Origin of the sequence: Streptomyces sp. UW30, from assembly GCF_008042075.1 — a bacterium.
Classification (GTDB): Bacteria; Actinomycetota; Actinomycetes; order Streptomycetales; family Streptomycetaceae; genus Streptomyces.
The window spans coordinates 925,056-970,712 of record NZ_RDBN01000053.1 but is presented as its reverse complement, the minus strand read 5'-3'; the positions used below and the strand labels follow the sequence as shown (position 1 = coordinate 970,712).

38 protein-coding genes, 1 tRNA gene and 3 pseudogenes are annotated in these 45,657 nt (G+C 70.6%); 19 read left to right on the top strand and 23 right to left on the bottom strand.

All coding sequences use genetic code 11. The annotated features are described in order from the left end of the window. A pseudogene (locus EAO75_RS46250) lies at window positions 1-194 on the bottom strand (hypothetical protein); the annotation flags it as partial. A gap of 53 nt (window positions 195-247) precedes the next feature. Between EAO75_RS46250 and EAO75_RS38660 the strand changes: the two are divergent. Next, a complete protein-coding gene (locus EAO75_RS38660) occupies window positions 248-958 on the top strand; it encodes a helix-turn-helix transcriptional regulator (RefSeq protein WP_147999749.1) in 711 nt (236 codons plus the stop codon). Between the two features lie 63 nt (window positions 959-1,021). Here EAO75_RS38660 and EAO75_RS38655 read toward each other — a convergent pair whose 3' ends face one another. Next, window positions 1,022-1,354 (bottom strand): hypothetical protein, encoded by a 333-nt coding sequence (locus EAO75_RS38655; protein WP_147999748.1) that lies wholly within the window; start codon window positions 1,352-1,354, stop codon window positions 1,022-1,024. 20 nt (window positions 1,355-1,374) lie between these two features. Further along, entirely contained in the window at window positions 1,375-3,066 is a 1,692-nt protein-coding gene (locus EAO75_RS38650) for a sodium:solute symporter family protein (protein WP_147999747.1), read from the bottom strand. Between the two features lie 177 nt (window positions 3,067-3,243). Between EAO75_RS38650 and galT the strand changes: the two genes are divergently transcribed. The 3 genes from galT to galK all read left to right on the top strand — a co-directional run bounded on the left by galT (window position 3,244) and on the right by galK (window position 6,501). After that, window positions 3,244-4,305, top strand: a complete 1,062-nt coding sequence (galT, locus tag EAO75_RS38645) for a galactose-1-phosphate uridylyltransferase (protein ID WP_147999746.1) — start codon at window positions 3,244-3,246, stop codon at window positions 4,303-4,305. After that, entirely contained in the window at window positions 4,302-5,264 is a 963-nt protein-coding gene (galE, locus tag EAO75_RS38640; RefSeq protein ID WP_147999745.1) for a UDP-glucose 4-epimerase GalE, read from the top strand. Before galT ends, galE begins: the two co-directional genes overlap by 4 nt. A gap of 73 nt (window positions 5,265-5,337) precedes the next feature. Further along, window positions 5,338-6,501, top strand: a complete 1,164-nt coding sequence (gene galK, locus EAO75_RS38635; protein WP_147999744.1) for a galactokinase — start codon at window positions 5,338-5,340, stop codon at window positions 6,499-6,501. 35 nt (window positions 6,502-6,536) lie between these two features. Here the strand turns inward: galK and EAO75_RS38630 are convergent, their stop codons facing one another. Beyond that, window positions 6,537-7,439, bottom strand: coding sequence for a sulfotransferase family protein (locus EAO75_RS38630; protein ID WP_147999743.1), 903 nt, complete (start codon window positions 7,437-7,439; stop codon window positions 6,537-6,539). A 41-nt stretch (window positions 7,440-7,480) separates the two neighbouring features. Then, window positions 7,481-7,942: a GNAT family N-acetyltransferase gene (locus EAO75_RS38625; RefSeq protein ID WP_147999742.1), complete on the bottom strand. Its 462-nt coding sequence runs from the start codon at window positions 7,940-7,942 to the stop codon at window positions 7,481-7,483. Window positions 7,943-8,212: 270 nt separating this feature from the next. Between EAO75_RS38625 and EAO75_RS38620 the strand changes: the two genes are divergently transcribed. Beyond that, window positions 8,213-8,986: a LuxR C-terminal-related transcriptional regulator gene (locus EAO75_RS38620; protein ID WP_147999741.1), complete on the top strand. Its 774-nt coding sequence runs from the start codon at window positions 8,213-8,215 to the stop codon at window positions 8,984-8,986. Window positions 8,987-9,109: 123 nt separating this feature from the next. Here the strand turns inward: EAO75_RS38620 and tamR are convergent, their stop codons facing one another. Next, on the bottom strand, window positions 9,110-9,607 hold the full coding sequence (gene tamR, locus EAO75_RS38615; protein WP_059196100.1) for a MarR family transcriptional regulator TamR: 498 nt from the start codon (window positions 9,605-9,607) through the stop codon (window positions 9,110-9,112). 212 nt (window positions 9,608-9,819) lie between these two features. Here tamR and EAO75_RS48760 point away from each other — a divergent pair. The 4 genes and pseudogenes from EAO75_RS48760 to EAO75_RS38600 form a co-directional block, all read left to right on the top strand. Continuing rightward, window positions 9,820-9,892: pseudogene (locus EAO75_RS48760) on the top strand (MarR family transcriptional regulator); the annotation flags it as partial. Window positions 9,893-9,895: 3 nt separating this feature from the next. Beyond that, window positions 9,896-10,582, top strand: coding sequence for a trans-aconitate 2-methyltransferase (locus EAO75_RS38610; protein ID WP_410092847.1), 687 nt, complete (start codon window positions 9,896-9,898; stop codon window positions 10,580-10,582). Beyond that, entirely contained in the window at window positions 10,582-10,950 is a 369-nt protein-coding gene (locus EAO75_RS38605; RefSeq protein ID WP_147999739.1) for a VOC family protein, read from the top strand. Before EAO75_RS38610 ends, EAO75_RS38605 begins: the two co-directional genes overlap by 1 nt. Before the next feature lie 63 nt (window positions 10,951-11,013). Continuing rightward, window positions 11,014-11,187, top strand: a complete 174-nt coding sequence (locus tag EAO75_RS38600) for a CsbD family protein (RefSeq protein ID WP_147999738.1) — start codon at window positions 11,014-11,016, stop codon at window positions 11,185-11,187. 47 nt (window positions 11,188-11,234) lie between these two features. Here the strand turns inward: EAO75_RS38600 and EAO75_RS38595 are convergent, their stop codons facing one another. Together EAO75_RS38595 and EAO75_RS38590 are read right to left on the bottom strand one after the other, a co-directional pair. Further along, complete coding sequence (locus tag EAO75_RS38595; RefSeq protein WP_147999737.1) at window positions 11,235-11,912, bottom strand: TetR/AcrR family transcriptional regulator; 678 nt, start codon at window positions 11,910-11,912, stop codon at window positions 11,235-11,237. Continuing rightward, a complete protein-coding gene (locus EAO75_RS38590) occupies window positions 11,909-12,919 on the bottom strand; it encodes an acyl-CoA desaturase (RefSeq protein ID WP_147999736.1) in 1,011 nt (336 codons plus the stop codon). Before EAO75_RS38590 ends, EAO75_RS38595 begins: the two co-directional genes overlap by 4 nt. A 307-nt stretch (window positions 12,920-13,226) precedes the next feature. Between EAO75_RS38590 and ppc the strand changes: the two genes are divergently transcribed. Then, window positions 13,227-15,968, top strand: a complete 2,742-nt coding sequence (ppc, locus tag EAO75_RS38585; RefSeq protein ID WP_147999735.1) for a phosphoenolpyruvate carboxylase — start codon at window positions 13,227-13,229, stop codon at window positions 15,966-15,968. A gap of 92 nt (window positions 15,969-16,060) precedes the next feature. On the opposite strand, the gene EAO75_RS38580 is transcribed toward ppc, so the two are convergent. The 7 genes from EAO75_RS38580 to EAO75_RS38550 form a co-directional block, all read right to left on the bottom strand. Further along, window positions 16,061-16,717 carry an LPXTG cell wall anchor domain-containing protein gene (locus tag EAO75_RS38580; protein WP_147999734.1) on the bottom strand — a complete coding sequence of 219 codons (657 nt, stop codon included), beginning with the start codon at window positions 16,715-16,717 and terminating at the stop codon, window positions 16,061-16,063. A 146-nt stretch (window positions 16,718-16,863) separates the two neighbouring features. Next, the gene (locus EAO75_RS38575; RefSeq protein ID WP_147999733.1) at window positions 16,864-17,352 is read right to left on the bottom strand and encodes a hypothetical protein; all 489 of its coding nucleotides are present in this window, start codon (window positions 17,350-17,352) and stop codon (window positions 16,864-16,866) included. A gap of 65 nt (window positions 17,353-17,417) precedes the next feature. Next, entirely contained in the window at window positions 17,418-18,020 is a 603-nt protein-coding gene (gene pth, locus EAO75_RS38570) for an aminoacyl-tRNA hydrolase (RefSeq protein WP_147999732.1), read from the bottom strand. 97 nt (window positions 18,021-18,117) lie between these two features. Beyond that, the gene (locus EAO75_RS38565; protein ID WP_147999731.1) at window positions 18,118-18,714 is read right to left on the bottom strand and encodes a 50S ribosomal protein L25/general stress protein Ctc; all 597 of its coding nucleotides are present in this window, start codon (window positions 18,712-18,714) and stop codon (window positions 18,118-18,120) included. 170 nt (window positions 18,715-18,884) lie between these two features. Continuing rightward, window positions 18,885-19,865: a ribose-phosphate diphosphokinase gene (locus EAO75_RS38560; protein ID WP_147999730.1), complete on the bottom strand. Its 981-nt coding sequence runs from the start codon at window positions 19,863-19,865 to the stop codon at window positions 18,885-18,887. A gap of 75 nt (window positions 19,866-19,940) precedes the next feature. Continuing rightward, a complete protein-coding gene (glmU, locus tag EAO75_RS38555) occupies window positions 19,941-21,389 on the bottom strand; it encodes a bifunctional UDP-N-acetylglucosamine diphosphorylase/glucosamine-1-phosphate N-acetyltransferase GlmU (RefSeq protein WP_147999729.1) in 1,449 nt (482 codons plus the stop codon). A 123-nt stretch (window positions 21,390-21,512) separates the two neighbouring features. After that, window positions 21,513-21,584 (bottom strand) — tRNA-Gln (locus EAO75_RS38550). A 264-nt stretch (window positions 21,585-21,848) separates the two neighbouring features. Here EAO75_RS38550 and EAO75_RS38545 point away from each other — a divergent pair. Then, the gene (locus EAO75_RS38545) at window positions 21,849-23,177 is read left to right on the top strand and encodes a sensor histidine kinase (RefSeq protein ID WP_147999728.1); all 1,329 of its coding nucleotides are present in this window, start codon (window positions 21,849-21,851) and stop codon (window positions 23,175-23,177) included. A gap of 32 nt (window positions 23,178-23,209) precedes the next feature. On the opposite strand, the gene EAO75_RS38540 is transcribed toward EAO75_RS38545, so the two are convergent. Then, window positions 23,210-23,704: an SUKH-3 domain-containing protein gene (locus EAO75_RS38540; RefSeq protein ID WP_147999727.1), complete on the bottom strand. Its 495-nt coding sequence runs from the start codon at window positions 23,702-23,704 to the stop codon at window positions 23,210-23,212. A 125-nt stretch (window positions 23,705-23,829) separates the two neighbouring features. Continuing rightward, window positions 23,830-24,354, bottom strand: a complete 525-nt coding sequence (locus EAO75_RS38535; protein ID WP_147999726.1) for a YwqJ-related putative deaminase — start codon at window positions 24,352-24,354, stop codon at window positions 23,830-23,832. Window positions 24,355-24,662: 308 nt separating this feature from the next. On the opposite strand from EAO75_RS38535, the gene EAO75_RS38530 reads away from it, so the two are divergent. The 3 genes from EAO75_RS38530 to EAO75_RS38520 all read left to right on the top strand — a co-directional run bounded on the left by EAO75_RS38530 (window position 24,663) and on the right by EAO75_RS38520 (window position 30,002). Beyond that, window positions 24,663-25,688 (top strand): HNH endonuclease, encoded by a 1,026-nt coding sequence (locus tag EAO75_RS38530; protein ID WP_147999725.1) that lies wholly within the window; start codon window positions 24,663-24,665, stop codon window positions 25,686-25,688. A gap of 8 nt (window positions 25,689-25,696) precedes the next feature. After that, complete coding sequence (locus tag EAO75_RS38525) at window positions 25,697-28,876, top strand: SUKH-4 family immunity protein (RefSeq protein WP_147999724.1); 3,180 nt, start codon at window positions 25,697-25,699, stop codon at window positions 28,874-28,876. A 238-nt stretch (window positions 28,877-29,114) separates the two neighbouring features. Continuing rightward, window positions 29,115-30,002, top strand: coding sequence for a cellulose-binding protein (locus EAO75_RS38520; protein WP_147999723.1), 888 nt, complete (start codon window positions 29,115-29,117; stop codon window positions 30,000-30,002). A gap of 42 nt (window positions 30,003-30,044) precedes the next feature. Here the strand turns inward: EAO75_RS38520 and EAO75_RS38515 are convergent, their stop codons facing one another. Further along, the gene (locus tag EAO75_RS38515; protein ID WP_147999722.1) at window positions 30,045-31,655 is read right to left on the bottom strand and encodes a cation acetate symporter; all 1,611 of its coding nucleotides are present in this window, start codon (window positions 31,653-31,655) and stop codon (window positions 30,045-30,047) included. Beyond that, a pseudogene (locus EAO75_RS38510) lies at window positions 31,652-31,996 on the bottom strand (DUF485 domain-containing protein); the annotation flags it as partial. The pseudogene EAO75_RS38510 and the gene EAO75_RS38515, both read right to left, overlap by 4 nt. 296 nt (window positions 31,997-32,292) lie before the next feature. Here EAO75_RS38510 and EAO75_RS38505 point away from each other — a divergent pair. Next, window positions 32,293-32,754: a hypothetical protein gene (locus EAO75_RS38505; RefSeq protein ID WP_410092672.1), complete on the top strand. Its 462-nt coding sequence runs from the start codon at window positions 32,293-32,295 to the stop codon at window positions 32,752-32,754. On the opposite strand, the gene EAO75_RS38500 is transcribed toward EAO75_RS38505, so the two are convergent. Next, a complete protein-coding gene (locus EAO75_RS38500; RefSeq protein ID WP_147999720.1) occupies window positions 32,716-34,257 on the bottom strand; it encodes an MFS transporter in 1,542 nt (513 codons plus the stop codon). The genes EAO75_RS38505 and EAO75_RS38500 overlap by 39 nt on opposite strands. 391 nt (window positions 34,258-34,648) lie before the next feature. Between EAO75_RS38500 and EAO75_RS38495 the strand changes: the two genes are divergently transcribed. Both EAO75_RS38495 and EAO75_RS38490 read left to right on the top strand, forming a co-directional pair. Beyond that, on the top strand, window positions 34,649-35,437 hold the full coding sequence (locus tag EAO75_RS38495) for an ABC transporter ATP-binding protein (protein WP_147999719.1): 789 nt from the start codon (window positions 34,649-34,651) through the stop codon (window positions 35,435-35,437). Continuing rightward, the gene (locus tag EAO75_RS38490) at window positions 35,434-38,004 is read left to right on the top strand and encodes an ABC transporter permease (protein ID WP_147999718.1); all 2,571 of its coding nucleotides are present in this window, start codon (window positions 35,434-35,436) and stop codon (window positions 38,002-38,004) included. The genes EAO75_RS38495 and EAO75_RS38490 overlap by 4 nt, the downstream gene beginning before the upstream one ends. A 108-nt stretch (window positions 38,005-38,112) precedes the next feature. Here the strand turns inward: EAO75_RS38490 and EAO75_RS38485 are convergent, their stop codons facing one another. After that, on the bottom strand, window positions 38,113-39,513 hold the full coding sequence (locus EAO75_RS38485) for a DUF2079 domain-containing protein (protein ID WP_147999717.1): 1,401 nt from the start codon (window positions 39,511-39,513) through the stop codon (window positions 38,113-38,115). Between the two features lie 387 nt (window positions 39,514-39,900). Here EAO75_RS38485 and mfd point away from each other — a divergent pair, with 387 nt between their 5' ends. Next, the gene (gene mfd, locus EAO75_RS38480) at window positions 39,901-43,431 is read left to right on the top strand and encodes a transcription-repair coupling factor (protein ID WP_147999716.1); all 3,531 of its coding nucleotides are present in this window, start codon (window positions 39,901-39,903) and stop codon (window positions 43,429-43,431) included. A gap of 47 nt (window positions 43,432-43,478) precedes the next feature. Here mfd and EAO75_RS38475 read toward each other — a convergent pair whose 3' ends face one another. Both EAO75_RS38475 and EAO75_RS38470 read right to left on the bottom strand, forming a co-directional pair. Continuing rightward, the gene (locus EAO75_RS38475) at window positions 43,479-43,892 is read right to left on the bottom strand and encodes an SgcJ/EcaC family oxidoreductase (protein WP_147999715.1); all 414 of its coding nucleotides are present in this window, start codon (window positions 43,890-43,892) and stop codon (window positions 43,479-43,481) included. Window positions 43,893-43,926: 34 nt separating this feature from the next. Beyond that, window positions 43,927-44,577 (bottom strand): TetR/AcrR family transcriptional regulator, encoded by a 651-nt coding sequence (locus EAO75_RS38470; RefSeq protein WP_261989594.1) that lies wholly within the window; start codon window positions 44,575-44,577, stop codon window positions 43,927-43,929. Window positions 44,578-44,766: 189 nt separating this feature from the next. Between EAO75_RS38470 and EAO75_RS38465 the strand changes: the two genes are divergently transcribed. Continuing rightward, window positions 44,767-45,648, top strand: coding sequence for an SCO6745 family protein (locus EAO75_RS38465; RefSeq protein ID WP_147999714.1), 882 nt, complete (start codon window positions 44,767-44,769; stop codon window positions 45,646-45,648). The last annotated feature ends 9 nt before the right edge of the window (window positions 45,649-45,657 follow it).

Below are 45,657 nucleotides of genomic sequence, written 5' to 3'. Positions count from 1 at the left end.
ACCATCTTGGGGCCGCCCGCATACCCGAGGTCGTAGCAGCTGTCGTTGGCCTTCGGGACCCACAGCGGCTTGCCGGACTCTAGGTCGAAGGCGGCGCCGCCGCTGGTGCCGCCGGCCGCGACGGTGCCCCCGCTGACGGTGATGTTGTCGTAGCGGACCAGTGGGCATCCAWAGTGGGGCGTCCGGACCGGCACGACCGGTCCTGGGTATTGATGGGGATCCATTGGGGGGACTGGGGGGTTGCTCGATGGGAGTTCGGCTCATGGTGGTCGACGACCACCGATTGCTCGCCGAGGCGCTGGCCTCGGCACTGAAGCTGAGGGGGCACCGGGTGCTGGCCGCGGCGGCGCCCGCCGCGGGGGCGGCGGAGCTGGTGATCACGCGGGCGCCCGAGGTGTGCCTGCTGGGGACGGCGACGCCCGCGGAGCCGGGGATGTTCGACCCGGTGGTGAAGATCAAGAGGGAGCGCCCGCAGGTGGCGGTACTCGTCCTCGGCCCCGTGCCGAGCCCGCGCGGCATAGCGGCGGCGTTCGCGGCGGGGGCCTCCGGCTATGTCCGGCACGACGAGCGCATAGAGGGCGTGGAGCGGGCGATCATGAAGGCGCGGGCGGGCGAGGCCGCGGTGGCGCCACAACTACTCCAGGGCGCGTTCAGCGAGTTGCTCAACCCCGCGGCCCAACCGGACGACGAGGGCCAGCGCCTGCTCCAGATGCTGACCCCCCGGGAGGTCGAGGTCCTGGTCCGGGTGGCCGACGGCGAGGACACCCGCCTGATCGCCGCCGGCATGGGCATCGCCCCCTCCACGGCCCGCACCCACGTCCAACGAGTCCTGATGAAACTGGGCGTCGGCTCCCGCCTGGAGGCAGCGGCACTGGCGGCACGCACGGGCTTGCTGGACCGCGCGGGACCGGTGCCACAGTCATCGTCGGCGGAGGGTGGGGTGGCGGGGCCCGGGTAGAGGGCCGCGCCGACTCGGCCCGTCCGGTGGGGGCGAGACACCGATCGCCCGCCCCCACCACCGTCACTCCCCGCCCTCGCCCTCCACCCGCGGCGGCGCCGGAGCCGTAGGCCGTAGCTTCAGCCAGACCAGGAAGAAGATGCCGAGCAGCAGCATCCCCAGCCCGGTCCAGAGGTTGATGTTGACGCCCTCGGCCTTGTCGATCGCGGCCTGGTCGTCCGTCAGCCCCGCGATCGTGACGATCACGCCGTAGATCACGAAGAGTCCGCCGATGATGCGCCGGATGTCGAAGAGACGGGCAGCCGTGGCGGACTTCTCCTGCAGCGCACTGACCTCACGCTGGACGTCCTGCTCGGAGTACCCGGAATGCTCGGAGTGTTCGGAGTTGTCGGTCATGGTCTGTCAATCCTCCGAAGTCAGAACGAGAACGGGATGTAGCAGGCGGCAGCCAGCACCACCGCACCCCACCCCAGCAGCGCCGGCTTGCGATACCACGCGTCGTCCCCCTCGGCGGGCGGCTCGGCCATGCCCGGGGACCGGGTGCCGTACACCAGCCCCTGGAGTTCCTCCGCCGGCTTGGGAGCCGTGAAGAGGGAGACGGCGAACATGACGACCGCACCGGCCACGAACCCGGCGATCGCGGAGACGAAGTTGGCGCCCTGGTCGGAGGGGATCGAGATGATGTCCTGCTTGTAGAGGACGAAGTAGTTGATCATCGCCGCCGTCGTGCCGGCCAGCAGCCCCCAGAAGCCCGACTTCCTCGACGCCCGCTTCCAGAACATGCCGACGATGAAGACCACGAACATCGGCACGTTGAAGAAGGAGAACAGGGTCTGGAGGTAGCTCATGATGTTCGAGAACGACGAGGCCAGGAACGCCGTGCCGATCGACGCCAGCACACCGACCGCCGTGATCAGGCGCCCGAAGCGCACGTAGTAGGAGTCCTCGCGGTCCGTCACCACGTACTTCGCCCAGATGTCCGTGGTGAACACCGTGTTGAAGGACGACACGTTCGCCGCCATGCCCGCCATGAAGGCGGCCAGCAGACCGGTTACCGCGATACCCAGCACGCCGTTGGGCAGCAGCCCCTCCATCAGATACGGGATGGCGTCGTTGTACTGGTATCCCGACTCCTCCGTGCCGAAGCCGGGGACCAGGGCGGCGGCCGCGAGCCCCGGGATCATCACCAGGAACACGATGAAGATCTTGGGGAACGCCGCGATCAGCGGGGTGCGCTGGGCCGCCGAGAGGTTCTTCGCGGACAGCGCCCGCTGGACCTCCGCGAAGTTCGTCGTCCAGTAGCCGAAGGACAGCACGAAGCCGAGGCCGAGGACGATCGTCAGCCAGTTCGCGCCCAGCGGGTTCGCCTCGCCGATGCCCGTGCCGCCCCAGGCGGTGACGAAGTCGTCGCCGTGGGTCCGGGTCAGCTTGTCGCTCAGGCCGTCCCAGCCGCCCACCTTCTTCAGCGCCAGCACGGTGATCGGGATCAGCGCGGCCAGGACCACGAAGAACTGCAGGACCTCGTTGTAGATCGCGGAGGACAGGCCGCCGAGGGTGATGTACGCGAGGACGAAGAAGCCGGCGACCACGATGGCCACCCACTGCGGCCAGCCCAGCAGGGCCTCGACCACGATCGCCAGGGCGTACAGGTTCACTCCGGCGATCAGGATCGCGGCGAAGGCGAACAGGATCGAACTGAGCAGATGTGCCCCTCTGTCGAAGCGCAGGAGCAGGAATTCCGGGACCGAGCGGACCTTGCTGCCGTAGTAGAAGGGCATCATCACCAGGCCGAGAAAGACCATGGCCGGGATGGCGCCGATCCAGTACCAGTGGACGGTGTAGGCACCGTACTGGGCACTGTTGGCGGCCATGCCGAGGATCTCGGTGGCGGCGAGGTTGGCGGAGATGAACGCCAGGCCGGTGACCCAGGCGGGCAGGGAGCGGCCGGAGAGGAAGAAGTCGAGGGTGGTCTTCACCGAGCGGCGGGCCGCGAAGCCGATCCCCAGCACGACGACGAAGTAGATACCGAGCAGCGTGTAGTCGAGCCAGTTCGTGGGGAGCCGTAGCTCGGCGGCGAGGTAGGTGGGGGATTCTGTGGGGGTTTGCATGTGTACTCGCTTCGTTGGGCGAACCGATACAGAGCGGAACCTACGCCCACGTGTTCAGCAATTGAACACGTCCGTTGATGCTCTTTGTTTGATTGTGATGTTGACTGGGATGGTGAGTTGTGTTTCTCTGTGTTTAGTTCTGTTTGATGGACTTGAGTGGCTCGAATGGAGTCCGGCGTGAAGAAGACCTCGACCCGACTGGCCGACGGTCGTGAGCTCATCTACTACGACCTGCGTGACGACGCGGTGCGGGACGCGGTCGACCGCCGCCCTCTGGAGCGGACCGTCACGTCGTCCGAGGTCCGTCACGACGTGCTGCTCGGCGACGAGGTCGCCATCGCCTCGCACCGGCAGGGTCGTACGTATCACCCGCCGGCCGACCAGTGCCCGCTGTGCCCCTCGCAGGGCGACCGGCTGAGCGAGATCCCGGACTCGTCCTACGACGTCGTCGTCTTCGAGAACCGCTTCCCCTCGCTCGCCGGCGACTCCGGGCGCTGCGAGGTCGTCTGCTTCACCTCTGACCACAACGCGTCCTTCGCCCGCCTGACCGAGGAGCAGGCCCGGCTGGTCCTGGACGCGTGGACGGACCGCACGTCCGAGCTGTCCTCACTGCCCTGCGTCGAGCAGGTGTTCTGCTTCGAGAACCGCGGCGCCGAGATCGGTGTCACCCTCGGCCACCCGCACGGGCAGATCTACGCCTACCCCTTCACCACCCCGCGCACCGCCCTGATGCTGCGCTCCCTGGCCGCCCACAAGGACGCCACCGGCGGGGAGAACCTCTTCGACACGGTCCTGCGGCGTGAACTCGCCGGCCGACGGGTCGTCCTGGAGAGTGAACACTGGCTGGCCTTCGTGCCGTACGCCGCGCACTGGCCGTACGAGGTCCACCTGTACCCGAAGCGCCGGGTGCCCGATCTGCTCGCCCTCGACGAGGAGGCGCGCTCAGAGTTCCCCAAGGTTTATCTGGAACTCTTGAGGCGCTTCGACCGGATCTTCGGGGAAGGTGAGCCTCCGACGCCGTACATCGCCGCCTGGCATCAGGCGCCGTTCGGGCAGCTGGAGGACTTCGAGGGCGTGGTGCGTGAGGATTTCGCGCTTCACCTCGAGCTTTTCACCATCCGCCGCACTTCCGGCAAGCTGAAGTTCCTCGCGGGTTCCGAGTCCGGCATGAGTGTGTTCATCAACGACGTGCCGCCGGAGCACGCGGCCGAGCGACTGCGAGAGGTAGCGAGTAGATGAGTGGGAAGTTTCTGGTCACCGGTGGCGCGGGTTACGTGGGCAGCGTGGTCGCGCAGCACCTGATCGAGGCGGGTGAGGAGGTCGTCGTACTCGACAACCTCAGCACCGGCTTCCGAGAGGGGGTGCCGTCCGGGGCGTCCTTCATCGAGGGCGACATCCGCGACGCCGCCAAGTGGCTGGACTCCTCCTTCGACGCGGTGCTGCACTTCGCCGCGTTCTCGCAGGTCGGCGAGTCGGTCGTGAAGCCGGAGAAGTACTGGGACAACAACGTCGGCGGCACCATGGCGCTGCTCGGCGCCATGCGCGAGGCCGGCGTGCGCAAGCTCGTCTTCTCCTCCACGGCCGCCACCTACGGTGAGCCGGCCGAGGTCCCGATCGTCGAGTCGGCGCCCACCCGGCCCACGAACCCCTACGGCGCCTCCAAGCTCGCCGTCGACCACATGATCACCGGCGAGGCGGCGGCCCACGGCCTCGGTGCCGTCTCCCTCAGGTACTTCAACGTCGCGGGCGCCTACGGCGACTGCGGCGAGCGCCACGACCCCGAGTCGCACCTGATCCCGCTCGTCCTCCAGGTCGCCCAGGGCCGGCGCGAGGCGATCTCCGTCTTCGGCGACGACTACCCGACGCCGGACGGCACCTGCGTGCGCGACTACATCCACGTCGCCGACCTGGCCGACGCCCACCTGCTGGCGCTGAAGGCGGCCAAGCCGGGCGAGCACCTCATCTGCAACCTCGGCAATGGCAACGGCTTCTCCGTCCGCCAGGTCATCGAGACCGTCCGCCAGGTCACCGGGCACCCGATCCCCGAGGTCACGGCCCCGCGCCGGGGCGGCGACCCGGCGGTCCTGGTCGCCTCCGCCGACACCGCCCGCGAGCGGCTCGGCTGGAACCCGTCCCGCGCGGACCTCGCGGGCATCGTCGCGGACGCGTGGGAGTTCGCGCAGCGGCGGGCAGGCTAAGTTCTACGGCTGTTCGGCCGGTCAACTCACCGGCCGATCCGGCCGGTTCAGCACGGAAGGTCAGGGGCAGGGGATGAGCGTCGACACGGCAGCCACGGTCGCCGAGCGGTTCAGGGAGCTGTACGGGACCGAGCCGGAGGGGGTGTGGGCGGCGCCGGGCCGGGTCAACCTGATCGGCGAGCACACCGACTACAACGACGGCTTCGTCATGCCGTTCGCCCTGCCGCACACCGCGATCGCGGCACTCTCGCGGCGCGACGACGGCGTCCTGCGGCTGCACTCGGCGGACGTCGAGGGCGGCGTCGTGGAACTGCGCGTCGACGCGCTGGAGCCCGAGTCCGACCGTGACTGGACGGCGTACCCGTCGGGTGTGGTCTGGGCGCTGCGCCAGGCCGGCCACGCGGTGACCGGCGCCGACATCCACCTGGCCTCGACGGTCCCGGCGGGCGCCGGCCTGTCGTCGTCGGCGGCCCTGGAGGTCGTCGTGGCGCTCGCCCTGAACGACCTGTACGACCTGGGGCAGAAGGGCTGGCAGCTGGCCCGGCTGTGCCAGCGCGCCGAGAACGTGTACGTCGGCGCCCCCGTCGGGATCATGGACCAGACGGCGTCCGCCTGCTGCGAGGCCGGCCACGCGCTGTTCCTCGACACGCGCGACCTCTCCCAGAAGCAGATCCCCTTCGACCTGGCCGCCGAGGGCATGCGGCTGCTGGTCGTCGACACCCGGGTCAAGCACTCCCACAGCGAGGGCGAGTACGGCAAGCGGCGCGCGGGCTGCGAGAAGGGCGCCGCACTGCTGGGCGTGGACGCGCTGCGGGACATCGCCTACGACGACCTGGACGCGGCCCTCGACCGGCTCGGCGACGACGAGGAGGTGCGCCGCCTGGTGCGGCACGTCGTCACCGAGGACCAGCGCGTCGAGCAGGTCGTCGCCCTGCTGGAGTCGGGCGGGACGCGCGCGATCGGCCCGGTCCTGACGGCGGGGCACGCCTCGCTGCGGGACGACTTCCGCATCTCCTGCCCGGAGCTGGACCTGGTCGTGGACACCGCCCTGGCCAGTGGCGCCCTGGGCGCCCGTATGACGGGCGGCGGCTTCGGCGGCTCGGCGATCGTGCTGGCCGAGGCGGCGGACGTGGAGACCCTCACCAAGGCGGTCGAGGAGGCCTTCGCCGCCGCCGGCTTCGCCGCACCGCGCACGTTCGAGGCGGTGCCGGCGGCCGGGGCGCGACGGGTGAGCTGACCCCGGAAGGCCCGGGGGTACCCCACGCGCACGTGCTAGAGGTACCCCCACGCACGGCACATCGGCAGCAGCGCGTCGGCGATCTCGTCCTGCGCCGGCGCGGGCCGGTCGGGCTGCACCCGGCCGGAGCGGATCTTGTCGTTCCAGTCGCCGAAGCCGCCGCCCAGCACTGCGCCCTCCAGGCTGCTGCCGTAGTCGAGCATGCCGGGCTCGTACTCCAGCTCCAGGAAGCCGCAGATGCCGCGGAGTGCGGCGGCGGGGTCGGCGGTGAGGTCCTCGTAGCGCAGGATGTGCCCGCCGACCTCGGCGTACGCCTCCTCCATGGCCTCCATGTACGCCAGCACACGGCCGGCCGCGTCATCGGCGGTGCGGTCCGGGACGGCCTCATGCCACGACCGGGCCACCGCGGCCGGGTGCCGGCGCAGGAAGACGAAGCGCGCGTCGGGCCAGGCCTCGGCGATGCGCCGCCACGCGAACGCGTTGCCCGGGGTCTTCTCCACGACGAACGACTTGCCGGACTTCACCAGCTCCCGGTGCAGGGTGCGGTCCCACAGCAGCGCTTCGAGCGCCTCGTGGCCGAGCCCGAGGGCGCGCATGGACTTCTCGGTCGGGCTGTGGGTCTTGAAGTACACCTCCAGGCCGGTCAGATGCAGCTCGTGCGAGGCGTGCAGCCGGGAGTGCGCGCCCAGCATCATCCGCAGCAGGGTCGATCCGGAGCGCACCGACGTCAGGATGAACACCGGCCGCTCCAGCAGCCGGTCCACGGCCGGATCCACCGGCTCGGGCGCCGCCTCGGCCGCGGGCCGCTGCGGGCGGGGACCCCGCGGCTTCGGTATGGCGTTGAGATTCCCGGGCGCCGGCCGCGCGGCCGGCACCTTGCGCAGCTGGTATCCGGTCGTCGCGCCGATCTTCGAGTTCAGCTTCCGCAGCATGCTCATGGGGCGGAGGGTAGAGGTGGTGTCTGAGACGACACTGAGACTCAGCTTGATCCCAGATGTTTGGTCAGCGTGTACTCCGTGATCCCCGGCGGATAGTCCGGGATCACGCACACGACCTCATATCCCCGCTTCCGGTAGAACCCCGGCGCCTGGAAGTCCCATGTCTCCACGCGCGCCGCGGTGCAGCCCCGCTCGAAGCGGGCCATGCCCTCCGCGTGTGCGAGCAACTGCGAACCGAGCCCGCTGCCGCGGTGGCGTCCGTCGACCCAGAGGTACGTGACATGGAGCCAGGTGGTCCAGGTGTGCCCGACGAGACCGCCGGCCAGGGCGCCGAAGTCGTCCAACGCCCATACCTGGAGCGGAAGTTCGCGTTCACCTGGGGTTCCGCGCAGGGCGCGCAGGGTCGGGGAGAGCGCGGTGTTGGTGTCCCGCAGCCGGCGGCGAAGCAGATCGTGCCGGGATTTGTCGACTTCTGTCTCCAGACGAAACATGCGGCTCACCATAAACGCGCTGGACAACCAGTTCTGCAAATTACCTTCCGCTCCTGCCCCCCGGCCGTACCCTGATGAACAGCACCGGTGGGGGCCGGAGCTGATCAGGGGGCGAGACAGGTCGGGTACGACGCCCGAAGTGGGGGTAGCAGTTTCTGCACGGCGGCGGCCGTGCGCCATCCGCGCTTCGGGCGTCGTGCCTGCGACGGTGTTCGTCTCCCGGTGTCGTCCTTTGACGATGGGGTATCCCCTGCTCTTCGAGAGCTTGGGGAAGGGGGTTTCGTGGTTCGCATCCGAGTGCTGGTCGTCGACGACCATCGCATCTTCGCCGAGTCGCTCGCCGCCGCCCTGGCAGCCGAGCCCGACGTCGACGTCTCCGCGGCCGGCAGCGGTCCGGCGGCGCTGCGCAGCCTGGAGCGCGCGGCCGCCGAGGGGCGCCGGTTCGACGTCCTGCTCGTCGACGCCGACCTGGGTGGCAACGTGCCTGGTGTCCGGCCCGCCGTGCCCGTGCAGGAGGTGGGCGAGGACGGGCTCGTGGACGGTATCTCGCTGGTCGCCGGGGTCCGCTCCGGGCAGCCCGCGGTACGGATCGTCGTCCTCGCCGAGAAGGACGATCCGCGCCGGGCCGCGCTCGCACTGCAGGCCGGGGCGTCCGGGTGGGTGGCCAAGGACTGCTCGCTGTCCCGGCTGCTCACCGTCATCCGGGGGGTGCTGCGCGACGAGACCCATCTGCCGCCGGCCCTGCTCACCGGGGTGCTGCGGGAGCTGACGGCGGCCCGCAAGCACCGCACCGAGAGCGAACGGCTGGTGGAGTCACTGACGCCGCGCGAGCGAGAGGTGCTTCGGTGCATGGTGGCGGGACTGGGGCGCAAGGCCGTCGCCGAGCGCCTGTATCTCTCCCCGCACACCGTCCGCACCCACATGCAGAACGTTCTCGGCAAACTGGGCGTCCACTCGACGCTGGCCGCGGTCGCGCTCGCGCGGCGGGCCGGGGTGGGGCCGGTGGACCTGGGGCCGACGGCCCGGATCCTGCCGGAGGAGAGCAGCAGCGCCTGAGCAACACCGCTGAGCAGCAACGCCCCTAAGGGGCGCGGGGAACTGCGCGACCAGCCACAACGGCGCCGCAGCCAACCGACGACACAGCGCGGCACTACTCATCCGGCTCTCCCAGCGGAGCGCCTAGCCAGGGATGTTGTCGAACGGGGCCGTCAGCTGCCGCAGCAGACCGGCCAGTTCACCTCGCTGGGCGCGGGACAGCTCCGCGAGGATCGCGCGCTCCTGGTCCAGCAGGCCGGCGAGCGCCTGGTCGGCGCGGTCGCGGCCCTCGTCCGTGAGGCGGACGAGGACTCCGCGCCGGTCGCTGGGGTCGGGCAGGCGCTCCACCAGGCCCTTCTTGGCCAGGCGGTCGATGCGGTTCGTCATCGTGCCGGAGGTGACCAGGGTCTGGGTCAGCAGCTGTCCCGGGGAGAGCTGATACGGCGTTCCCGCGCGCCTGAGCGCGGTCAGCACGTCGAACTCCCAGGGCTCCAGGCTGTGCTCGGAGAAGGCCAGCCGGCGTGCGCGGTCCAGATGCCGGGCGAGTCTGCTGACCCGGCTGAGCACCTCGAGCGGTTCCACGTCGAGGTCCGGGCGCTCCCGGCGCCATGCTGCGACCAGCCGATCGACCTCGTCCTCCATGACGATCAGTGTAGTGGTTGTGTCGACGTGAAGTCTCTTGACGTCAAGATATCTTGCGGGGCAGGCTGGACGGCGACAGAAAGCGACAGACAGGAGACCCCGCCATGTCCGCTGCCGCCGCCCCCACCTGGGACCCCGCCCAGTACGCCTGCCCCGCAAGATATCTTGACGTCAAGAGACTTCACGTCGACACAACCACTACACTGATCGTCATGGAGGACGAGGTCGATCGGCTGGTCGCAGCATGGCGCCGGGAGCGCCCGGACCTCGACGTGGAACCGCCCCCGCATCGCCGACCTCGGCTGCGGCCCCGGCAACGTCACCGCCGTGCTCGCCGAGCGCTGGCCCGCCGCGCACATCACCGGCCACGACAACTCCGCCGAGATGCTCGACAAGGCCCACGTCGAACACGAGGGGCCGACGGCCGGCGGCGGGCACCTCGACTTCGCCCACGCCGACGTACGGACGTGGACGCCCGAGGAGCCGTACGACCTGATCATCAGCAACGCCACGCTCCAGTGGGTGCCGGGGCACGCGGAGCGCTTCGGCGCCTGGGTGGCGGGCCTGCGCCCCGGCGGCACCTTCGCCTTCCAGGTCCCCGGCAACTTCGACGCCCCGAGCCACCGCCTCATGCGCGACCTCGCGACCCGGCACGGCCTCACCGACACCCTGCGCCACGACGACGCCGTGCTCACCCCGCAGGCGTATCTGGGCAGGCTGGCCGACCTGGGCTGCACGGCCGACGTGTGGGAGACGACGTACGTCCACCTCCTGACCGGCGAGGATCCGGTGCTGGACTGGGTGAAGGGCACGGGACTGCGGCCGGTCCTCACCGCCCTCGCCGACGAACCCGAGCGGCGGGACGCCTTCCTGGACGAGTACCGGGCGGCCCTGCGCGAGGCCTATCCCGCCGGGGCACACGGCACGCCCTTCCCGTTCCGCCGGATCTTCGCCGTGGCCCGCAAGGAGGCGTGATGATCACCGCCGTCGACCATGTGCAGCTCTCGGCGCCGCCCGGCACGGAGGAGCGGCTGCGGACGTACTACGTGGGCGTCCTCGGCATGACCGAGATCCCGAAGCCACCCGTGCTCGCCGCACGCGGCGGCTGCTGGTTCCAGGCGGGCGGCGTGCAACTGCATCTCGGCATCGAGAGGGACTTCCGGCCGGCGAACAAGGCGCATCCGGGGCTGCGGGTCGCGGATATCGAGCGGTACGGCGCCCGGCTCCAGGTGCACGGGGCACGGGTGGAGTGGGACGAGAACCTGCCCGGGCACCGGCGCTTCCACTCGCAGGACCCGGTGGGCAACCGGCTGGAGTTCCTGGAGCCCCTGACCGCTGTTTGAGTGGCGCCGCGCAGGGTCACCCGCTGGGGGACAGTGAGTTCGAACCTTGCGGAGGTGAGGAACATGGCGAAGGACGAGAAGGCCAAGGCCATGACGGAAAAGGCCAAGGGCAAGGCAAAGGAAGCGGTGGGCCGCGCCGTCGGCAACGAGCGCATGACCGCCGAGGGCAAGGCCGACCAGGTGAAGGGCGACGCGCGTCAGGCGAAGGAGAAGGGAAAGGACACCTTCAAGCACTGAGCGTTCCGGCCGAGCACGGAGGGCACGGGCATCGGCGGCCCGGGGCGTCAGCTCTTGCGGCGCCCTATCAGGTGAGGCTTCGCCTCCAGGCCGTCCAGCCCGTGCCAGGCCAGATTCACCAGATGAGCCGCCACCTCCGCCTTCTTCGGGCGGCGCACGTCCAGCCACCACTGGCCGGTCAGGGCGACCATGCCGACCAGGGCCTGCGCGTACAGGGGGGCCAGCTTGGGGTCGAAGCCCCGGCTCTTGAACTCGCGGCCCAGGATGTCCTCCACCTGGGTGGCGATGTCCGAGATCAGCGAGGCGAAGGACCCCGTCGACTGGGGGATGGGCGAGTCACGGACCAGGATGCGGAAGCCGTCCGTGTTCTCCTCGATGTAGTCCAGGAGGGCGAAAGCCGCCTGTTCGCACAGCTCACGCGGGTGGCCGGCCGTGAGAGAGCCGGTCACCATGTCCAGCAGCCGGCGCATCTCACGGTCCACGACGACCGCGTACAGCCCCTCCTTGCCGCCGAAATGCTCGTACACCACCGGCTTGGACACCCCGGCTTTCGCCGCGATCTCCTCCACCGACGTGCCCTCGAAGCCCTTCGCGGCGAACAGGGTGCGACCGATCTCCAACAGCTGCTGGCGGCGCTCCGCACCGGTCATCCGGGTACGGCGCGTCCGCCGCTGCTTCTCATTGCCGGGGGTGCTGCTGGAGTCGGTCGCCACGGCGTCAATCATGCCGCCTTTACGGGTTCCTTCCGGCGCCGGGAGCCGCCATCCTCGGTGTTCCGGCGCGAATCGATACGCGAGCGTGACGGCCAGCGCACGTCATACGCCCAGCCGAACTGCTCGCACCAGCGGATGATCCGCGCCGAGGAGTCGATCTGCCCGCGCTCCACACCGTGCCGCGCGGACGTCGGGTCCGCGTGGTGCAGGTTGTGCCAGGACTCGCCGCAGGACAGGACCGCCAGCCACCACACGTTGCCGGACATGTCACGCGACTTGAACGGCCGCTTGCCCACCGCGTGGCAGATCGAGTTGATCGACCACGTCACGTGGTGCAGCAGCGCCACCCGCACCAGCGAGCCCCAGAAGAAGCCCGTGAACGCGCCCCACCAGGACATCGTCACCAGACCGCCGATCAGGGCGGGCAGCGCCAGCGACAGCATCGTCCAGTAGATGAACTGACGGGAGATCGTCCGGATCGCCGTGTCCTTGATCAGATCCGGCGCGTACTTGTCCTGCGGGGTGCGCTCCTCGTCGAACATCCAGCCGATGTGCGCCCACCACAGGCCCTTCATCAGCGCCGGAACGCTCTCGCCGTAACGCCACGGGGAGTGCGGGTCACCCTCCGCGTCGGAGAACTTGTGGTGCTTGCGGTGGTCCGCGACCCAGCGGACCAGCGGGCCCTCCACCGCCATCGAGCCCGCGATGGCGAGCGCGATGCGCAGCGGGCGCTTCGCCTTGAAGGACCCGTGGGTGAAGTAGCGGTGATAGCCGATCGTGACGCCGTGGCAGGCGAGGTAGTAGAAGAAGACCAGCAGACCGAGGTCGAGCCAGCTCACGCCCCAGCCCCAGGCCAGCGGCACCGCGGCGGCCAGCGCCAGGAACGGGACGACGATGAAGAGGAGAAGCGCGAACTGCTCGAGCGACCCCTTCTTCTCGCCGCCGAGCGTGGCTGAGGAGGTCGTGGTGTCGTCGTTCGCCTTCGGGGCGTCTTCGATCACATCGGAGCTCGTGGTCATGGGCGTCCCCTGTGGGGTCGAGGGTTTTGGCAGGTGCCGGGGTCGCAGGAACTGTTCCCAGGTTCCGTTACAACGGTCCCTACGGCTCCGTAACCTACGGCGTCGTAAGTATGGCAGTGCGTCGCCCGGCAGCAAGAGCCCGAGAGACTGCGCGTCCGCATCGACACCTATCCTGGGAGTCGGTCGGACAGCGCGGTCCGCTCTGAATTCTTCCCGGATGTCAGGAGCCGTATGCGGCACCCGCCGCGCGGCACCTGCCCCCGGGTTCCCTCCCGGACGAGCTTCAACACTGCAAGGAGCCGCACCTGTGAGCAGTGCCGACGACCAGACCGTGTCTCAGACGACCACCAGCACCGAGCTGCGCGCCGACATCCGCCGACTGGGTGACCTCCTCGGCGAGACCCTGGTCCGCCAGGAGGGCCCCGAGCTGCTCGAACTCGTCGAGAAGGTCCGCCGTCTCACCCGCGAGGACGGCGAAGCCGCCGCCGAACTCCTGCGAGGCACGGAGTTGGACACCGCGGCCAAGCTGGTCCGCGCCTTCTCCACCTACTTCCACCTGGCCAACGTCACCGAGCAGGTCCACCGAGGCCGCGAGCTGCGCGCCCGGCGCGCCGCCGAGGGCGGCCTTCTCGCCCGGACGGCCGACCGCCTGAAGGACGCCGACCCCGAGCACCTGCGCCAGACGGTCGAGCACCTCAACGTCCGCCCGGTCTTCACCGCGCACCCCACCGAGGCCGCCCGCCGCTCGGTCCTCAACAAGCTCCGGCGCATCGCCGCGCTCCTGGAGACCCCCGTCCTCGAAGGCGACCGCCGCCGGCACGACACCCGACTGGCCGAGAACATCGACCTCGTCTGGCAGACCGACGAGCTGCGCGTCGTACGCCCCGAGCCCGCCGACGAGGCCCGCAACGCCATCTACTACCTCGACGAACTGCACGCCGGCGCCGTCGGCGACGTCCTTGAGGACCTGACCGCGGAGCTGGAGCGCGTCGGACACAAGCTCCCCGACGCCACCCGCCCGCTCACCTTCGGCACCTGGATCGGCGGCGACCGCGACGGCAACCCCAACGTCACCCCCCAGGTGACCTGGGACGTCCTCATCCTCCAGCACGAGCACGGCATCAACGACGCCCTGGAGCTGATCGACGAGCTGCGCGGCTTCCTGTCGAACTCCATCCGCTACACCGGCGCCACCGAGGAACTCCTGGAGTCCCTCAAGGCCGACCTCGACGCCCTCCCCGAGATCAGCCCCCGCTACAAGCGCCTCAATGCCGAGGAGCCCTACCGGCTCAAGGCCACCTGCATCCGGCAGAAGCTGGAGAACACCAAGCTGCGCCTCGCCAAGGGCATCCCCCACGAGGCCGGGCGCGACTACCTCGGCACCGGCGAGCTGCTGCACGACCTGAAGCTGATCCAGACCTCGCTGCGCGAGCACCGCGGCGGCCTCTTCGCCGACGGCCGCATGAACCGCACCATCCGCACGCTGTCCGCGTTCGGCCTGCAGCTCGCGACCATGGACGTACGCGAACACGCCGACGCCCACCACCACGCCCTCGGCCAGCTCTTCGACCGCCTCGGCGAGGAGTCCTGGCGCTACGCCGACATGCCCCGCGAGTACCGCGGCAAGCTGCTCGCCAAGGAACTGCGGTCCCGCAGGCCCCTCGCGCCCACCCCGGCACCCGTGGACGCGGCCGGCGAGAAGACCCTCGGCGTGTTCGAGACCGTCAAGCGGGCGCTCAAGGTCTTCGGACCCGAGGTCATCGAGTCGTACATCATCTCGATGTGCCAGGGCGCCGACGACGTGTTCGCCGCGACCGTCCTCGCCCGCGAGGCCGGCCTGATCGACCTGCACGCCGGCTGGGCCAAGATCGGCATCGTCCCGCTCCTGGAGACGACGGACGAGCTGAAGGCCGCCGACACGATCCTGGAGGACATGCTCTCCGACCCGTCGTACCGCAGGCTCGTGGCTCTGCGCGGGGACGTCCAGGAGGTCATGCTCGGCTACTCCGACTCCTCCAAGTTCGGCGGCATCACCACCAGCCAGTGGGAGATCCACCGCGCCCAGCGCCGCCTGCGCGACGTCGCCCACCGCTACGGCGTCCGCCTGCGCCTCTTCCACGGCCGCGGCGGCACCGTCGGCCGCGGTGGCGGCCCCTCGCACGACGCGATCCTCGCCCAGCCCTGGGGCACCCTCGAAGGCGAGATCAAGGTCACCGAGCAGGGCGAGGTCATCTCCGACAAGTACCTCGTGCCCTCCCTGGCCAGGGAGAACCTGGAGCTGACGGTGGCGGCCACCCTCCAGGCCTCCGCCCTGCACACCGCCCCCCGCCAGTCCGGCGAGGCGCTCGCCCGCTGGGACGCGGCGATGGACGTCGTCAGCGACGCGGCCCACGCCGCGTACCGCAAGCTCGTCGAGGACCCGGACCTGCCGACGTACTTCCTCGCGTCGACGCCGGTGGACCAGCTCGCCGACCTGCACCTGGGCTCGCGGCCCTCCCGCCGCCCCGGCTCGGGTGTCTCGCTCGACGGGCTGCGCGCCATCCCGTGGGTGTTCGGCTGGACCCAGTCGCGGCAGATCGTGCCCGGCTGGTTCGGTGTGGGCTCCGGTCTCAAGGCGCTGCGCGAGGCGGGCCTGGACACGGTTCTCGACGAGATGCACGAGCAGTGGCACTTCTTCCGCAACTTCATCTCCAACGTCGAGATGACGCTCGCCAAGACCGACCTGCGGATCGCCACGCACTACGTCGACACCCTCGTACCGGACGAGCTGAAGCACGTCTTCGACACCATCCGCGCCGAACACGAACTGACCGTCGCGGAAGTCCTGAAGGTGACCGGCGAGGCCGAACTCCTCGACGCCCAGCCCGTCCTGAAGCAGACCTTCGCCATCCGCGACGCCTACCTGGACCCCATCTCCTACCTCCAGGTCACCCTGCTCAAGCGCCAGCGCGACGCCGCGGCGGCGGGGGCCGAAGTCGATCCGCTGCTCGCCCGCGCCCTGCTCCTCACCGTGAACGGCGTGGCCGCCGGCCTGCGCAACACCGGCTGAGCGCCCCGCACATGGCAGTGCCCCCGTGCTTCGTACGAGCACGGGGGCACTGCCTGTTCGAAGGTCTTGCGGGCTCCTGAAGAGCGCGGCCGTCAGGCCCTACGACGCCGGAACACCAGGTACCCGCCCGCGCCCAGCAGCGCGGCCGCCGCCGCGGAGAGCAGACCCACCGGGGCACCGTTGCCGGTCTCGGCGAGATCGCCCTCGGCACCGCCCTGCGCCGACGGAGACGACGAGGGGGCACCCTCGGCGGGCGTCGACGGGCTCGCGGCCGGCTCGGACGCGGAGGCCGACGGCGTGGCCGACGGCGTGGCCGAGCTGCCGCCGCCTGGCTCCTCGTCCTCGCAGTCCGTCCAGAACACCTTGTGCTTGGCAGACCCCTTCTCGCCCTGGAAATTCCAGAACAGCTTGTAGTGGCCGTCGGGCAGCGTCATGTCGTCGGTGCGGCCGTGGCCCTCGCCGTCCAGCGTGATCGCGCCGGACTTCACGGTCTCGCCCTTGACGGCGGCCGTGGGGGCCCAGGCCTCGATGTGCCAGGAAACCTGCTGGACGGCGTCGAAACCGAACGCGTCCAGGTGGAACTCGCACACGTGCGGCTCGTTGCGGCGCAGTTCCTCGCCTGTGGTGGCGTCATGGATCTTTACGGTGCCGTTGTCACCGGGAGCGGTTGCCTGAGCGGCGGACGGGGCGCACAGGAGCGCTGCCGCGGCGACGGCGGACAGGGCACCGACGCGATTGAGGGTACGCATGGGGCAGTAGTCCATCTTCGAGAAGGAACGGGAAGATGTGGAGGGGGCGGCTCAGCTTCCTGCCGGGACTGACTCCGGGTCAATCACGAACAGGGAACGAACAAACAATCCACAGATCCAGCACCCCCGGTCGGCCCCCAGGCCTCTCAGATCACCGCAAAAGCCGCCGTGACCAGGGCCGTTCCCAACCCCGCCATGACCCACGCCGGCCGCGTCCGCCGCAGACCGCCCGCAACCACCACCGAGGCCAGCAACAGCGCCCCACCCAGTGGAACCCAGGCATACAGAACACCGGCCGGCCCGGACCGCACGACCTCACCCGTGCCCGGCTTGACCACGACCGTGTACGTCTGCCCCTTGCGCACCGCCACGTTCTTCTCGATGAGGACCGACCTACGCGGCTGCGAACCCTGCGAAACCGGCGTGTACGGACCGCTGCACGTGTCCGCACCACACCGCGTCACCGCGATCGTGCCGGACTCCCGGCCCTTCGTGAGCATCACGTGATGAGCGGTACCCCAGGAGGCCCACACACCCGCGATCAGGATCAGCACCGCGACCGTACCCATCGCCGCGAGCCGCCCGAACCGCAGCGCGGTGAAAGCTCCCTGACTGGAAACAACGGCAGAAGGCATGGCCGCGATCCTTGGCCATGCCCCTGCGCCCGGTCAACCTCGGCCCGGTCCAGCGGGCGGACAAGTCACGAGTTGTACGTGCTTTGCGCCCGCTCCAGCCCCTCGATCACCAGAGCCTCCACGGCGTCGGCCGCACGGTCCACGAAGTAGTCCAGCTCCTTGCGCTCCGCCGAAGCGAAGTCCTTCAGCACGAAGTCCGCGACCTGCATACGACCCGGAGGCCGCCCGATCCCGAACCGCACCCGGTGATAGTCCGCACCCATCACCTTCGTCATCGACTTCAGCCCGTTGTGCCCGTTGTCCCCGCCACCGAGCTTCAGCCGCAGCGTGCCGTAGTCGATGTCCAACTCGTCATGGACGGCGACGATGTTGCCGAGCGGCACCTTGTAGAAATCCCGCAACGCGTTCAGCGGCCCGCCGGACAGGTTCATGTACGACATCGGCTTCACCAGGATCACCCGCCGGTTCAGCGGCCCCGGCGGACCGATCCGCCCCTCGACGACCTGGGCCTGAGCCTTCCCGGCCCGCTTGAACTTCCCCCCGATGCGCTCGGCCAGCAGGTCCGCCACCATGAACCCGACGTTGTGCCGGTTCATCGCGTACTCGGGTCCCGGATTACCGAGGCCGGCAACCAGCCACGGCGCACTCGGATCGGTCGTCACGTCCATCTCTCCATTGATACGCGCCAGCCGCTGCCCCCAGCGGGAACAGCGGCTGACGAAGCGGTGACAGAGCCGAGGATCACGCCTCTGCCAGAGCCGAAGATCAGGCCTCGGCGACTTCCTCGCCCGCGGTCTCCTCGCCCTCCGGGGCCTCCTCGGCCTGCGCGGCGAGGACCTGGAGAACCACCGTGTCCTCCTCGACGGCCAGCGTGGTGCCCTTGGGCAGCTTGATGTCCTTGGCGAGGACGGAGGCGCCGGCCTCCAGGCCCTCGACGGACACGGTGAAGGACTCCGGGATGTGCGTGGCCTCGGCCTCGACCGGCAGCGCGTTCAGGACGTGCTCCAGCAGGTTGCCACCGGCGGCCAGCTCGCCCTCCGCGTGGACCGGGACCTCGACGGTGACCTTCTCGCCGCGCTTGACCAGCAGCAGGTCGACGTGCTCCAGGTAGCCCCTGATCGGGTCACGCTGCACGGACTTCGGGATCGCCAGCTCGTTGGCCTTGCCGTCGATGTCCAGGGCGATCAGGACGTTCGACGTACGCAGCGCGAGCAGCAGCTCGTGGCCCGGAAGGGTCAGGTGCAGCGGGTCCGAGCCGTGGCCGTACAGGACACCGGGGACCTTGCTGTCACGACGGATACGACGGGCGGCACCCTTGCCGAACTCGGTACGGGTCTCGGCGGAGATCTTGACCTCGGACATGATCACTCCTCGTAGAAATAGGAACGGACGTGGTCACCCGGCCACGAACGGCCTGCTACGAAGAGCGCGTCGATAACGGATCGCCGTACCCCTGTGAAACGGGAACGGCCTCCCTCGCCGAGCAACTGAAGCAGTCTACTCGGAGAGGGAGGCCGTACCCAAAAGGATCTTTACTGCTCGTCGAACAGGCTCGTCACCGAACCGTCCTCGAACACCTCACGCACCGCACTCGCGATCGTCGGCGCGATCGACAGCACCTTCAGCTTGTCCAGGTCCCGGCTCAGCTCACCCGGCGTCGGCAGCGTGTTCGTGAACACGAACTCGCTCACCCGGGAGTTCTTCAACCGGTCGGCCGCGGGGCCGGACAGCACACCGTGCGTCGCGGTCACGATGACGTCCTCGGCGCCGTGCGCGAACAGTGCGTCCGCGGCGGCGCAGATCGTGCCACCGGTGTCGATCATGTCGTCGACCAGCACACACACCCGGCCCTTGACCTCACCCACGACCTCGTGGACGGTCACCTGGTTCGCCACGTCCTTGTCGCGCCGCTTGTGCACGATGGCGAGCGGAGCACCGAGCCGGTCGCACCAACGGTCGGCGACCCGCACACGACCGGCATCCGGAGAGACGACCGTCAGCTTCTGCCGGTCCACCTTCTTGCCCACATAGTCCGCGAGCAGCGGAAGAGCGAAGAGGTGGTCGACGGGGCCGTCGAAGAAGCCCTGGATCTGGTCGGTGTGCAGATCGACGGTCAGGATGCGATCGGCACCCGCGGTCTTCATCAGATCCGCGATCAGGCGCGCCGAGATCGGTTCACGCCCACGGTGCTTCTTGTCCTGACGGGCGTAACCGTAGAACGGCACGATGACCGTGATGGAGCGGGCCGACGCACGCTTCAGCGCGTCGATCATGATCAGCTGCTCCATGATCCACTGGTTGATCGGAGCCGTGTGGCTCTGGATCACGAAGCAGTCCGCGCCACGCGCCGACTCCTGGTAACGGACGTAGATCTCGCCGTTCGCGAAGTCGAAGGCCTTCGTCGGGACGACCCCGACCTCCAGCTGCTGGGCGACCTCCTCGGCAAGCTCGGGGTGGGCGCGGCCGGAGAAGAACATCAACTTCTTCTCGCCGGTCGTCTTGATCCCGGTCACAGCTGTCTCCTCAGAGGTGTCTCAACTGGGTGTGCACTTATCACGGTACGCCGTGTTTGACGCGCCGGTTTCCGGTCAGTCCTCGCTCTCGACCTGCCGCGACGCCGTCTCCGCCGCCTTCGCGGCAGCACTGCCCGGACGCTTACGGGCTACCCAACCCTCGATATTCCGCTGCTGGCCACGGGCCACAGCCAGCGAGCCGGGCGGCACGTCCTTCGTGATCACGGACCCGGCGGCGGTGTACGCACCGTCCCCGATCGTGACAGGAGCCACAAACATGTTGTCCGACCCGGTACGGCAGTGCGAGCCGACTGTCGTGTGGTGTTTGTCCTGTCCGTCATAGTTCACGAACACACTGGCGGCACCGATGTTCGTGTACTCACCGATCGTCGCGTCACCGACATAGGAGAGATGCGGGATCTTGGTCCCCTCCCCGATCGAGGAGTTCTTGGTCTCGACATACGTACCGATCTTGCCCTTAACCCCCAGTCGGGTCCCCGGCCGCAGATAGGCGAACGGCCCCACACTCGCCTGCGCCCCGAGGACGGCCCCGTCCGACACGGTGTTGTCCACCCGTGCCCCCGCGCCGACCTTCGTGTCCTTCAGCCGGCTGTTGGGCCCGACCTCCGCGCCCTCGCCGAGATGCGTGGCGCCCTGAAGCTGCGTGCCGGGCAGCACGGTCACGTCCTGCTCGAAGGTGACGGTCACGTCGACCCACGTCGTGGCCGGGTCGACGACGGTGACGCCGGACAGCATCGCGGCCGTCAGCAGCCGGTCGTTGAGAATCCGACGGGCCTGCGAGAGCTGCACACGGTTGTTGATCCCCGCGATCTCACGATGATCGGCGGCGACCGAGGCACCGACGCGGTGACCGGCCTCGCGCAGAATCCCGAGCACGTCGGTCAGGTACTCCTCGCCCTGCGAGTTGTCCGTACGCACCTTCCCCAGGGCATCGGCGAGCAACTGCCCGTCGAACGCGAAGACACCCGAGTTGATCTCCCGGATCGCCCGCTGCGACTCGCTGGCGTCCTTGTGCTCGACGATCGCCGTGACAGCCCCGGAGGCGCCGTCGCGCACGATCCGCCCGTACCCGGTCGCGTCCGGGACCTCGGCCGTCAGCACCGTCACGGCATTGCCGTCGGCGGAGTGGGTCGCGGCGAGGTGCGTCAGGGTCTCGCCGGTAAGAAGGGGAGTGTCGCCACAGACGACAACGACGGTCCCGTCGACCGCGCCGCCGAGCTCCTCCAGAGCCATGCGCACGGCGTGCCCCGTGCCGTTCTGCTCGGCCTGCACCGCGGTGCGTACGCCCGGGTCGATCTCGCCGAGATGCGCGGTGACCTGCTCACGGGCGTGCCCCACGACCACGACCAGGTTCTCGGGCTGCAACTCACGCGCGGCGGCGAGCACATGGCCCACGAGGCTGCGGCCGCAGATTTCGTGCAGGACCTTGGGTGTGGCCGACTTCATACGGGTGCCCTCACCCGCTGCGAGAACGACGACGGCTGCCGGGCGAATGGCGCTCACGGGATGCCCTTCGGCTGTGGAGGGGGTGGGGTGACATCCGCAGGATACCGGGGTGTTTCGTGGGGGATATGAGAGCGGGCCCCGACTGAGCTGTCAGCAGTCAGGGCCCGAACCGTGCACTTGCTCCCCCGCCAGGACTCGAACCCGGACAGATGGCACCAAAAGCCACAGTGCTGCCAATTACACCACGGGGGATTGAACTCAACCGAACCGGACATTTGGTCAGGCCGCCGAGTGGCGCCTCCTACTATGCCGTACCGCCGGCCTTCGACGCGACGGTGTTGGTCTGCGCCCTGGAGTCGTCCGGGCGGAATGATCGCTTCCGGGGATGAACGGTGAATGGTTCAGCAGTTCGAGGGATATCGGGCTGTTTCGTATGGGTTCGGTTACCGAATGTGGTGTAGGCCAGTCCGCGAAACTCGCCGGAAAGGCGGGTCGGTCGGCCCGTAGGCTGGAGGCATGACCACGACGGGGGAATACCACGCCGGGCACCCGCCACCGGGGGCTGGGCTGTGGTGGTGGGGCAGATGGCGCAGTGCCGTGCTGGACGTGAGTCTGGGCATGGTGTCGGCGCTGGAGTGCGGAGTCGAGGGGGTTCGGTTCGCGGCGGATGCCGGGATCCCGGTGGCCGCGGGGGTCGTCTTCGGCCTGCTGGCGGGAGCCGTGCTGGTGCTGCGGCGCCGCTGGCCCATCGCCGTCGTACTCGTGTCGATCGCCGTGCTGCCGGCCCAGATGGGGCTCCTGCTGGGCATCGTCGGCCTGTACACGCTCGCCGCTTCCGAGCTCCCGCGGCGGATCATCGCCTCCCTGGCCGGGATGTCGTTCGTAGGCACGCTGATCGTGACGTTCGTGTGGGTGCGCCAGGGCGTGGACCGGGGGGACCTGAGCTTCGGGGACTGGGTGGTTCCGTTCGCCTCGGTCACCACGGCTCTCGGGGTGACCGCGCCTCCTCTCCTGCTCGGGCTGTATGTGGGGGCCCGGCGCCGGCTGATGGAGAGCCTGCGGGAGCGGGCCGACAGTCTTGAGCGGGAGCTTCAGCTGCTCGCGGAGCGGGCCGAGGAGCGGGCCGAGTGGGCGCGGAACGAGGAGCGGACCCGGATCGCGCGCGAGATGCATGACGTCGTCGCACATCGGGTGAGTCTGATGGTGGTGCATGCGGCTGCCCTTCAGGCGGTCGCGCGCAAGGATCCCGAGAAGGCCGTGAAGAACGCCTCGCTGGTGGGGGACATGGGGCGGCAGGCGTTGACCGAGTTGCGGGAGATGCTCGGTGTGCTGCGCAGCGGGGCCGTCGAGGTGGAACGGGTGCGCGGGGCGGTCGTACCGCTCGCGGCTGTGGGCGCCGCTGCCGCCGCCGCGGCCGATCGGGAGCGGTTCGGCGGGGACGAGGGGGGCGCCGACGGGCCCTGTCTGTCCGAGTTGGAGGAGTTGATCGGGCAGTCGGCTGCCGCGGGGATGGCCGTGGACCTGTCGGTGGAGGGTGAGACGCGGGTGTATGCGCCGGAGGTCGAGCAGACGGCGTATCGCGTGGTGCAGGAGGCGCTGACCAACGTCCACAAGCACGCGGCCGGCGCGAAGACGCATGTGCGGCTCGCGCATCGGGCCTCGGAGATCGCGATGCAGGTGGAGAACGAGCCGCCGCCGGAGTCGGCGTCGTCGGCGCTGCTGCCGTCGGGGGGCAACGGCCTGGTGGGGATGAAGGAGCGGGTCGTCGCGCTGGGCGGAGTGTTTGTGTCGGGGCCGACGGACGCGGGCGGTTTTCGGGTGTCTGCGGTGATTCCGGCGGCTTAGTCGCGGTTCGCGGGTGTGGTGCCGTGGCCGGCTCAGCCCGCTGTGAGGCGTACCGGCTCTATTCCCGCGACGAGGCCGGCGAGGGCCTGGTCGATGTCGGGGCCGAGGTACCAGTCGCCGGTGTGGTCGAGGGCGTAGACGCGGCCTTCGGAGTCGATGGCGAGGAGCGCCTGGGTGTCGGGCTCGGCGCCGAGGGGGCAGACCTCGGTGTCGAGGGCGCGGCCGAGGTCGCCGAGGGTGCGGGCCATGTGGAGGCCGTGCAGGGGGTCGAAGTGGAGGGTGGCCGGGGCGACCTGGCGGCCGGGGCCGGTGGGTGCGATCTGCAGGCCGCCGAATTCGGCCCAGGCTTCGACCGCGGCAGGGAAGACGGCGTGGCGGTGGCCGGCGGGCGAGGTGTGCTCGCGCAGGGTGTCCGCCCAGACTTCGGCCTGCTGTATGTCCCAGCGTCCGGGCTGCCAGCCGGCGGCGCGCAGGGCGGCGTCGACGGGGACGGGGAATCGGGTGCTGGAGGTGCGGTCGGTGTGCATCTGCCCTTCGTTCGTCGAGTGCGCCGGGGTGACGGCTGCGCCTGGCCGCCCGGCGGTGTGCGGTCGTACTCGTGCGGTGTGCGGTCGTGCTGGTGGAGTGCGGTTGGTGCCGGCGGGTGGGCGGATCAGGCGTCCGCCGCTGTCGGGTCGACGATACGGACGCCGAAGTGGGAGCTGAGGGCGGTGCAGGCGCGGCAGGGGGCGGCGAAGCTGCCGTGCAGGGGGTCGCCGTCCTCGCGGATGCGGCGGGCGGTGAGCTTGGCCTGTTTGAGGGCTTTGCGGGCTTCGCCGTTGGTCATGGGTTTGCGGGCGGCGCGTTTGCTGCGGGTGGCGTCGGCCGTGGTGATGTGGCGCGAGATGAGGATGGTCTCGGCGCAGCGGCCGGTGAAGCGGTCGCGTTCCGAGCTGGTGAGGGTGTCGAGGAAGTCCTGTACCAGGTGGTGCAGGTCCGGGGGCTGGTCGCCGCGGGCGGCGGTGCCGGTGAGGGTGGCGCCGCGGACGGAGAGGGCGGCGGCGACGGTGGGGAGTATGCCGTCGCGGCGGTGGTGGAGGGCGGGTACGTGCGCGGTTTCGGTGGCGCTCCAGCCGATGCGGGGGTCGCCGGACCTCGCGGCGTGTGGACCTGTTTGCGTCGCGTTCATGATCATCATCCCCTCCTGAGCATCCCCCGGGCATGCTCTCGGACGTCACAGAGTGCCAAATGCCGTGGCGGGTGCGGAAGCTGGGGCGACGCGACACGCCCGGGTTTGGGCAGGCTGTCACGGCGGGGTGACGGCTGGTCACGATGGCGCGGGGGGTGGTGACCGGCGCCGGTGACCGGTGTCGTCGTACCGCATAGGCTGTCGGCACCGCTTTCCATGCGGTGACGCGTGGACGCAGACGAGACAGTCGATACGTGCCGTTGTGACCGAGAGTGGTCGTGGTGGGGCGTATCAGAACGCCGCAGGGGGCAACCGCCATGACGACAGGTCGGCTCGGGCTGGGGGCACCTCCCGGCCGCCAGGCCGGGGGACAAGCCGCGCCGCCGAACGCGGCGTACGCCGGGCAGGTCGTGCATTTCCCGGATCCGGTACGGGCGTCGCGTCACCCGAGAGGGGTACGCGTGGACGACCGTGGTTACCCCGACTTCTCACCGTACGCGCGTGCGGCGGTGGAGATCGCGGAGCCGCCGGAGGGTTTCGGCGTCGACGAGTTGCGGCTGACGGACTATGTGTCGGCCAACGCGGCGCTGGCGGCTACGGGGCACGAGCTGTGGGACACGGTGCCCGCGGTGGCGACGCCGCACGGCTGGACCTGGCATCACGTGGTGGGCACGCGCCGGCTGGAGTTGGTACCGGTCGAGGTGAAGGCGCTGCTGCGGCATCACGCGGGGATCGCGACGTCGGCGGTGGACCACCACAAGCGTGGCACGCGCCCGTTGCAGGAGACCCGGCCGGCGCACTTCCGGCTGCCGAAGTCGGGTGTGGCGGTGACGGAGGCGCAGGCGCTGGGTGTTGAGGAGGATCTCGGCTACCGGCTGCCCGGTGCGTACCGGTCGTTCCTGAAGGCTGCGGGCGGGTGTGCGCCGGTCGGGACCGCGCTGGACGCGGAGTTGGGGCTGCTGATCGACCAGCCGTTGTTCACGGTGCGGGACGAGGCCGCGGTCAACGACCTGGTCTACGTCAACAAGTGCCTGCGTGATCACCTGACCAAGGACTACCTGGGGGTCGGGTTCGTGCAGGGCGGGTTGCTGGCCGTGAAGGTGAAGGGCGACCGGATCGGTTCGGTGTGGTTCTGCGCCTACGACGACGCGCGGGACGTGGATCCCTCGTGGTCGCCGCCGGATCGGGTGGAGCGGCTGCTGGTGCCGTGCGGTGAGGACTTCGACACGTTTCTGTCCCGGTTGGCGGGTTCTCCGCCGGAGTTGGAGACGGTGGCGAATCTGATGGTGGACGGTGGGTTCGCGCGTGTGGTGCCCGTCGCGGCCGCGGCTGTGGGGGAGTGAGCTTCGCGATGGTGACGTTCGCGCAGGCGCAGGAGCGCGCCGAGGAGTGGATCAACGGGGATGTGCCGTCGTACCAGCATCGTGAGGTGCGGGTGCGGGAGTTCGAGCGCGGGTTCGTGGTGTGGGCCGAGGACCGCGCCGACGGGCCGCGTTCGGACGGGGGCGCGCAGCGGCTGGTGATCGCCCGGGACAGCGGGGAGGCCACCTTGTGGCCCGCGCTGCCGGTGGGTGAGGTGATCCGCCGGTACGAGGAGGAGTACGGCCGCGGTGGCGAGGCCGCCGCGCCGGCGCCGGCGGCTCCGGCCCGGGTGGACCTGAACCAGACGTCGTTCCTGCTGACTCCGCCGGAGTGGCTGCAGGAGGCGGCGGACCGGTTGGGGACGCCGGAGGCGGACTCCGACGGGGACTCGCGGGCCGGGGGGTCTGCGGCGCCGAGTGACGCGTCCGCCGGTGGAGCGTCCGGTGCAGGGGCGCTTGCGGAGACGATGGGTGGGCCCCCGGCGGGGGTCGGCTCGGGCTCGGTGGGCGTCGGTCCGGCCTCGGTGGGTGTGCCCGACGGGGCGACCCCCTGGGCCGGGACGGACACCAACGCCGATGCGGGTGAGGACCGCTCGGTGCCGTTGCCGGAGACGGTGTTCGCGCCCCCGCTGAGTGGTGACGACAGTGTGCCGCCGGCCGCGCAGCCGGATGCCCAGACGGCGTTGATGTCCGGTGGCAGCCAGCTTCCGCCGACGGCGGTCTCGCCGGCGCTGGATGGTGCGAACGCGGCGGGTGGGGCGGGGAGTACGCCTCCGCCTGCGCCGGGTGGGTCGTCGTATGGCTATCCGCAGGGTGCGGGTGGGGCGGGCGCGATGCCTGGGCCGGGTGCGGTGACTCCGCCGGATGTGACGCCTCCGCCTTCGTACGGTTACCCGGAGGGTGGCAGTGGGCCGGGTCGCACGCCTGCGCCGGGTGCGACTCCTCCGCCTGCGCCGGGTGCGTCGTCGTATGGCTATCCGCAGGGTGCGGGTGGGCCGGGTACGCCGCCTGCGCCGGGTGTGACACCACCGCCTGCGCCGGGTGCGCCGTCGTACGGGTATCCGCAGGGCGGGCCCGCTGGTGGTGCGGGTGTGCCGCATGCTCCGGGCACTCCCGGGGCGCCGGGGCAGACGCCCGTGCCGGACGCCGCGGACATCGCCGATGCCGCGACGAGCAAGGCGGCGCCTCTGCGGGCGCGGGGTGGGGCTACGCCGCCTCCGCCGCCGGGTGCGCCGGGGACGCCGGGGATGCCGGGTGCGTCGGCGGGCAGTACGCCTGCGCCGCCGTCGGCTCCGGGTGCTCCGGGTGCGTCGGGTGGCGGCTATGTGCCTACGCAGCTTGTGTCGTCGCTCGGGCCCGGTGGGCCGGAGGGCGCCGCCGGGCCCGGGGTTCCGCAGGGGCCGGGTGCTCCGAACCCGCCTGGCCTTCCGCAGCCGCCCGGCGCCCCGGGTGCGCCCGGTATGCCCGGCGCGCCGCAGCCTCCGGGCGCCCCCAACCCGCCCGGCACGCCCGGCGGTACGCCCCCGGGCGGGGTGCACCATGCCGCGACGATGCTGGCCGACCCGAGTCGGATGGGGGGTGCGCCGCAGCCGCCGGGTGCTCCTGGCGCGCCCGGTGCGCCTGGCGCCCCTGGCGCCCCTGGCGGTCCTGGTGTGCCGAATCCGCCAGGGCCTCCGAACCCGCCCGGCATTCCCAACGCGCCGGGTACTCCCGGTGCCCCGGGCATGCCTGGCGCGCCGCAGCCTCCGGGCGCTCCCGGGATCCCCGGCGTGCCTGGCACCGCCGGTCCCGGTGCTCCCCAGCCTCCCGGTGCCGTGCACCACGCGGAGACCGTGCTGGCCGGGCCGCCGGTCGGCGGCCCGGGTATGCCTCCACCGCCGCAGGCCCCCGGCGCACCGCAGGCTCCGGGCGCTCCCGGCATGCCGCCGGCGGGACCGGGTATGCCGCCTCCCGGTGTTCCCGGTGTTCCCGGTGTTCCCGGTGCTCCCGGTGCTCCCGGTGCTCCCGGTGCTCCCGGTGCCCCAGGCATGCCCGGCGCAGCCCAGCCGCCCAGGCCGCCGGGTGCCGTCGCGCCGCCGCCCGGGCATGCCATGCCGGGGCAACCCGGGCCCGCGCAACCGGGACCGCCGCACCCTGGACCTCCGCAACCCGGGCCGGCCCAGCCGTCGTACGGGTATCCGCCGCAGCCCACCGGTCAGCCGACGGTCGGACCCGGCTACCAGGCCGTCCTTCGCTACCGTGCGCAGGACGGCTCGGAGCAGCAGCTGATCCGGCGTTCGGCGCCGGGTACGCCGCACCCGGAGTGGCAGATCTTCCACGAGCTGCGGGGCATGAACGTGCCGCCGGACCAGGTCCTGGAGCTGCACACCGAGTTGGAGTCGTGCGAGCTGCCGGGTGCGTACTGCGCGCGGATGATCCGGGAGCAGTGGCCGCAGGCGCGCATCACCTCGATCGCGCCGTACGGCACCGATCACGCGAGCCGGCAGCAGGGCATGCAGCAACTCATCGCCCACCAGGGCGAGTTGCACGAGGTGGCTGACGGGCCCGCCCGGCCGGCGCCGGTGCGCGCGCCGCTGCCGCAGGTGCAGGCGGCGCCGCCGATCCCGCCGGAGGGCGTGGCGCACGAGCTGGCGGGGGCGTTCGGGCCGGGGATCTTCCGGTTCGAGCAGGCCGCAGTGTCCCGGCAGGGCGTGCCGCCGGTCGTGGCGCACAGCCTGGTCGTCGGCGGTCTGCCGATGGACATGGGCCCGTTCTTCTGGGCGCAGGCCCAGCCGGGGCGGCCGGTTCCGACGCTGGCGGAGCTGGCGCACGAGCGTGGTGTGCAGCCGGCGTCGGACGCGGGGTCGTACCTCGTCATGGGCAGCGACTTCGGCAAGGCGATCTGTGTGCAGTACGGGACGGCGAACATCGTCGCCGTGCCGGTGGAGGCGGGCCCGGGCGGTGCGCCCGTACCGCCGCAGTTCGTGAACACGGGCCTGCCCGAGTTCCAGCGCTGCCTGGCGCTGCTCGGCGGGATGTGGCGGCTTCGCTTCGGCCTGAACCAGGAGCAGGCGGGCCGCTGGACCGTCGACTTCCAGGCGCAGCTCGCCTCCCTCGACCCGGCGGCGCTCGGCTCGCCGGAGAGCTGGTGGTCGGTGCTGTTGGAGCAGATGTGGGACGGCCTGCTGTGACGCCACTCGACTGTTTGTCGTGACACCGTCCGGCCGCCGCTGACGGCGGTGGGCGGGGTGTGAAAGGGCCGGCTCCCGGTGGTACGACCGGGGCCGGCCCTTTCGTATGCCCTCCCGCAACCGGCCCGCACCCCGCCCTGCGCCCGGAGTGTCGCGTTATGAACGCCTCCGCCCGATACATCAAGATGTGCGCTAAATCATCATTTTTGCAGTCGCCCGGCGGAGAGGGGTTCTCAGGATGAGCAGCGCACCGGTTTCGCTCCACGACTTCGTGGTCGTCAAGGGGCGTGGCTACCGTCCCGACCAGGTCGACGCCTATGTCGACGCCCTCTTCCGCGACCGGGACGCCGCCTGGGAACGGGCCGCCCGGCTCACCGTGCTGGCCAAGGAGATGGAGGCCGAGGCGGAGCGGCTGCGGGAGGTGGTGGCGCAGCTCGCCCCGCAGACGTACGAGTCGCTCGGGGACCAGGCGCGGCGGCTGTACGAGCTGGTGCAGGAGGAGGCCGAGGCCGTGCGGGAGGGGGCACGGCAGGAGGCGGAGAGCCTGGTGGACAAGGCGAGGACGTGGGCGAGCGGCTTGCGGGACGCGGCGCAGGCGCACGCCGACGCCCTGGGCGCGGAAGCCGACGCGTACGCCGAGGAGCGGATGCTCGCGGCGCGCGCCGAGGCCGACGAGATCCGGGTGGACGCCCGGCGCACGGTGCGCGACGAGCGCGGGCTGGAGCTCCTCGCGCTGCGTGAGCTGCGGCACCGCACCACCCGCATGCTCACCGAGCAGACCAAGGACCACGGCGAGCGGTGGGCCGTCGTCGAACGGGAGGCCGAGGAGAAGCTGGCCGCGCAGGTGGCGGCGGAGGAGGACCGGCAGGTGCGGGCCGAGACGGCGTCGGTCGAGGCGAAGCAGGCCTTCGCGGACGCGGACGCCTTCGCCCGCAGGGTGCAGGAGGAGGCGCAGGCCCGCGCGACGGAACTGGTCACGCAGGCCCGGCAGCAGTCGGAGGAGATCGCCCGGGAGACCGAACGGGTGCTGCGCGAGCACGGCGAGATGTGGGACGACGTACGGACCCACATCGGCCAGATGCGCAACAGTCTGACGGCACTGACGGGCCAGGCCGCGATGGAATGACCCGGGCGGACCCCGGCTGCCCGGGGTGCCCTCGCTGACCTGTCAGTTCCCCCTGCGCACCGCCCCCGCCAGAATCCACCCCTCCACGGCCTCGTACTGCCGTCGCTCCTCCTCGACCTCGCGCCGCCCCGACAGGACCGTCCCGAGCCAGCCGAGCAGGAACCCGGCCGGTACGGACACCAGTCCGGGCGTCGTGAACGGGAACCAGTTGAAGTCGGCCTCGGGGAACGCCGAGACCGGCGACCCGGAGACCAGGTTGGTCCACGGCATCAGCGCCAGGACGACCGCGGTGCCGCCGATCAGGGTCCACAGCAGGCCGGCCCGGGTGTACCGGCGCCAGAACAGGCTGTAGATGAGGGCCGGGGCGATGGCCGAGGCGCCCAGCGTGAAGGACAGGGTCACCAGCGGTTGCAGGCTGCGGTGCTGGACCATCGTCGCCAGCACGATCGCCGGGACGCCGACCGCCAGCGCCCCCAGCCGCGCCAGCGCCATCTCGCGGTGTGCGGACAGCTCCCGCATCCGCGTGGCGAACAGGTCGTGGGCGAGGGAGTTCGCGCAGGCCAGGATCATGCCGGCGACCGAGGCGAGCACGGTGAGGAAGATGGCCGTGGTGACCGCCGTGAAGAGCAGGCTCTCCGCGGTCGAGACCTCGGCGCCGAACGCGGCCCTGGAGCCCAGCAGATACGCCGTGTTGCCCTGCGGGTCCGCCCCGGCGATCACCTGCCGCCCGATCAGCGCCGTCGCGCCGAAGCCGACGATCGTGATCACCAACACGAACAGCGCGACGCTCGACACCGCCCAGGACATGGAGCGCCGTACCTGACGCGCACCGCGGGCCGTGTACATGCGCATGGTGATGTGCGGCAGCACCCCGCCGCCGAGGACGACCGCGAGCTGGGAGCTGATCATGTCCAGGCGGGGGTACGGACTGCCCGCGAACTGAAGCCCCGACTGGAGGAACGCCGAGCCGACCCCGCTCTGTTCGGCCGCGGCGTTGAACAGCGCGCCCGGGTCCCAGTCGAACCGCCGCAGCACCAGTACGGCGATCACGGCGCCCGATCCGAGCAGCATCACCATCTTCAGGATCTGGATGAGCGCGGTGCCCTTCATCCCGCCGATGGCCGCGTAGCTGATCATCAGCACGCCCAGTCCGATGACGCATCCGGTCTTCAGTGAATCGCTGGAGAACCCGAGGATGAACGCCAGCAGCTGCCCGGTCCCGGCCAGCTGCACCAGCATCAGCGGCATCAGCGCGGCCAGCGTCACTGCGCACGCGGCGATCCGCACGCCCCGCCCCGGCATACGGCGGGCCAGCGCGTCGCCCATCGTGAACCGGCCCGCGTTGCGCAGGGGTTCTGCCAGCAGGAACATCAGCAGCATCAGCGACAGGGCGGTGCTCAGCGCCAGCACGATCCCGTCGTAGCCGCACAGCGCGACCACGCCGGTGGTGCCGAGCACGGTCGCCGCGCTGATGTAGTCACCCGCGATGGCCAGGCCGTTGCCCATGGGGGACAGCGAGTTGTAGCCCGTGTAGAACTCGTCGAGGTCGTCCCGGTCCGGGCCGGTCATCACACACAGCAGCAGCGTGACGGTGGCCACGGCGCAGAACGCCACCAGCGACATCGCCTGCGCGTTCGAGCTGAAGTCCGTCATCGCCCCGCCCCCCGCTGTCCGGCCTCACGCTTGGCCTCCACGGCGGCCTCCTTGCGGATGCGGTCCGCGATCGGGTCGAGGTAGCGCCGGGCGGTGTGCTCGTACAGGCCTATCGCCAGCCAGGTGACGGGCAGCTGCAGCAGCGCGAGCAGCAGGCCGGCGGGCAGCCCGTCGGTGACCGTGCCGGTCATGAACCCGGGCGCGAAGGCGGACAGGATCAGGAACAGCGTGAAGTACCCGAGCGCGGTCAGCGTCGCCACGCGCCGCTGCCAGCGGTAGGCGCTGCGCAGGATCCGCAGGTCGCTGTGGTGTCCGAGGGGCGGGTGGTCGGGGCGATGACGGACTTCAGCTCGAACGCGCAGGCGATGTCGCTGGTGGCGTTCTGCGCCGTGGCCACCGTCACGCTGCTGCTGTGTGTGATGACCGGCCCGGACCGGGACGACCTCGACGCGCGCTGGTCGACCATCCGTACGAGAACGCCGGTACGACCCTCCCCGACGGGCAGACCCTGCCCTGCGCCATCTGCGACAAGTTCTCCTCGATCGGCGGCTCGACGGTCGCCGGGAGCCGGGCCCAAGACGTCTCCTTCGTTCTCGACCGGCTGACCGGGCGCCACCCGGCGTGGCGGTACGCGCGCGTGATCGACACCAAGCGGATCGGCATGGCCGGGCACTCCATCGGCGGCGCCTCCACCGCTGCGACGATGGCCGGTGACGCGCGCGTGCGGGCCGGCGTGAACATGGACGGCACGTTCTTCGCCCCGGTCCCCGCCGACGGGCTCGACGGACGTCCCTTCCTGATGTTCGGGGCCAAGGACCGGCACGACGACAAGACCTGGCACCAGAGCTGGGCCGACCTGGACGGCTGGAAGCGCTGGCTGACCGTCACCGGCGCCGACCACGGCTCCTTCACCGACGTACCCCTCCTCGCGGGCCTGGCCGGGATACCGGACACCGCTCCGATGCCGTACGAGCGTTCACTGGCCCTCACGCGCGCGTACGTCGCCGCCTTCTTCGACCTGCACCTCAAGGGCGTCCCGCAGCCGCTGCTGGACGGACCGTCACCGGACAACCCCGAGGTCGTCGTCCGGCTTCCTTGAGTCGTCCTCCTTCAGGACCGGGAACCGCTTCGGCGCCAGCAGCAACAGCACCACAAAGGCCAGCGCCGCCGCGCAGGACGCCCCCAGATACACGGCGTGCACCGCGTCGGCGATGGCCCGCCCGGTGGCCTCCGGGGCCCTGCCGCCGGAATCCAGTGCCCGGGTCACCGAGTCCAGGTCGCTCGCCCCGCCGAGCCGGGACGCCAGCACACCGTTGGCCACCGCGCCGAAGAGCGCCGCGCCCAGCGTCTGGCCCGTCTGCCGGCAGAACAGCACCGACGCCGTCGTCGTCCCCCGCTCCGACCAGCCGACCGTCGACTGCACGCCCACGATCAGCGGCAGTTGGAACAGCCCCAGCGCCGCCCCCAGCAGCAGCATCAGCAGCGTCGGCTGCCAGGCCGCCCCGGGATACGGCAGGAACAGGAACGCCAGCAGGATCAGCGAGGCCGTCGCGATGCCCAGCATCGCCGTGTTGCGGAAGCCGATCCTTCGGTACACGTGCTGGCTCAGTGCCGCCGACACCGGCCAGCTCAACGTCCAGACGGACAGCACGAATCCGGCCGCCACCGGGGCCATGCCGAGGACCGCCTGGGCGTACAGGGGCAGGAACACCGTCGGCGCCACCATCAGCAGACCCAGCGCGCCGAGTGCCAGGTTCACCGCAGCGATCGTCCGGCGCCGCCACACCCACCCGGGGATGATGGGTTCGGCCGCCCGGCGCTCCACCAGCACCACGACCGCCGCGAGCGCCAGTCCCGTGGCGAACAGGGCCAGGGACGGGGCCGACAGCCACGGCCAGGCCACACCGCCCTGGACCAGTGCCGTCAGCAGCACGCCCCCGCACGCGAACACCGCCAGCGCGCCCGCCCAGTCGACACGCGCGCGCGTGCCCGTCGACTCGCGCTGCGGCTCGTGCAGATGGCTGGCGATCAGCCACAACGCCACCGCCCCTATGGGCAGGTTGATGAGGAAGATCCAGCGCCAGTCCGCGTAGGCCGCCAGGACCCCGCCGAGGCCCGGCCCGATCACCGCCGACAGCGCCCACACCGTGGACAGCTTGGACTGGATCTTCGGGCGTTCCTTCAGCGGGTACAGGTCGGCGGCCAGCGTCTGGACCGTGCCCTGAAGAGCGCCGCCGCCCAGCCCCTGCACGATCCGGAACGCGATCAGTGCCGCCATGTTCCAGGCCACCGCGCACAGCAGCGACCCCAGCAGGAACACCGCCGCGCCCGCGATCAACACCGGCTTGCGGCCGAAGGTGTCGGAGAGCTTGCCGTAGACGGGGAGGGTCACCGTCACCGCGAGCAGGTAGCCCGAGAACAGCCAGGAGAAGACGGAGAAGCCACCGAGGTCGCCGACGATCTGCGGTACGGCCGTGGAGACGATGGTGGAGTCGATCGCGACCAGCGCCATCGCGAGCATCAGGGCCGCGACCAAGGCCGTGCGTCTGTCGGTTCCGGTGCGCTGTGCGGTGTCGCGTATCGCGGGTCTCGTACTGCCCACCGGGTCCCTCTCCTGTTGCTTTCCCCTTGCACCTATCCGCCGCCGAACAGCTTCCCACTTGACCCTCACGTCGCGGGAGGGTGGAGGCTCCATGGGCCGGAGGTCGGAGGCAACCCCGAGTCGTCCTCCGCCGAAGGGTGGACAGCCCCTAGGGGGACCTCCGTACTACGTCTCGGGGAGGGTTGGTACCGCCGGACGACGAGACGGCACCGGTGCCGTCCTTAACCTGGCTTTACGCCGCTGGGGGGCGGCTGACCGAACCAGCGGGGGTGGGGTTTTCCCCCGCACAAGAGGGGGCCGGGCACCAGCGCGCCGGACCCTGTCCCGCCACGAGACTGAACGTCGTAGCAGTTCTCGTGATTCACCTGCTGACCGACTTAGGAGACATACCGTGACATCGGCTGTGACCATTCCCAGGCACGGGGGTACTGGAGGGCGTACGGCCGTTGCCGCACGGGCGCGGCAGGTCGTCAAGGCGTACGGGTCGGGGGAGACCCGGGTCGTCGCTCTCGACCACGTCGACGTGGACATCGCGCGGGGCCAGTTCACCGCGATCATGGGTCCCTCGGGATCCGGCAAGTCCACGCTCATGCACTGCCTCGCCGGGCTCGACACCGTCACCGGCGGCCAGATCTACCTCGACGAGACCGAGATCACCGGGCTGAAGGACAAGAAGCTCACGCAGCTGCGCCGGGACCGGATCGGCTTCATCTTCCAGGCGTTCAACCTGCTGCCGACGCTCAACGCCCTGGAGAACATCACGCTGCCGATGGACATAGCGGGCCGCAAGCCCGACCGGGCGTGGCTCGGGCGCGTCGTCGACACCGTGGGGCTCTCCGACCGGCTCAAGCACCGGCCCACCCAGCTCTCCGGCGGCCAGCAGCAGCGCGTCGCCGTCGCCCGCGCCCTGGCCGCCCGCCCGGAGATCATCTTCGGTGACGAGCCGACCGGAAACCTCGACTCCCGCGCCGGCGCCGAGGTCCTCAGCTTCCTGCGCAGGTCCGTCGACGAGCTCGGGCAGACCATCGTGATGGTCACGCACGACCCGGTCGCCGCCTCGTACGCGGACCGGGTGCTGTACCTCGCCGACGGGCGCATCGTCGACGAGATGTACAAGCCGACCGCCGACGCCGTCCTGGACCGCATGAAGGACTTCGACGCCCGGGGGCGTACGTCATGACCGTCCTGAAGACCTCGATGCGCAACTTCTTCGCGCACAAGGGGCGGATGGCCCTGTCGGCCGTGGCGGTGCTGCTGTCGGTGGCCTTCGTCTCGGGGACCCTGGTGTTCACCGACACGATGAACACCACCTTCGACAAGCTCTTCGCCGTCACCTCCTCCGACGTCACCGTCAGCCCCAAGGAGGCGAAGGACGAGGACGACGGTGCCGGCACCGGCAAGCCCGTCTCGCTGCCCGCCTCGACCGTCGAGCAGGTCGCGGCCGTCGACGGCGTCAAGAAGGCGGAGGGCTCGGTCGGCTCGATGAGCGTGACCGTCGTCAACTCCGAGAACAAGAACATGGGTTCCACCACCGGCGCGCCCACCATCGCCGGCAACTGGACCAAGAACGACCTGAAGTCCATGGAGATCACCTCCGGGCACGCCCCGCGCGGGCCCACCGAGGTCATGGTCGACGCGGACACCGCCGACAAGCACGACCTGTTGCTCGGTGACGAACTGCGCACCATCGCCGCCACCGGCGACATCCGCGCGCGGATCGTCGGCATCGCCTCCTGGAAGGTGACCAACCCGGGCGCGGCCGTCGTCTACTTCGACACCGAGACCGCCCAGCGCACCCTGCTCGGCGCCACCGGCCGCTTCACGCAGGTCTCCGTCACCGCGGCGGACGGCGTGAGCGACGCGCAGCTCAAGGCGAAGGTCGCCGGTGCCCTGGACGGCGCGTACAAGATCCAGACGGCCAAGGAGGCCGCCGACGAGAACCGCAAGGACGTCGGCGCGTTCATGGACGTCATCAAGTACGCCATGCTCGGCTTCGCCGGGATCGCGTTCCTGGTCGGCATCTTCCTGATCATCAACACCTTCTCGATGCTGGTCGCCCAGCGCACCCGTGAGATCGGCCTGATGCGGGCGATCGGCTCCTCGCGCCGGCAGGTCAACCGGTCCGTGCTGGTGGAGGCCCTGCTGCTCGGCTTCATCGGCTCCGTCCTGGGTGTGGGTGCCGGTGTCGGCATCGCGGTCGGCCTGATGAAGCTCATGTCGATGGCCGGCATGAACCTCTCCACCGCCGACCTCACGGTGAAGGTGACGACCCCGGTCGTCGGCCTGATCCTCGGCGTCGTGGTGACGGTGCTGGCCGCCTACCTCCCGGCCCGCCGCGCCGGCAAGGTCTCCCCGATGGCCGCCCTGCGCGACGCCGGTACACCGGCCGACGGCAAGGCGGGCTGGGTGCGCGCCCTGGTCGGACTCGTCCTGACGGGCGCGGGCGCCTTCGCGCTGTACGCGGCCGCCACCGCCGACAAGGCGAGCGACGGCGCGCTGATGCTGGGCGGCGGTGTGGTGCTGTCCCTGATCGGCTTCGTGGTCATCGGCCCGCTCCTCGCGGGCGCGGTGGTCCGGGTGCTCAGCGCGGTCCTGCTGCGCGCCTTCGGGCCGGTCGGCCGCATGGCCGAGCGCAACGCCCTGCGCAACCCGCGCCGTACCGGTGCCACGGGCGCCGCCCTGATGATCGGCCTCGCGCTGGTGGCCTGCCTGTCGGTGGTCGGCTCCTCGATGGTCGCCTCGGCGACGAGCGAGCTGGACAAGTCGGTGGGCGCGGACTTCATCGTCATGGCCCAGCAGCAGGAGATCGTGCCGCAGGCCGAGAAGGCCATGCAGCAGACGCCGGGCCTGGCCCACGTCACCCGCTACAAGGACGTCAACGCCACTCTGACCTCGCCGGACGGCAAGACCGACGACAGCGGCATCACGGCCGCCGACCCGACGTACGCCGAGGACCTGCGCCGTACGACCACACAGGGCAGCCTGTCCGCGGCCTACGGCAAGGACGCCATGTCGGTCGGCTCCGACTACGCCAAGAAGCACGGCGTGCGCGTCGGCGACACCATCTCCGTCGCCTTCAAGGGCGGCGAGACGGCGAAGCTGAAGGTCGCGGCCATCACGGACGACGACACCTCCATCGACCAGGGCGCCCGCTACACGAGCATGGAGACCCTGTCGAAGTACCTGCCCGCCGACCGGATCCCGCAGAGCGTGATGATGTTCGGCAAGGCGAAGGAAGGCCAGGAGGAAGCGGCGTACGCCGCCCTGAAGAAGTCGCTCGACTCCTACCCGCAGTACCAGGTCCGCGACCAGACCGACTACAAGGAGGAGTTGAAGGACCAGGTCGGCCAGCTCCTGAACATGGTCTACGGCCTGCTGGCCCTGGCGATCATCGTGGCGGTCCTGGGCGTGGTGAACACCCTGGCGCTGTCGGTGGTCGAGCGGACGAGGGAGATCGGCCTGCTGCGCGCGATCGGTCTCTCCCGCCGCCAGCTGCGCCGCATGATCCGCATGGAGTCGGTGGTCATCGCCCTCTTCGGCGCCCTGCTGGGCCTGGGGCTGGGCATGGGTTGGGGCGCGACGGCCCAGAAGCTGCTGGCTCTGGAGGGCCTGAACGTCCTCGACATCCCGTGGCCGACGATCATCGCGGTCTTCATCGGCTCGGCCTTCGTGGGCCTGTTCGCGGCGCTGGTGCCGGCGTTCAGGGCGGGCCGGATGAACGTACTGAACGCGATCGCGACCGAGTAGCCGGGCGAGGAGCCGCCGAGTAGCCACCGCACACGGGGGTTGCGGGGGACGGGCCCGGTCCGGAGGTTTCACCTCCGGACCGGGCCCGGACGTATGCGGGTCCTGCTGCTATCCCGTCCGGCGCTCCAGCAGTACGACTCCGTAGGCGGTGCCCTTGATGGCGTACTGGGCGCGCGGGTGCAGGGTCCGGGCGTAGGCCTCGACGTCGCGATAGCGCTTGCGGGAGTTGTCGAGGGCGATGAAGTCGGGGTTAATGCCTTGCGTATTGCTCACCCAGAAGACCCGGCAGCGCGAGGTGAGCCGGCTGATCGGGGCGATGTTCGCCTCGACGGAGGCGTTGTCGGGCACCTCGGCGAGGAGCCGCTCGATGGCGCTCACGCGCGCGGGCTTGCGGTAGATCTCGCTCTCGGTCAGCGCGGCCAGCGGCAGCGAGGTGGTCAGCGCGAGGGAGGCGGCCGCGACGGCTGCGGGCAGGTGCTGGACGTACGAGCGCAGCCACGCGCGCGTGCTGTGCCGGGTGCTGACGAGGGCGTCGACGAGCGCGAAGGTGACGATGGGCATCAGGACGGCGTTGTAGTGCCAGTCGGTGCCCCAGTACTGCGGATACGAGGAGACGAAACGCCAGCCGATGGTGGGCAGGGCGACGAGCAGGACGGGGGAGCGCAGGGCGAGCAGTCCGGAGGTGGGGATGAGGAGCCAGGCCACTGTGCGGAGCTTGGTGTCGAGGCCGTCGAAGGGACCGCCGCCGCCCGACTCGCTCACCTTGTTCCAGTAGTCGTAGCCGCCGGCGGAGTTGAAGCTCGGTATGACCAGCAGCAGGGTCGCCGCGAGGGCCACCACACCGAACACGGCGACGCCGAGCGCGTACCGGGTCGCGCGCGTGGATTCCTGGCGCGCACGCCAGGCGACGACCAGGGCGAGAGCCGTCAAGGTGAAGCCCAGGTCCTCCTTCACCAGGACCAGCGGAATCGCCCAGAGCAGGGCGGCCCTCCACCGCCGTGCGAGCAGCGCTTCCAGGCTGAAGGCGATCAGCGGTACGGCGAAGCAGATCTCGTGGAAGTCGAAGTCGACCGCCTGCTGAAGCCCCCACGACAGCCCGTACGCGACACCGATCGCGAGCCCGCGCCCCCGCCCGAGCAGCCGGGCCGCGGCCCTCGTGACCGGGACGGCGGAGAGAGCGAACAGCGCGGCCTGCGCGAGAAGCAGGGTGATGGACGAGGGGAAGAGCCGGTACACCGGCGCCAGCAGCACCGTCACCGGGCTGAAGTGATCCCCCAGGATGTTGAACCCGGGCCCCTTCAGGTCGGCGATCGGCGCCTGCAGGTGCGCGTACGACCGGATGACCTGCTCGAATATCCCGAGATCCCACGACTTCTGTCCCAGATGCCGGTAACGGCCCACGGAGACGATCGCGTACCCGACGAACAGCGCGACGGCCAGCAGCCAGGGGTCACGCCGGCCGGAACCGGGCCAGTCGTCCCCCGAGGCGTGCGGGGCGGAGGCCGGTATGTGGGGGTCCGGGGACGCGTCAGGAGTCGTGGAGCTTTACGTGGGGGCAGCGGGGCGACCGGTCGCGGCCCTGGCCGCTCGCCGTTGCCGGGCCGGTCCGCGCCGTGGGCCGGTCTGCCGACATCGGCACCTCTGCAATGTCGGCCGCTCTGCAATGTCTCCCGCTCTGCGTCGTCGGCCGCTCTGCGTCGTCGGCGGCTCTGCGTCGACGGCAGGCTTCCCGCGGCGGTCCCACGCGGCGGTGCCGTCAACGCCGGACACCGGGAGAACGGACGTTATCCACAGGCCCCGGCGCCCGCCCGCGCAGCGACGTACGCTGGAACACCCGGCCCGTCATGCGTGTCGGGCCCTTCGTGTTGCCCACCTCCTCGGACGGAAGCGCCTTCCATGAGTCTGCACGGTCTGCTCGACGCCGTAGTCAAGGACACCGCCCTCGCGGAAGCGATCACGGCGGCCGCAGACGGCAACCGCATGCACGTCGACCTGGTCGGCCCCCCGGCGGCGCGCCCGTTCGCGATCGCCGCCCTCGCCCGCGAGACCGACCGCCCGCTCCTGGCGGTGACGGCGACCGGCCGTGAGGCGGAGGACCTGGCGGCGGCCCTGCGCTCCCTCCTCCCGTCGGAGGGCGTGGTGGAGTACCCGTCCTGGGAGACCCTCCCGCACGAGCGCCTCAGCCCCCGCAGCGACACCGTGGGCCGTCGCCTCGCCGTCCTGCGCCGCCTCGCCCACCCCAGCTCCGACGACCCCGAGACCGGCCCGGTCTCCGTCGTCGTCGCGCCCGTACGTTCCGTCCTTCAGCCCCAGGTCAAGGGCCTCGGCGACCTGGAGCCGGTGGCCCTGCGCACCGGCCGGACCGCCGACCTCAACGCCGTCGTGGACGCCCTGGCGGCCGCCGCGTACGCGCGCGTGGAGCTCGTCGAGAGGCGCGGCGAGTTCGCCGTGCGAGGCGGCATCCTCGACGTCTTCCCGCCCACCGAGGAACACCCCCTGCGCATCGAGTTCTGGGGCGACGACATCGAGGAGATCCGCTACTTCAAGGTCGCCGACCAGCGCTCCCTCGAAGTCGCCGAGCACGGCCTGTGGGCGCCGCCCTGCCGCGAGCTGCTGCTCACCGATGACGTCCGCGCACGCGCGCGTGCTCTCGCCGAGGAGCACCCCGAGCTCGGCGAACTGCTCGGCAAGATCGCCGAGGGCATCGCGGTCGAGGGCATGGAGTCCCTGGCGCCGGTCCTCGTCGACGACATGGAGCTGCTGCTCGACGTCCTGCCCAAGGGCGCCATGACGGTCGTATGCGATCCGGAACGGGTACGCACGCGTGCCTCCGATCTCGTCGCGACCTCGCAGGAGTTCCTCCAGGCGTCCTGGGCCGCCACGGCCGGCGGCGGCGAGGCACCCATCGACGTCGGCGCGGCGTCCCTGTGGTCCATCGCGGACGTCCGTGACCGGGCACGCGAGCTGGACATGATGTGGTGGTCGGTGTCGCCGTTCGCCGCTGACGAGACGCTCGACGCGGACACCCTCAAGCTCGGCATGCACGCCCCCGAGTCGTACCGCGGCGACACCGCCAAGGCCCTCGCCGACACCAAGGGCTGGCTCGCCGACGGCTGGCGCACGGTCTTCGTGACCGAGGCGCACGGCCCCGCGGCCCGCACGGTCGAGGTGCTCGGCACCGAGGGCGTGGCGGCCCGCCTGGAAGCGGACCTCGGGGAGATCTCCCCGTCCGTCGTCCATGTCGCCTGCGGCTCGATCGACTACGGCTTCGTGGATCCGGCGCTCAGGCTGGCCGTGCTGACCGAGACCGACCTGTCCGGCCAGAAGGCGGCAGGCAAGGACGGCGCCCGGATGCCGGCCCGCCGCCGCAAGACCATCGACCCGCTCACCCTGGAGACGGGCGACTACATCGTCCACGAGCAGCACGGCGTCGGCCGTTACATCGAGATGGTGCAGCGCACCGTCCAGGGCGCCACGCGCGAGTACCTCGTCGTCGAGTACGCCCCCGCCAAGCGAGGCCAGCCGGGCGACCGGCTGTACATCCCCACCGACCAGCTGGAGCAGATCACCAAGTACGTCGGTGGCGAGGCCCCCACGCTGCACCGCCTGGGCGGCGCCGACTGGACGAAGACCAAGGCGCGCGCCAAGAAGGCCGTCAAGGAGATCGCGGCCGACCTGATCAAGCTGTACAGCGCGCGCATGGCGGCGCCGGGGCATGCCTTCGGCTCGGACACCCCCTGGCAGCGCGAGCTGGAGGACGCGTTCCCGTACGTCGAGACCCCCGACCAGCTGACGACCATCGCCGAGGTCAAGGAGGACATGGAGAAGTCGGTCCCGATGGACCGTCTGATCTGCGGCGACGTCGGTTACGGCAAGACGGAGATCGCGGTGCGGGCCGCGTTCAAGGCGGTGCAGGACGGCAAGCAGGTCGCCGTCCTCGTACCTACGACGCTGCTGGTGCAGCAGCACTTCGGGACGTTCTCCGAGCGCTACTCGCAGTTCCCGGTCAACGTGCGCGCCCTGTCCCGGTTCCAGACCGACACCGAGGCGAAGGCCTCCCTGGAGGGCCTGCGCGAAGGCTCGGTGGACATCGTGATCGGCACGCACCGCCTGTTCTCGTCGGAGACCAAGTTCAAGGACCTGGGCCTGGTCATCGTCGACGAGGAGCAGCGCTTCGGCGTCGAGCACAAGGAACAGCTGAAGAAGCTGCGCGCCAACGTCGACGTCCTGACGATGTCCGCCACCCCGATCCCCAGAACCCTGGAGATGGCGGTCACCGGCATCCGTGAGATGTCGACGATCACGACTCCGCCGGAGGAGCGGCATCCGGTCCTGACCTTCGTCGGACCGTACGAGGAGAAGCAGATCGGCGCCGCGATCCGCCGCGAACTGCTGCGCGAGGGCCAGGTCTTCTACATCCACAACCGCGTCGAGTCGATCGACCGCGCGGCCGCGCGCCTGCGCGAGATCGTCCCCGAGGCACGCATCGCGACGGCGCACGGCCAGATGTCGGAGACGGCGCTGGAGCAGGTGGTCGTCGACTTCTGGGAGAAGAAGTTCGACGTGCTCGTCTCGACGACGATCGTCGAGTCCGGCATCGACATCTCCAACGCCAACACCCTGATCGTCGAGCGCGGCGACAACTTCGGCCTGTCCCAGCTGCACCAGCTGCGCGGCCGGGTGGGGCGTGGGCGCGAGCGTGGGTACGCGTACTTCCTGTACCCGCCGGAGAAGCCGCTGACCGAGACCGCCCACGAGCGCCTCGCCACCATCGCCCAGCACACGGAGATGGGCGCGGGCATGTACGTGGCGATGAAGGACCTGGAGATCCGCGGCGCCGGCAATCTGCTGGGCGGTGAGCAGTCCGGCCACATCGCGGGGGTCGGCTTCGACCTGTACGTCCGTATGGTCGGCGAGGCGGTCGCGGACTACCGCGCCTCTCTGGAGGGCGGTGTCGAGGAGGAGCCGCCGCTGGAGGTCAAGATCGAGCTCCCGGTCGACGCGCACGTCCCGCACGACTACGCGCCCGGCGAGCGGCTCCGGTTGCAGGCCTACCGCGCCATCGCCTCCGCCAACACGGAGGAGGACGTCAAGTCCGTCCGCGAGGAACTCGTAGACCGCTACGGCAAGTTGCCCGAGCCGGTCGAGAACCTCCTCCTGGTGGCCGGCCTGCGCATGCTGGCACGCGCGTGCGGAGTCGGCGAGATCGTCCTGCAGGGCAACAACATCCGCTTCGCGCCGGTGGAGTTGCGGGAGTCCCAGGAGCTCAGGCTCAAGCGCCTGTACCCGGGCACCGTCATCAAGCCGGCGGTGCACCAGGTGCTGGTGCCGCGCCCGAAGACCGCGAAGGTGGGCGGGAAGCCGCTGGTCGGGCGGGAGTTGCTCGGGTGGGTGGGGGAGTTCCTGGCGTCGATTCTGGGGTCTTGATTCGGGGCCGGCCGGCCGGGCCAGGCCAGACCGGGCCGGCGGTCGGTCTAGTCGACGTGTACCTCGGTGTTCTGGCAGGCGTGCAGCAGCCATCTGCCGTCGTCCTGCTTGGTCATGACGTACAGCGGAGCGCCCTCCGTGTCGCCCTGTGGTGAGTGGTAGACCTGCCGGACCTTGACGGCTGCCACATCGGGCCGCAGGAACTGCGTGTGCATCGCCTCGTAGGTGACATCGCCGTCCCAGGTCGCGTTGGGCAGCACGGCGCGGGTGAACTCGGCGATGGCGTCGAGGCCGATGAGGACCTTGCCGTGGCCGGTGGTCCACACGGCGTCGGAGTGGAAGAGGGCGAGGAAGCCGTCGGGGTCCTTGGCCCGCTGGGTGCGCTCGACGGTGGCGACGACCTCGGCGATGGCCCGGCGGTCCGACTGCGCGGCGGCCGTGTGCGCGGTTTCGGTGGTCATGCGGATCACTCTGGGACCTCAAGCGGACTTGAGGTCAAGCGTCGGCCGCTGTCCGTTCCAGGTTCGCCCGGGAGGCTCGTTCAGGTGGTGTTCGGGAGGCTCGTTCAGGCTGTGTTGCGGAACAGCTCGTCGCCAGCGTCCGGAACACCTCCTCGGCGTCCTGGTCGCCGACCGGGCCGTCCAGGTTGTGGCTGAGGAGCAGCGTGGCGAAGCCGTGCGCCAGGGACCAGGCGGCGACTCCGGCCATGCGGGTGTCGATGCCGAGTTCCTCGGGGTGTACGAGAGAGACGGCGCCGCGCAGGGCGTCGCCCGCGAGGGCGCGGGCCGTGGTCAGCTCCAGGTCGTCGGTGCGCAGCAGTTCGGGCGTGAACATCACCTGGAAGTGCGCGGGGTGTTCGCGCGCGAAGCGGACGTAGCGAACGCCCGCGTCCCTCAGGTCCGCGGCCTCGATGAGCGCGGTCGCCAGCAGCCCGAACCCCTCGGCGGCGATCGCCGTGAGCAGTCCGGTGCGATCCCGGAAGTGATGGGCCGGCGCCGCGTGCGAGACACCGGCGCGGCGGGCCAAGTCACGCAGGCTGAGTGCGGACGGGCCGTCGGTGGCGATGACGTCCAGTGCGGTGGTGAGGATGGCTCGGCGCAGGTCGCCGTGGTGGTACGGGCGGCGAGGAGAGGTCTGCTGCGTCATGGGAGCAGGGTACGCGCAATCTAGGCGGCGACAAGTTTTCGGGATTTAGGCGTTGACAAGTTCTGGTGGGGTCGGGCAATCTTGTCAGTGTCAAGTTGCGGGGTATGGATTCCCGCTCGGTGGTTGGCAGTGGGCGGTTGCGCGGGTCGGGGGATCGATCCCGAGGTCTCGAACAGGGGGAGTCGCGTCATGGTGGAGCACGACGGCGGTATGGAGTCAGGTCGGGTGCGACAGCTCTGGCATCTGCTGGAGCCGCTGCACGCGGTGCTGTACTACGCGCCGGAGGTCTTCGAGGAGGCCGCCGCACTCGGTTACGGCACCGAGGAGCGCTGGCCGAGCTACTTCCCGTACCGGGCCGCGCCGTTGGGGCCGGTCGGTGCGCGGAGCGTAGCGTCGGCGTTCTACAGCTTCAGTCCGCGCATGGTCGCCGAACACATCGACCCCGCTTGGAAGATCGCAAGCCCCGAGGCCGTACTGAGGGCGCGGGAGCGCGGGGTCGACCGGGCCTACCGCGCGATATTCGGTGACCGGACGGGCAGCCCCGAGTTGGCGGAGGTCGCCGCCCTCGTCCGTCGCGCGGCCGAGGCGGCGAACACGGCCGGCCGCCCGCTCGCCGCGGCCAACGCCGCGCTGGACTGGCCGGGGGCCCCACACCTCCAGCTCTGGCACGCGGCGACGATCCTGCGGGAGCATCGCGGCGACGGTCACATAGCGGCCCTGATGGTGGCCGGACTGGACCCCGTCGAGTCGCTCGTGTCCTTCGCCGCGATAGGCGCAGCGTCCGTCGAGCGCTTCGAAAGCCGCGGCTGGAGCGCCGGGGAATGGGAGTCGGCTCGCGACCGTCTGATCGCCCGAGGGCTGGTCGACGCGGACGGTACGGCCACGGAAGCGGGCCGCGAACTGCGCCGCACCGTCGAGGAGCGCACCGATCAACTCGCCGCCGCGCCCTGGCAGTCGCTCAATGGGGAGGAGGTCGACCGTCTCGTGGAACTGCTCGGCGAGTTCTGGGTGGCGGTGCTGTCCTCCGGACTGCTGCCGTCGGAGACGACGTTGGGGATCGGGAAGGTCTGAGGGCGGGAG

What these genes read in the sequence shown, in the direction of transcription:
- EAO75_RS38580 (WP_147999734.1), bottom strand. Translation starts at nt 16,717, where the DNA reads ATGCGTACCCTCAATCGCGTCGGTGCCCTGTCCGCCGTCGCCGCGGCA.
- EAO75_RS38525 (WP_147999724.1), top strand. Translation starts at nt 25,697, where the DNA reads ATGGTGACGTTCGCGCAGGCGCAGGAGCGCGCCGAGGAGTGGATCAAC.
- EAO75_RS38600 (WP_147999738.1), top strand. Translation starts at nt 11,014, where the DNA reads ATGGCGAAGGACGAGAAGGCCAAGGCCATGACGGAAAAGGCCAAGGGC.
- EAO75_RS38655 (WP_147999748.1), bottom strand. Translation starts at nt 1,354, where the DNA reads ATGACCGACAACTCCGAACACTCCGAGCATTCCGGGTACTCCGAGCAG.
- EAO75_RS38520 (WP_147999723.1), top strand. Translation starts at nt 29,115, where the DNA reads ATGAGCAGCGCACCGGTTTCGCTCCACGACTTCGTGGTCGTCAAGGGG.
- pth (WP_147999732.1), bottom strand. Translation starts at nt 18,020, where the DNA reads ATGGACGTGACGACCGATCCGAGTGCGCCGTGGCTGGTTGCCGGCCTC.
- EAO75_RS38575 (WP_147999733.1), bottom strand. Translation starts at nt 17,352, where the DNA reads ATGCCTTCTGCCGTTGTTTCCAGTCAGGGAGCTTTCACCGCGCTGCGG.
- EAO75_RS38475 (WP_147999715.1), bottom strand. Translation starts at nt 43,892, where the DNA reads ATGACCACCGAAACCGCGCACACGGCCGCCGCGCAGTCGGACCGCCGG.
- EAO75_RS38535 (WP_147999726.1), bottom strand. Translation starts at nt 24,354, where the DNA reads ATGATGATCATGAACGCGACGCAAACAGGTCCACACGCCGCGAGGTCC.
- EAO75_RS38540 (WP_147999727.1), bottom strand. Translation starts at nt 23,704, where the DNA reads ATGCACACCGACCGCACCTCCAGCACCCGATTCCCCGTCCCCGTCGAC.
- EAO75_RS38660 (WP_147999749.1), top strand. Translation starts at nt 248, where the DNA reads ATGGGAGTTCGGCTCATGGTGGTCGACGACCACCGATTGCTCGCCGAG.
- EAO75_RS38625 (WP_147999742.1), bottom strand. Translation starts at nt 7,942, where the DNA reads ATGGTGAGCCGCATGTTTCGTCTGGAGACAGAAGTCGACAAATCCCGG.
- EAO75_RS38565 (WP_147999731.1), bottom strand. Translation starts at nt 18,714, where the DNA reads ATGTCCGAGGTCAAGATCTCCGCCGAGACCCGTACCGAGTTCGGCAAG.
- EAO75_RS38595 (WP_147999737.1), bottom strand. Translation starts at nt 11,912, where the DNA reads ATGATTGACGCCGTGGCGACCGACTCCAGCAGCACCCCCGGCAATGAG.
- EAO75_RS38465 (WP_147999714.1), top strand. Translation starts at nt 44,767, where the DNA reads ATGGTGGAGCACGACGGCGGTATGGAGTCAGGTCGGGTGCGACAGCTC.
- EAO75_RS38650 (WP_147999747.1), bottom strand. Translation starts at nt 3,066, where the DNA reads ATGCAAACCCCCACAGAATCCCCCACCTACCTCGCCGCCGAGCTACGG.
- EAO75_RS38490 (WP_147999718.1), top strand. Translation starts at nt 35,434, where the DNA reads ATGACCGTCCTGAAGACCTCGATGCGCAACTTCTTCGCGCACAAGGGG.
- EAO75_RS38470 (WP_261989594.1), bottom strand. Translation starts at nt 44,577, where the DNA reads ATGACGCAGCAGACCTCTCCTCGCCGCCCGTACCACCACGGCGACCTG.
- galE (WP_147999745.1), top strand. Translation starts at nt 4,302, where the DNA reads ATGAGTGGGAAGTTTCTGGTCACCGGTGGCGCGGGTTACGTGGGCAGC.
- tamR (WP_059196100.1), bottom strand. Translation starts at nt 9,607, where the DNA reads ATGGAGGACGAGGTCGATCGGCTGGTCGCAGCATGGCGCCGGGAGCGC.
- EAO75_RS38545 (WP_147999728.1), top strand. Translation starts at nt 21,849, where the DNA reads ATGACCACGACGGGGGAATACCACGCCGGGCACCCGCCACCGGGGGCT.
- EAO75_RS38630 (WP_147999743.1), bottom strand. Translation starts at nt 7,439, where the DNA reads ATGAGCATGCTGCGGAAGCTGAACTCGAAGATCGGCGCGACGACCGGA.
- EAO75_RS38605 (WP_147999739.1), top strand. Translation starts at nt 10,582, where the DNA reads ATGATCACCGCCGTCGACCATGTGCAGCTCTCGGCGCCGCCCGGCACG.
- EAO75_RS38515 (WP_147999722.1), bottom strand. Translation starts at nt 31,655, where the DNA reads ATGACGGACTTCAGCTCGAACGCGCAGGCGATGTCGCTGGTGGCGTTC.
- mfd (WP_147999716.1), top strand. Translation starts at nt 39,901, where the DNA reads ATGAGTCTGCACGGTCTGCTCGACGCCGTAGTCAAGGACACCGCCCTC.
- EAO75_RS38530 (WP_147999725.1), top strand. Translation starts at nt 24,663, where the DNA reads ATGACGACAGGTCGGCTCGGGCTGGGGGCACCTCCCGGCCGCCAGGCC.
- galK (WP_147999744.1), top strand. Translation starts at nt 5,338, where the DNA reads ATGAGCGTCGACACGGCAGCCACGGTCGCCGAGCGGTTCAGGGAGCTG.
- EAO75_RS38590 (WP_147999736.1), bottom strand. Translation starts at nt 12,919, where the DNA reads ATGACCACGAGCTCCGATGTGATCGAAGACGCCCCGAAGGCGAACGAC.